53 protein-coding genes (1 of these 53 running past the window's edge) are annotated in these 57,671 nt (G+C 36.1%); 5 read left to right on the top strand and 48 right to left on the bottom strand.

The window, feature by feature from the left end:
* The 3 genes from sdaAB to CD118_RS09145 form a co-directional block, all read right to left on the bottom strand.
* Positions 1-173, bottom strand: the beginning of a protein-coding gene (gene sdaAB / locus CD118_RS09155) for an L-serine ammonia-lyase, iron-sulfur-dependent subunit beta (protein ID WP_050331236.1). The gene continues 493 nt to the left of window position 1, outside the view; only the first 173 of its 666 coding nucleotides appear in the window; it begins with the start codon at positions 171-173; its stop codon lies beyond the left edge, outside the window.
* 363 nt (positions 174-536) lie between these two features.
* The gene (fakA, locus tag CD118_RS09150; protein ID WP_103356600.1) at positions 537-2,198 is read right to left on the bottom strand and encodes a fatty acid kinase catalytic subunit FakA; all 1,662 of its coding nucleotides are present in this window, start codon (positions 2,196-2,198) and stop codon (positions 537-539) included.
* 12 nt (positions 2,199-2,210) lie between these two features.
* Complete coding sequence (locus CD118_RS09145; protein ID WP_016424874.1) at positions 2,211-2,585, bottom strand: Asp23/Gls24 family envelope stress response protein; 375 nt, start codon at positions 2,583-2,585, stop codon at positions 2,211-2,213.
* Positions 2,586-2,920: 335 nt separating this feature from the next.
* Between CD118_RS09145 and rpmB the strand changes: the two genes are divergently transcribed.
* The gene (gene rpmB, locus CD118_RS09140) at positions 2,921-3,109 is read left to right on the top strand and encodes a 50S ribosomal protein L28 (RefSeq protein WP_016424873.1); all 189 of its coding nucleotides are present in this window, start codon (positions 2,921-2,923) and stop codon (positions 3,107-3,109) included.
* 66 nt (positions 3,110-3,175) lie between these two features.
* Here rpmB and CD118_RS09135 read toward each other — a convergent pair whose 3' ends face one another.
* The 9 genes from CD118_RS09135 to def form a co-directional block, all read right to left on the bottom strand.
* A complete protein-coding gene (locus CD118_RS09135) occupies positions 3,176-3,814 on the bottom strand; it encodes a thiamine diphosphokinase (protein WP_103356599.1) in 639 nt (212 codons plus the stop codon).
* Between the two features lie 3 nt (positions 3,815-3,817).
* Positions 3,818-4,468, bottom strand: a complete 651-nt coding sequence (gene rpe, locus CD118_RS09130; RefSeq protein ID WP_103356598.1) for a ribulose-phosphate 3-epimerase — start codon at positions 4,466-4,468, stop codon at positions 3,818-3,820.
* Positions 4,468-5,343 (bottom strand): ribosome small subunit-dependent GTPase A, encoded by an 876-nt coding sequence (gene rsgA, locus CD118_RS09125; RefSeq protein WP_103356597.1) that lies wholly within the window; start codon positions 5,341-5,343, stop codon positions 4,468-4,470. The genes rpe and rsgA overlap by 1 nt, the downstream gene beginning before the upstream one ends.
* Before the next feature lie 179 nt (positions 5,344-5,522).
* Entirely contained in the window at positions 5,523-7,550 is a 2,028-nt protein-coding gene (pknB, locus tag CD118_RS09120) for a Stk1 family PASTA domain-containing Ser/Thr kinase (protein ID WP_103356596.1), read from the bottom strand.
* Entirely contained in the window at positions 7,547-8,290 is a 744-nt protein-coding gene (locus CD118_RS09115) for a Stp1/IreP family PP2C-type Ser/Thr phosphatase (RefSeq protein ID WP_016424868.1), read from the bottom strand. The genes pknB and CD118_RS09115 overlap by 4 nt, the downstream gene beginning before the upstream one ends.
* Positions 8,291-8,296: 6 nt before the next feature.
* Positions 8,297-9,391, bottom strand: a complete 1,095-nt coding sequence (gene rlmN / locus CD118_RS09110) for a dual-specificity RNA methyltransferase RlmN (RefSeq protein ID WP_060830042.1) — start codon at positions 9,389-9,391, stop codon at positions 8,297-8,299.
* Between the two features lie 6 nt (positions 9,392-9,397).
* Entirely contained in the window at positions 9,398-10,699 is a 1,302-nt protein-coding gene (gene rsmB / locus CD118_RS09105; protein WP_103356595.1) for a 16S rRNA (cytosine(967)-C(5))-methyltransferase RsmB, read from the bottom strand.
* Entirely contained in the window at positions 10,700-11,632 is a 933-nt protein-coding gene (gene fmt / locus CD118_RS09100) for a methionyl-tRNA formyltransferase (protein WP_060830044.1), read from the bottom strand.
* On the bottom strand, positions 11,625-12,110 hold the full coding sequence (def, locus tag CD118_RS09095) for a peptide deformylase (RefSeq protein WP_060830045.1): 486 nt from the start codon (positions 12,108-12,110) through the stop codon (positions 11,625-11,627). The genes fmt and def overlap by 8 nt, the downstream gene beginning before the upstream one ends.
* A 459-nt stretch (positions 12,111-12,569) precedes the next feature.
* On the opposite strand from def, the gene CD118_RS09090 reads away from it, so the two are divergent.
* Complete coding sequence (locus CD118_RS09090) at positions 12,570-13,190, top strand: hypothetical protein (RefSeq protein WP_103356594.1); 621 nt, start codon at positions 12,570-12,572, stop codon at positions 13,188-13,190.
* A 101-nt stretch (positions 13,191-13,291) separates the two neighbouring features.
* Here CD118_RS09090 and CD118_RS12025 read toward each other — a convergent pair whose 3' ends face one another.
* The 5 genes from CD118_RS12025 to gmk form a co-directional block, all read right to left on the bottom strand.
* Positions 13,292-13,459, bottom strand: a complete 168-nt coding sequence (locus tag CD118_RS12025) for a hypothetical protein (RefSeq protein ID WP_169925602.1) — start codon at positions 13,457-13,459, stop codon at positions 13,292-13,294.
* 383 nt (positions 13,460-13,842) lie between these two features.
* A complete protein-coding gene (gene priA / locus CD118_RS09085; RefSeq protein WP_103356593.1) occupies positions 13,843-16,251 on the bottom strand; it encodes a primosomal protein N' in 2,409 nt (802 codons plus the stop codon).
* Positions 16,248-17,453, bottom strand: a complete 1,206-nt coding sequence (coaBC, locus tag CD118_RS09080) for a bifunctional phosphopantothenoylcysteine decarboxylase/phosphopantothenate--cysteine ligase CoaBC (protein WP_060830048.1) — start codon at positions 17,451-17,453, stop codon at positions 16,248-16,250. The genes priA and coaBC overlap by 4 nt, the downstream gene beginning before the upstream one ends.
* A 195-nt stretch (positions 17,454-17,648) precedes the next feature.
* Positions 17,649-17,858, bottom strand: a complete 210-nt coding sequence (gene rpoZ / locus CD118_RS09075; protein WP_016424859.1) for a DNA-directed RNA polymerase subunit omega — start codon at positions 17,856-17,858, stop codon at positions 17,649-17,651.
* On the bottom strand, positions 17,858-18,481 hold the full coding sequence (gene gmk / locus CD118_RS09070; protein WP_016424858.1) for a guanylate kinase: 624 nt from the start codon (positions 18,479-18,481) through the stop codon (positions 17,858-17,860). The genes rpoZ and gmk overlap by 1 nt, the downstream gene beginning before the upstream one ends.
* 161 nt (positions 18,482-18,642) lie before the next feature.
* Between gmk and CD118_RS09065 the strand changes: the two genes are divergently transcribed.
* Positions 18,643-20,346, top strand: a complete 1,704-nt coding sequence (locus CD118_RS09065) for an Rqc2 family fibronectin-binding protein (RefSeq protein WP_060830049.1) — start codon at positions 18,643-18,645, stop codon at positions 20,344-20,346.
* A gap of 182 nt (positions 20,347-20,528) precedes the next feature.
* Here CD118_RS09065 and CD118_RS09060 read toward each other — a convergent pair whose 3' ends face one another.
* Positions 20,529-21,617 carry a trypsin-like serine peptidase gene (locus CD118_RS09060; RefSeq protein WP_060830050.1) on the bottom strand — a complete coding sequence of 363 codons (1,089 nt, stop codon included), beginning with the start codon at positions 21,615-21,617 and terminating at the stop codon, positions 20,529-20,531.
* A 449-nt stretch (positions 21,618-22,066) separates the two neighbouring features.
* Here CD118_RS09060 and CD118_RS09055 point away from each other — a divergent pair, with 449 nt between their 5' ends.
* Positions 22,067-22,801 (top strand): hypothetical protein, encoded by a 735-nt coding sequence (locus CD118_RS09055; protein ID WP_060830051.1) that lies wholly within the window; start codon positions 22,067-22,069, stop codon positions 22,799-22,801.
* 207 nt (positions 22,802-23,008) lie between these two features.
* On the opposite strand, the gene CD118_RS09050 is transcribed toward CD118_RS09055, so the two are convergent.
* From CD118_RS09050 to bshC, 30 genes are all read right to left on the bottom strand, one after another.
* On the bottom strand, positions 23,009-23,422 hold the full coding sequence (locus CD118_RS09050; protein ID WP_050331258.1) for a VOC family protein: 414 nt from the start codon (positions 23,420-23,422) through the stop codon (positions 23,009-23,011).
* 496 nt (positions 23,423-23,918) lie between these two features.
* Complete coding sequence (gene pyrE / locus CD118_RS09045; RefSeq protein WP_103356591.1) at positions 23,919-24,527, bottom strand: orotate phosphoribosyltransferase; 609 nt, start codon at positions 24,525-24,527, stop codon at positions 23,919-23,921.
* Entirely contained in the window at positions 24,515-25,219 is a 705-nt protein-coding gene (pyrF, locus tag CD118_RS09040; RefSeq protein ID WP_103356590.1) for an orotidine-5'-phosphate decarboxylase, read from the bottom strand. Before pyrF ends, pyrE begins: the two co-directional genes overlap by 13 nt.
* Positions 25,209-26,141: a dihydroorotate dehydrogenase gene (locus tag CD118_RS09035; protein WP_060830053.1), complete on the bottom strand. Its 933-nt coding sequence runs from the start codon at positions 26,139-26,141 to the stop codon at positions 25,209-25,211. The genes pyrF and CD118_RS09035 overlap by 11 nt, the downstream gene beginning before the upstream one ends.
* On the bottom strand, positions 26,138-26,902 hold the full coding sequence (locus CD118_RS09030) for a dihydroorotate dehydrogenase electron transfer subunit (protein ID WP_050346229.1): 765 nt from the start codon (positions 26,900-26,902) through the stop codon (positions 26,138-26,140). The genes CD118_RS09035 and CD118_RS09030 overlap by 4 nt, the downstream gene beginning before the upstream one ends.
* 14 nt (positions 26,903-26,916) lie before the next feature.
* Complete coding sequence (carB, locus tag CD118_RS09025) at positions 26,917-30,090, bottom strand: carbamoyl-phosphate synthase large subunit (RefSeq protein ID WP_060830054.1); 3,174 nt, start codon at positions 30,088-30,090, stop codon at positions 26,917-26,919.
* Positions 30,083-31,183: a carbamoyl phosphate synthase small subunit gene (locus CD118_RS09020; protein WP_103356589.1), complete on the bottom strand. Its 1,101-nt coding sequence runs from the start codon at positions 31,181-31,183 to the stop codon at positions 30,083-30,085. Before CD118_RS09020 ends, carB begins: the two co-directional genes overlap by 8 nt.
* A 2-nt stretch (positions 31,184-31,185) precedes the next feature.
* Complete coding sequence (locus CD118_RS09015) at positions 31,186-32,460, bottom strand: dihydroorotase (RefSeq protein WP_103356588.1); 1,275 nt, start codon at positions 32,458-32,460, stop codon at positions 31,186-31,188.
* 15 nt (positions 32,461-32,475) lie between these two features.
* Entirely contained in the window at positions 32,476-33,354 is an 879-nt protein-coding gene (locus CD118_RS09010; RefSeq protein ID WP_050331269.1) for an aspartate carbamoyltransferase catalytic subunit, read from the bottom strand.
* 19 nt (positions 33,355-33,373) lie between these two features.
* Positions 33,374-34,666, bottom strand: coding sequence for a uracil-xanthine permease family protein (locus CD118_RS09005; protein ID WP_050331271.1), 1,293 nt, complete (start codon positions 34,664-34,666; stop codon positions 33,374-33,376).
* A gap of 181 nt (positions 34,667-34,847) precedes the next feature.
* Positions 34,848-35,372, bottom strand: coding sequence for a bifunctional pyr operon transcriptional regulator/uracil phosphoribosyltransferase PyrR (pyrR, locus tag CD118_RS09000; RefSeq protein ID WP_050331977.1), 525 nt, complete (start codon positions 35,370-35,372; stop codon positions 34,848-34,850).
* A gap of 365 nt (positions 35,373-35,737) precedes the next feature.
* Positions 35,738-36,655 carry an RluA family pseudouridine synthase gene (locus tag CD118_RS08995; RefSeq protein WP_050331272.1) on the bottom strand — a complete coding sequence of 306 codons (918 nt, stop codon included), beginning with the start codon at positions 36,653-36,655 and terminating at the stop codon, positions 35,738-35,740.
* A gap of 2 nt (positions 36,656-36,657) precedes the next feature.
* Complete coding sequence (gene lspA / locus CD118_RS08990; RefSeq protein ID WP_050331274.1) at positions 36,658-37,140, bottom strand: signal peptidase II; 483 nt, start codon at positions 37,138-37,140, stop codon at positions 36,658-36,660.
* Positions 37,141-37,476: 336 nt separating this feature from the next.
* Positions 37,477-40,221: an isoleucine--tRNA ligase gene (gene ileS / locus CD118_RS08985; protein WP_103356587.1), complete on the bottom strand. Its 2,745-nt coding sequence runs from the start codon at positions 40,219-40,221 to the stop codon at positions 37,477-37,479.
* Between the two features lie 197 nt (positions 40,222-40,418).
* Complete coding sequence (locus CD118_RS08980) at positions 40,419-41,036, bottom strand: DivIVA domain-containing protein (RefSeq protein ID WP_050331278.1); 618 nt, start codon at positions 41,034-41,036, stop codon at positions 40,419-40,421.
* A gap of 23 nt (positions 41,037-41,059) precedes the next feature.
* The gene (locus CD118_RS08975) at positions 41,060-41,830 is read right to left on the bottom strand and encodes a YlmH family RNA-binding protein (protein WP_103356586.1); all 771 of its coding nucleotides are present in this window, start codon (positions 41,828-41,830) and stop codon (positions 41,060-41,062) included.
* Between the two features lie 577 nt (positions 41,831-42,407).
* Positions 42,408-42,698 carry a YggT family protein gene (locus CD118_RS08970; RefSeq protein WP_060830060.1) on the bottom strand — a complete coding sequence of 97 codons (291 nt, stop codon included), beginning with the start codon at positions 42,696-42,698 and terminating at the stop codon, positions 42,408-42,410.
* Between the two features lie 11 nt (positions 42,699-42,709).
* Positions 42,710-43,273, bottom strand: a complete 564-nt coding sequence (locus CD118_RS08965; protein WP_050331291.1) for a cell division protein SepF — start codon at positions 43,271-43,273, stop codon at positions 42,710-42,712.
* Positions 43,274-43,278: 5 nt separating this feature from the next.
* Positions 43,279-43,953, bottom strand: a complete 675-nt coding sequence (locus CD118_RS08960; RefSeq protein ID WP_050331293.1) for a YggS family pyridoxal phosphate-dependent enzyme — start codon at positions 43,951-43,953, stop codon at positions 43,279-43,281.
* A complete protein-coding gene (gene pgeF, locus CD118_RS08955; RefSeq protein WP_050331295.1) occupies positions 43,954-44,766 on the bottom strand; it encodes a peptidoglycan editing factor PgeF in 813 nt (270 codons plus the stop codon).
* A gap of 140 nt (positions 44,767-44,906) precedes the next feature.
* Entirely contained in the window at positions 44,907-46,076 is a 1,170-nt protein-coding gene (gene ftsZ / locus CD118_RS08950; protein WP_050331297.1) for a cell division protein FtsZ, read from the bottom strand.
* Between the two features lie 29 nt (positions 46,077-46,105).
* A complete protein-coding gene (ftsA, locus tag CD118_RS08945; RefSeq protein ID WP_050331299.1) occupies positions 46,106-47,506 on the bottom strand; it encodes a cell division protein FtsA in 1,401 nt (466 codons plus the stop codon).
* Positions 47,507-47,843: 337 nt separating this feature from the next.
* Positions 47,844-48,782, bottom strand: a complete 939-nt coding sequence (locus tag CD118_RS08940; RefSeq protein WP_050345775.1) for a cell division protein FtsQ/DivIB — start codon at positions 48,780-48,782, stop codon at positions 47,844-47,846.
* Positions 48,783-48,797: 15 nt separating this feature from the next.
* Complete coding sequence (murD, locus tag CD118_RS08935) at positions 48,798-50,147, bottom strand: UDP-N-acetylmuramoyl-L-alanine--D-glutamate ligase (protein ID WP_050331302.1); 1,350 nt, start codon at positions 50,145-50,147, stop codon at positions 48,798-48,800.
* A complete protein-coding gene (mraY, locus tag CD118_RS08930) occupies positions 50,148-51,113 on the bottom strand; it encodes a phospho-N-acetylmuramoyl-pentapeptide-transferase (protein WP_016424824.1) in 966 nt (321 codons plus the stop codon). It lies immediately after the preceding gene.
* A gap of 159 nt (positions 51,114-51,272) precedes the next feature.
* Positions 51,273-53,423 carry a penicillin-binding protein gene (locus CD118_RS08925; RefSeq protein WP_103356585.1) on the bottom strand — a complete coding sequence of 717 codons (2,151 nt, stop codon included), beginning with the start codon at positions 53,421-53,423 and terminating at the stop codon, positions 51,273-51,275.
* The gene (ftsL, locus tag CD118_RS08920; protein ID WP_050331306.1) at positions 53,404-53,808 is read right to left on the bottom strand and encodes a cell division protein FtsL; all 405 of its coding nucleotides are present in this window, start codon (positions 53,806-53,808) and stop codon (positions 53,404-53,406) included. The genes CD118_RS08925 and ftsL overlap by 20 nt, the downstream gene beginning before the upstream one ends.
* A gap of 15 nt (positions 53,809-53,823) precedes the next feature.
* The gene (rsmH, locus tag CD118_RS08915) at positions 53,824-54,759 is read right to left on the bottom strand and encodes a 16S rRNA (cytosine(1402)-N(4))-methyltransferase RsmH (protein WP_103356584.1); all 936 of its coding nucleotides are present in this window, start codon (positions 54,757-54,759) and stop codon (positions 53,824-53,826) included.
* A 15-nt stretch (positions 54,760-54,774) separates the two neighbouring features.
* The gene (mraZ, locus tag CD118_RS08910; RefSeq protein ID WP_050331308.1) at positions 54,775-55,206 is read right to left on the bottom strand and encodes a division/cell wall cluster transcriptional repressor MraZ; all 432 of its coding nucleotides are present in this window, start codon (positions 55,204-55,206) and stop codon (positions 54,775-54,777) included.
* 145 nt (positions 55,207-55,351) lie between these two features.
* Positions 55,352-56,965 carry a bacillithiol biosynthesis cysteine-adding enzyme BshC gene (bshC, locus tag CD118_RS08905; protein WP_050345779.1) on the bottom strand — a complete coding sequence of 538 codons (1,614 nt, stop codon included), beginning with the start codon at positions 56,963-56,965 and terminating at the stop codon, positions 55,352-55,354.
* A 133-nt stretch (positions 56,966-57,098) separates the two neighbouring features.
* Here bshC and CD118_RS08900 point away from each other — a divergent pair, with 133 nt between their 5' ends.
* Positions 57,099-57,554, top strand: a complete 456-nt coding sequence (locus tag CD118_RS08900) for an N-acetyltransferase (RefSeq protein WP_050331310.1) — start codon at positions 57,099-57,101, stop codon at positions 57,552-57,554.
* Positions 57,555-57,671: the final 117 nt, after the last annotated feature.

Here is a 57,671-nt window from a genome sequence, read left to right as displayed (position 1 = left end):
TGTCCTTTGTACGTTTCCATAAATGAACCATATAAATATATATCGGCACGACTCGGTTGTTTTCCAAACAAATCTCTAGCAACCAATCCGATTCTGACTGCACCTGCTGTATGTGATGATGAAGGACCCACCATTGTTGGCCCTATAATATCAAATACGCTTTTATATTTCATTTTTTGCTCCCCCCGTTTTAGACCACATAAAGTGTAACTTTATTATAACAATCTTCCATATTGATTAAAAATTTGACATTGTAAACATATAAAATAGAAAGTTTCATAAATATTTAAAACATCTTCTTAATTACATGTAAACACTCAATATCATTCTTTAACACCCCTAGTTGATGTTATTTCTCATTAAAAATAGGAGTAAAACAGTCATCTCACATTAAGCAAGAAATGACTATTTCACCCCTATGAGGCGTGATCGTATATGAAAGTAATCCATCTATTTCATTGCGCCTCTTCACCATAGTTATCACCACTCTAAGTCATGCATAAAATGACCTCTCACTAAGCTACTGAATCCATGGTTTATTCGACAGCAAACAAATAAGGATAAATAGGTTGTTGACCATTTTGAACTTCAATCTCAACATCTTCATAATGTGTTTCAACAAATGATTCAATCCATTCAGTTGTTGCTGAATTTGCTTCATCACCAGTAATAATGGTTAGAATTTCACTATCTTCATCCAACATAGTCTCCAAAGTTTTTTGAATGACTTGTTGTTCATCACGATCACTCGCAATGATTTTATCTTCCACTAATCCCATATATGCATCTTTTTCAATTTTAATGCCGTCAATTTTTGTATCTCGAACAGCATATGTAATTGAACCAGACTTTACATTTTCTAAAGCTGCAGTCATCGCAGTTTCATTTTCATCAAGTTCAACACTTTCATCATAATGGAACATGGCTACGATACCTTGAGGAACAGTACGTGTTGGAATGACAACAGCTTCTACGTCAACAATTTCAGCTGCTTGTTGACTTGCCATTTGTATATTTTTATTATTAGGCAAGATAATTGCACGTTTACAACCACTTTCATTAATCACATTGACGATATCCTCCGTAGACGGATTCATCGTTTGACCACCATTAATGACATGTGTTGCACCCATGGATTTAAATAACTCCGTAATGCCTTCACCCATAGAAATCGTAACGATTGCCGTTTCAACATTTTGAGCAGGTTCTTGCTTTTGCTTTGCACTTTCATTCGATGCTTCTTTACGTAATACCTCACGATGTTGTTCACGCATATTTTCAGCTTTAACTTTAATCAGTTCACCGTATTTTTGACCAAACGTGAATACTTCACCTGGCGTCTCAGTGTGAACATGAACTTTAACAATTTCATCGTCACTAATCACAAGTAAAGAATCACCAAATTCACTCATATCTGAACGGAAAGTCGTTTCATCAAATTTTTCTTTTCCAGGTTGAAAACGAACCATCATTTCAGTACAGTAGCCGTAAACAATATCTTCTGTATTAATTACACCATGAAAATCATGATCGTCATTAAAGAAAGTTTCTGTATCCACTTTAGGCGCGTGCGCTTCTACTTTTTCACCTTTCATTGCTTTTAAGAAACCTTCATAAACAAGTGTTAACCCTTTACCACCACTATCAACAACACCGACTTCCTTTAAGACAGGTAAAAGATTAGGTGTATTTTCAAGTGATTTTTGCGCTGCCTCATAAACGCGCATCATCATTTCCAAACAGTCTTCTGTTTCTTCAGCTATATCGATTGCTGCTTGTGCTGCATCTTTGGCTACAGTTAAAATTGTTCCTTCAACAGGTTTCATCACTGCCTTATACGCCGTTTTAACACCTGCATCAAAACTGTGCGCAAACTGCTTGGCATCGATATCTTTTTCATCTTCTAATGCTTTAGAGAAACCTCTAAAAATTTGAGATAAAATCACACCTGAATTACCACGTGCGCCCATCAACAAACCTTTTGAAAAAGCTTTCCCTAAGTCACCGATATGACTTGTGAGATGGCTTTGAACTTCTTCACGCCCTGAAGTCATAGATAAGTTCATATTCGTCCCTGTGTCCCCGTCAGGTACTGGATAAACATTTAACGCATCAACCATATCCGCATTATTCGATAAGTTTTGAGCCCCTTGTATAATCATTTCGGCAAATAAATTGCCGTTGATCTTAGTAATCATGCAAATATCCTCCTATTTGTCATTCCCGTCATTATTAAAACGTACACCCTGTACAAAAATATTCACAGAGTTTACTTTTAGTTTTAATGTATGCTCTAAAGTATATTTCACTGTTGATTGCACATTTTGCGCAACTTCTGAGATTTTAACGCCATAGCTAACAATGATATGCATATCAACATCTAATACACCTTCATTTTCTCTCACAACAATACCTTTAGCATAATTTTCATGTCCGAGAATTTCTGCAATACCATCTCTCACTTGCTGACGAGATGCCATACCCACAATACCGTAACATTCCACAGCTTTTCCGCCTACAATAGATGCTATCACTTCGTTTGAAATGTCAATACTACCATAATCATTCGTAATTTCTAATGCCATATCATACGCCTCCTATTCTCAATCAGTCCGCTTTATGTCATCATCCATTTTTCAATTTCAAAACTTACATGAACAAAATGTAAAGAAAATCAATTTCTAGTAAACCTTATATTACTATACATATAAGTCTTATGCCAATGGAGATGTTCCTTGTTCGTCATTCTTAGCAAACAACGCTTAATCACAACAGTAAATTATATCAGAAATCGACCACTACAAAAAGTAATATCTGAAAATATACCCTAATTTAATATTGCATGTCAATGTTTAATGTGGTATATTACGTTAGTATGTAGTAGCAAAGTGTATTTGTATTTCTTAAAGGAGGTACGATGATGGGTAAAGAATGTTTCGTTACAGGACGTAAAGCTTCAACAGGAAACAACCGTTCACACGCGTTAAACGCTTCAAAACGTCGTTGGAATGCTAATTTACAAAAAGTTAGAATCCTTGTTGACGGCAAACCTAAAAAAGTTTGGGTTTCAGCTCGTGCTTTAAAATCAGGTAAAGTCACTCGCGTATAATTAACATAATAGATTAAAATAAAACGAGTCTTTATGTGGAAGACTCGTTTTTTGTTGCTTTAATTTTTATTCGTCACGGCTTCTCATAAGAAAAACCGCCCCTTCATGGACAATCACTTCGCTCTTATCCTCTATAAATTCATTTGAAATCGTCAGTGTGGATCCGCGTTGTAAAGTCACTTCATCTAATTCATACTTAAAACCTTTTAAAGATAACTTCACCTGATCTACCCCTAAAGGAAAAGATACATATTTAAAACGCTCGTTATTCTCGATAGTGTAGCGACCCTCTGTTAAATATTCAATCTCATTGATTTTATCAATTAATACCATTTTCTTGTTTTTAAAATCTGGATTTTGGAGCAAAGCCATCGCGCCCATAAAGTGATCTAGTCGCCCACCTGTAGCACCATAGATTTTAATTTCATCGTAACCTAAAGCAACTGCTTGATGGACAGCTAGCGCTAAATCTGTATCTGCTTTTTCTGCAGGCACAGGTTCAATTGTAATATGTGATTTTATCCATTCACGTTCAGAAGATGAAATCGAATCAAAATCACCTACAGCAAAAACAGGTGTGATTTGATGTTGAAGTAAAAGAAGTGTGCCTCTATCAACACCCGCCCACTGCTTATTATGATGGTATTCTAATACTTGTTCAGGTAAATCACGAGAACTACATAACAAACAGATGCTTTTTGACATGGTTTATGCCTCACCTTTTAAAATTTGTGTTGCTTGCTGATAATTTTGTTGATTAAAGAAATAAGAACCTGCCACTAACCAATCCGCACCCACTTCAATCACTTGGGTTGCTGTTTCGGCATTGACACCGCCATCAACTTCGATTTTAAAATCAAGTTCACGTTGGTTTCTTTGTTCTTTTAATTGCGCTATCTTTCTTAATGATGATGGAATAAATTTTTGGCCACCAAATCCAGGGTTTACGGACATAATAAGAACATAATCCACTTCATCTAAAAGTGTATCTAATGCACTGATGGGTGTACCTGGATTAATAACAACACCCGCTTCAACGCCTCTATTTTTAATTCTTTGAACAATTCTGTGGATATGCGGGGTAGCTTCATAATGTACAGAAAGTTTATTGGCACCTTTATCGATAAAAGTATCAATATACTGCTCCGGATTGTTAATCATTAAATGAACGTCAATCGGTAAAGATGTCGCAGATCGGACAGCTTCAAGGATTGGAAAACCAATTGAAATGTTTGGAACGAATTGACCATCCATCACATCAAAATGCAGCGCATCGACCCCTGCGCGCTCAAGTTCAATCATTTCCTGTTTTAAGTTCAGAAAGTCTGCCGATAATAAAGAAGGAAATATTTTTGTCATTAGTACCTTACCTTTCGATTAGAAATTTCATTAAAAAGTTGAACATAATGCTGATAACGGAATTCAGGTAGCTCATTTTGTGCTACTTTTTCTTTGACATGACATTTGGGTTCATTAATATGGTAACAGTTTCTAAACTTACACAGTTCACCCAATTGTGCGATGTCTATAAAATAGTCTCGAAGCTCTTCCTTTCCGATATGCTCAAAATCTAAAGCGCTAAATCCTGGTGTATCCGCGATATGCCCATTTTCACGCTTATATAATTCAACATGTCTTGTTGTATGCTTACCTCTATTTAAAGATTGTGATATTTCATTCGTTGCCAACGCTAAATCTGGCGCATAGCGATTTAGAAGCGTTGATTTCCCTACACCAGACTGACCGCTCAATACAGCCAAACCAGGTGCCCAATCTTTAAAGACACTTTTCACATCGTCATCTTTACCAATAAATTGTGTTTGATACCCTATTTTCTCATAATAATCTAATGTGTCTTGAATTTTAATTTGCTCATCTTTAGACGCAAGATCTTTTTTGGTAATTAAGATGTTAGGATGTAGACCATATGAATGTCCGATGACGAGAAAACGATCTAAGAGTTGACTAGAAAAAATTGGTGACACCGCACTCATCACAACAATCAACAAGTCAATATTACTCACAGGTGGGCGTTTTAATTCATTCTTCCGAGGATGTACATGCTGAATATAGCCTGATGAATGGGTTTCAATATCGATATCGACAATATCACCAACAATCGGTGAAATTTGTTTTTTTCTAAAAAGTCCTCGCGCTTTTGCATCATATATTTCACCTTCAACATCGACTCGATAAACACCACTTAATGATCTGATAATTCTACCTGTTTTCAAATTCACACCTCATTTTTTCCTTTAGATTCCTTAGTTATTATATCAAAGCCAAGCACACAAAGACATTATAAAGTGCGGAACGCATCCATCATCTCTATTTAAATATATACAATATGAGTAATACGCCATATGATTTCGAATGCTCAAACAACATTTGAATCATATGGCGTATTGATTAGTTATAAATCATCGTAATGAATTGTTTTTCTGTCAACCGTTTTCCCATCTACTTTAATTTCATAATGACCTGAATCATCTTTAGGTATTGTTAAATTTAAAGGATAATAAATGCTTTTGGAAATAGTGAAAGTTTCAGCCGGTGAATCACTATCATTATTTTTATCTTGGATATACACTTCTACTTTTTGCGCTTTTTTGTTTTTGCCACTATATGGAATTGTCACATTTTCAGAATAAGTTTTCTCCCGCACAATTTTAGAATCACGATCTGCTTTATCCTCACTGTCATCATCATCTTCTTCTTTGCCGGTAGAGATGATAAATCTTACAGTGTCTCCTTCATCGACGTTCGTCTTTTTAGGGGTGTGGTTAATGATATGATTTTCTTTCACATGATGATCTGCACGCTCTTTTTCTATTTCAACATTTAAACCTTTTTCTTCCAACTCTTGTTTGACCTTATCATAATCTTGATTTGTGTAATCATCGACATAGATTTGTCGCTTTCCAAGTGACTCAGTAATCTGTACTGCATCTTTAGTAACGACAACATTTTCCCCTGGTGTAATACTTTGTGCTTCTATGCTTCCTTTTTCAATATCGTTTTGTGTGTATGCAGTTGTAAAAGTCACATGACTAAAGCCTAATGACTTCAATTTATTTTCAGCATCACGTTTAGTCATACCAATGAGATTCGGCATTTTCTCAATATGTTGGCCTTTAGAAATAATAATATCAACCTGACTGTTTTGTTCTACTTTTGAACCAGCTTCAGGTTTAATCGCCATAACACGTTCTTTATCATAATGGTCACTATATTCGTGTGAAATGTGGCCAATTTTAAGCTTGTTATCTTTTAATAACTTTTCGGTTTGTTGTTCTGATTTACCAAGTACATCAGGGACTTGGCTATATTTATTGCCAATCATAGCTGCAGCCATAAAAACAAACAAACTTGCGACTAACAGGACTAGGATAAAACCAAAGACCACTTTTTTGCGGACAGAGCGTTTCTGTGTTGGCACATAATAAGAGGCCTTCTTAGACTGTTTAGGTTCAGCTTGTTTTTCAGTTTGAACGATTGGAATTTGTGTTGTTTCTTTTACAGATTTATTTTGTTTATCTTGTTCTATCTTTAGCGCATTTTTATCAATAGGCACTGTTTTCGTTTTAGATGTATCCGATTCATAAAGGGGTTCATTTTTACGACTAGGATCTAGTGTAGACATGACATCACTCGCCATCTCTGAGACAGAGCGATATCTATTACTTTGCTCTTTTTCTGTCGCTTTTAAAATGACATTACTTAATGCTTGCGGAACATCTCTTCTTTTATCACTTACATTAGGGACTGTCTCTTGTATCTGCTTAATCGCAATACTAACAGGCGTTTCACCATTAAATGGCGGTTGTCCAGTTAACATTTCATACAAAACGATACCTAAAGAATAAATATCAGAGCGCTCTCCGGTTTTCTCACCTTTTGCTTGTTCTGGCGAAAGATATTGCACTGTTCCGACCACATGATTCGTCTGTGTCATCGCTGTTTCACTTAACGCTTTGGCGATTCCAAAATCTACAATTTTTAATGTTTGATTACGATCAATAATCATATTTTGCGGCTTAATATCCCGATGGATAATCCCTTGTTCATGTGCATGACGGATACCACTTAAAATTTGGTCCATAAATTGTAGTGCTTTTTGTGGCTGTAAGGGGCCGTGTGCTTTTATATAATCTGATAAAGTCGGTCCCTCAATATATTCCATCACTAAAAAGAAACAATCATCTTCTTCACCAACATCGAGTACGCTCACAATATTTTTATGTGATAACCGTGTCGTATTTTGCACTTCTCTTTCAAAGCGTTGCACTGTTGCTTGTTTTTCATTCGGCAAAATATGAATCAACTTGACTGCCACTTTACGATTTAAAATGGTGTCCATTGCAACGTAGACATTCGACATACCACCGCCGCCAAGAATTTGGGTTAATTCATAGCGATCATCTATCAAACGCCCTATCATACAGGCTCACCTGCAATTTCTGCAAGAACAAAAGAAATATTATCTTTCGCTTCATGTTCGACAGCAAGATCAAGAATCGCTTGACCTGTCGCATGAATATCTTGCTCTTGTTTTAAAACATCATGTATTTTATGAGATTTGACATAATCAGTTAAACCGTCAGAATTTAAAATCAGATATTGATAAAATTGTGTTCGCTTCGTAAAGATATCTGGTGTAACAAAACGATTTGTTCCCATGACTTTAGTGATAATATGTCTTCTTGGGTGTAGAAAAGCTTCTTCCTCAGTTATTTCTCCTAGCATCACCAATTGATTTACAAATGTATGATCAATCGTAATTTGATCCATACGTCTTCCATTCGTAAGATAAGCACGGGAATCCCCTACGTTTGCGACCACAATATGATGGTCAAACACAAGTGCACAGACGCATGTTGTTCCCATACCTTGATAAGCAGGATTTTGTTGTGCTGTATCATATAGATCACGATTCACAACTTGTAAAGTATGTTTCAACCAATGTTCTGCTTGTTCTGGCTCAATATAATTTTCTGCTTCAAATCGTGTTTGTAAAGCTTCTACGACAAATTGAGATGCGACCTCACCTGCTTGATGTCCGCCCATCCCATCACACATGACTAAAAGTTGTTGATCTGTTTTGTTATAAAACACACCACCTGCATCTTCATTGTTTTCACGAAAATTCCCTGTCACTGAAAAAAATTCTGCATTTAACATTATGTTCTACCTCGTTTCTGCTTGTCGTTCCTTTGCTCTTAGCTGTCCACACGCAGCATCAATATCCGAACCTTGTTCACGTCTAATTGTAGCATTGATTCCTAATTTTTTTAATTCCTTTTCAAATTTAAAAATATCATCTTTTGGTGTTTTAACATAATTCCTCTCAGGAACATGGTTAACAGGAATTAAATTCACGTGACAGTTGAGCGGTTTAATCAGTTGTGCAAGTTCACGTGCATGCTCGATTTGATCGTTCACGCCGCCAAACAAGCCATATTCAAACGTGATACGACGGTTTGTTTTTTCTTGGTAGTATTGAATAGCATCCATCAATTTGTTGACATCGTAAGCTCTATTAATCGGCATTAGTTTTGAACGAATTTCGTTATTTGCTGCATGCAAACTCACCGCAAAATTAATTTGTAATGATTCATCAGCAAAGTCATAAATTCTAGGTACAATACCTGAAGTTGATACTGTAATATGACGTGCACCAATATTCAAACCATTATCATCATTTACAATTTTTAAGAAATCCATCATCTCATCATAGTTTTCAAATGGTTCACCTATGCCCATAATTACAATAGAAGAGACACGCTCCTCTGTTTCATCTAATGCTTTTTGAACAGTTAAAACTTGAGACACGATTTCGCCAGCCTCAAGATTTCGCTTCAATCCTCCAAGTGTAGAAGCACAAAACGTACACCCTATACGGCAACCAACTTGTGTAGTCACACAAACTGAATTTCCATAATCGTGACGCATTAATACTGTTTCAATTGTATAGCCATCTTGTAATTCAAATAAAAACTTAATCGTACCGTCTCGGCTTTCTTGTTTAACGACGGTTTGTAACGTCGTAATTGAAAAATGAGAGTCCAATAAATGTCTTAAATCTTTTGAGAGATTTGTCATTTCTTCAAAACTATTAACTCTTTTCTCATATAACCATTCAAATATTTGCTTTGCTCTAAAACTTTGTTGCCCTTGTTCTTTCAACCAATCCTTCATTTCATCAAATCGTAACGAATAAATCGATTGCTTTTCAAAATCAGGAAGAAATTTATTTTTCTTCTTTTTTTCAACTGTAATCATTCACCATTATCCTTTCTTTTTTACTCTCGTGATAAAGAAACCATCTGTATTCATATCTTGCGGTAAGAGTTGTAATGTTTTTGTATATTCTCCATTGCGCGGGTCAATCACAGGGTCAAATTCAAAATCATGATTTGACTTTAAAAATGTATAAATCACATTTTCATTTTCTAGTTGCTCAATTGTACAAGTCGAATAGACAAGTGTACCCCCTGGTTTCAAATTCTGAGCAACATTATTTAATAACTTAAGTTGAATTGTCACTAATTCATCTATAACTTCAGGTGTCATTGTATACTTGATTTCTGGTTTATGTCGAATCACCCCTAAACCACTACAAGGCGCATCTAAAAGTATCTTGTCAAACATCTGATCATAAGGTTTCGTTGCATCATGTTGCATCGCTTTAATATGCGTAAGCCCCAACTTATGAATATTATTTTCTATTAACGTAATTTTATGGTCATGCAAATCTGTAGCTAACACCTGGCCTGTCCCATTTAATAATTCCGCAATATGACATGCTTTACCCCCTGGTGCACTACAACTATCTAAGACCGAATCTCCTGATTGAAGGTTTAACATGTGCGCAACAAACATTGAACTTTTGTCTTGAATACTCACATAACCTTTTTTAAAAAGAGATGTATGCATCACGCCATGACCTGAAACATGTAAACATTCAGGCAAATGGTCATCCTTTTCAACGCGTAATCCTTCTTTTTCTAGAGCTTCTTTTGCCTCGTCAATGGCGATTCGAGTTTGATTCACACGTACCGTTTGCGCAGCGGGTAATAATAAGTTTTCAGCAATAGAGGTCGTCACAGCTTCTCCAAAATGGGTTAACCAATGCTTTATAATCCAGACAGGAATACTGTATTTTACAGAGAGACGTATTTCTTTCTTCTTTATCGCATCGATATCAGGAAGATTTTGCGTCATCACTTGTCTTAAAATCGCATTGACCACGTTTCCTGTCTGTTGACCTCCACGTTGTTTAGCAATGTTCACTGCTTCATGAATAATTGCATGTGTTGGAATTTTATCCAAATAGAGATGTTGGTACAGACTCATCCATAAAAGTCGACGCACCCAGCCTTTAATTTTCGTTTTAACAAAAGGTTTCAAATAAAAATCTAAAGTTAGTTTTCGTTTAATCGTCCCATAAACAAGTTCAGTATATAATGCACGGTCTGCTGGATTTAAAGCATAAGACTGCAATGTTTCATTCATTTTTAAGTTACTATAAGCCCCGTCTTTAATGACAGCTTCAATCGTCATCAAACTCAGTTCACGTACCGTTGCCATTTACATAAATTCCTTTCCTACAAGCTCTTCTTGGTAACCACTCAGGAATTGCGATACTGGCATACGTTTTTTCCCTGATAACTGTATGTCAGTTAACGCAATGCTATCCTCAGAGCCAGTTCCGACAATGATTTGTCTTTTTGTCGTTCCAATAATTTGACCTGCTTTGCCACTTTGATTTTTTACAATTTCAGCGGCGTATATTTTCATTGTTTTATCCTCAAATTGCGTATATGCGACTGGCCATGGGGACAAACCTCTAATATGGTTATAAATTGTCGATGCATCACGATCCCAGTGTATGCGTTCATCTTCACGTTGTATATTCGAAGCGAATGATACATGCGCCTCATCTTGAGGTGTACGTGAATTTGTACCATTTAACAGAGATGGAAGCGTTTCTTCTAATAATTCTGTACCGAGTTGACTCAATTTATCATGCATCGTCCCTACATTGTCTTCCGCTTCAATTGGAATCGCACGTTGAGAGATAATGTCACCGGCATCTAGTTTTTTGACCATATACATGATCGTTACACCTGTTTCAGCTTCACCATCAATAATCGATTGATGAATGGGTGCACCACCACGGTATTTAGGTAATAAGGATGCGTGTACGTTTACAGCACCAAAACGCGGATGTTCCAACAATTGTTCAGGTAATAACTGACCAAATGCCGCAGTCACAATGAGGTCACACTCCATTTCTAGTAACTGTTCCAATTCGTCTGAATGCACTAACTTTTCAGGTTGATAAACAGGAATTTGATGTGCAACGGCCACTTGTTTTACAGGTGGCGGTGTTAAAACACGCTTACGTCCGACGGGTCTATCCGGTTGCGTAACCACCGCAATGACCTCTTCTTTTTCAATTAGCATTTCTAAAATTGATGTTGAAAAATCAGGTGTACCCATAAAAATTATTTTACTCATCTTCTAAATATGCCTCCAATTCTGCATCAGAAATTTCACGATCCATCACATCTACAAATAATATCCCGTTTAAATTATCAATCACATGTAAGATCATACGAGCGATATCATCATACGCTGTTAACTCGACTTCATTACCGTTAATATCAAAACTCTTTACTTTAATCATTTGACTTCTCGTCACTTCACCAAAACGTCCAGGAACACTTAAACAACCTTCTAGTTCTGTCGTCTTTTCATCAGATTGACTGATGACTTCTGGGTTAATCAATTGTAATAGACCATCTTGCTCCATATCGACCAGTGCAATTTGTTCTTCCACACCAATTTGAGGCGCTGCCAATGCTTGGCCCCCTGCATCATACATCGTATCTTCAAGATCTTGTAGAACACATTCAACGTGGCTGTCAAATTTCGTCACAGGGGCTGACTTTTTTCTGAGACTCGGATGAATATTCGTTCTTATCTTTTTTATCATATGAAGCTCCAGCTCCTCATAAAAAATTTATCATTATATTATAGCTTATTACGTCAAAAATTGCGATAACTATCCGCTTTCATCATAACAAAAATAATGAAGCGATACATGAGAATGAAACACCATCCTCAACTTTAACTTATGTTACAACAATCTAACCTTTTTTAATGACAAATGATGAAAAAAATTATTATTACTTTTGATACCATTAAAAAACTATCTTAGCGTTTTAAACTATTCAAAAAAGATTGCGCCAATCTATATTTCGAGCAATAATATTAATATTGTGTTTAACAACATTGTACAAACTTTAAAATTGTCATTTGGAACTATTTAATGCATTTAAACGAAAAAGTTTAACTCGATTTTATTTGTTCACCTATGCAAGTTTAGAAAAGTTTTCAATGCAAAAAAATACAATTGTTAACACCTATCAATCATTTATGGAGGAGATTATTAATGAGAAAAATATTCACTTTAATTTTTACAAGCCTTTTGATTTTAACAGCTTGTAGCGAAACCGACACCAATATGCAAAGCACGTCTAAACATGAACACCATTCTAAAGAAGAAAAACACGCTTCCAAAAATAAAACAGTTGAAAAGCCCCAAGCCAATGCTGTCACAACTAATGAGGATGTTAAAGAAGAAGAGAATGAAACGGCAGTTCGAGAAAATACATCACAAACTCAATTGGATACACATAATGTGAGAGATAGAGCAACATTAGAACAGATACTCAACGGTGATTATACTGAGACACAAAAAATCGAAGCCTATAATAGTGCAATAGCGAATGGCGTCATTCCTCAAGGCAACGTAATGGAAGGACCAGCATCAGCAGCATATGAAAGCTCATTACGTATCGAGCGCGGAGAAGAAAAGTCAGTATACGATACGCACGAACCAGAAACAATTGATTATGACCATAATGGTGTCTATAGAACACCTGAAGAACAAAAGGCACATGAAAAGTGGATTCAAGATCAATTAGAGTGGGAAGAGCAACATGAACAAGAACAAGACCACGAGGGAGATATCGAAGCTGACGATGACAATCTAACAGATGAAGATGAATAACGTAAAATGCATAAGTTTACCTAATTACTCATTATAACTGAACTATTTACCAGGGATTAACTATCTATTTGAAGTAAATTCTATTCCTTTTTATTATCTGTTTAGAGTGAAGTGCCTATGAAAATAAGTAAAAATTTAACAATCATAATGACATTAAATACTGTCGTCCAGAATGATGGATCAAAAACTTTAACATTTGATGCCATCAAAAATGCTACAATAAATAAAATAATCAATATAGATAAATACCATTTGTTTTTAATAAGCATGATTAACCTCCAATGATTTATTGAATATATTCGATTTTATCCCTCTCAATTTCACATATTCAAGTATATTCATTCTTCTCTACATAACAGGATTTAAACATAAATTTTGGGTCTTCTTAAGTACTATTTTAATAAGACCGACATCTAAAAACTGATTTTGTAGCTGGTGATTCTTCTCGTAAAGCAAAGCAGACTAGACTTCTCAAAAGCTTGTAATTGCAGTTTGAGAAGTCAGAGTGCTATTGCGCAATCATTAGCTACAGCAAAATTTTCTGGTCATGCGTATTCAATACGCTCACCGATTAACAATCAAAATCTTATTACTAGAGCAGAGAGGTTCATGAGTTTAAGATCAAATGGGTTAAAACTTAAAATAATCGTTTCTACATCATCATATGAGGGTTGATATCGATTTTTAATGCCAATTTCTTTTTAATAAACATTTCATGATAATAGTCGTCTAAATAACGTAAGGCATCGATTAAAGCAGGTTCACTTTTATATTTAACTAAAACTTGAAACCGATATTCGTTATTGATGCGTGACAATGCTGATGGTGATGGACCTAATACAAACGCTTTATCTGTAAGATGTTGTAACAAAATTTGATGGACATGTGATGCAGCTTGCAATACTTCCTTCATTTTTTCATGGGTAATTGTAAAATTGATGAGATAGTAATACGGTGGATATTGAGCAAGCTTTCGATACTGCATCTCTTTTTGATAAAAGCTGACATAATCATTTTGTTGGACATCATACACGGCATAATGATCAGGATTATAAGTTTGAATAATTACTTCTCCTTTTTTATCATGTCGTCCTGCACGACCTGCAACTTGTGTTAATATTTGGAAAGTCCGTTCACTCGAGCGAAAATCTGGCAAATTAAGCATCGTATCTGCATTCAAAACACCGACTAATGTGATATTCGGAAAATCCAAACCTTTCGCTATCATCTGTGTTCCTAATAAAATGTCACCTTTTCCCTCTCCAAACTGTTTCAACAGCTTTTCATGACTTCCTTTTTTAGTCGTTGTATCAACGTCCATGCGTATAATACGCGCCTCAGGAAAACGTTGATTGAGAATTTCTTCGACGCGCTGTGTCCCCGTCCCCATTTGACGAATATGTTCACTTCCACAATTTGGACACTTAGTGGGTGCAGGTTCTTGGTGACCACAATAATGACATTTCAACTGATCAGAGGATTTATGATATGTCAGCGAAATATCACAATTTGGACATTGAGGCACATGACCACAATCTCGACATAACATAAATGAGGCATAACCCCGACGATTTAAAAACAGTACGACTTGTTCTTTTTTATTCAAGCGGTCTTCAATCGCATCTGAAAGTGCATTTGAAAATAATGAGCGATTGCCATTCGCAAGTTCTTCACGCATATCTAAAATTTCGATTTCAGGTAAAGGCTGTTGATTTACACGTGTAGGCATGTCAAGTAATGTATATACGCCTTTTTCTGCTCTTGCATAACTTTCCAAACTTGGTGTTGCGCTACCTAGAACAAGTGGACAATGATGATATCGACTACGCCATTCCGCAATATCTTTCGCATGATATCTAGGATAATCTTCTTGTTTATATGTAGACTCATGCTCTTCATCAATAATAATAATACCTAAATTTTTGAATGGCGCAAAAACACTTGAACGTGCCCCTACGCTTACTTTTGCACGACCGTCTCTTATTTTTTGCCACTCGTCATAACGTTCTCCTTTAGATAAACCAGAATGTAGCACTGCCACCTCATCTCCAAAGCGACGTTTGAAGCGGAAGACCATTTGTGGTGTGAGTGCAATCTCTGGTACAAGCATCATCGCTTCTTGATTATGTTCTAAAACTTGCTCAATAATTTGTAAATAGACCTCTGTTTTGCCTGAGCCAGTAACACCGTGCAGTAAAAACGTCTCTGAACGTTGATTTGTGACAGCATCTTCTAACTTCACAAAAGCTGCTTGTTGCTCAGAGGTTAAAATACGCTTTTGATCTTGCTCAAATATACGTCCTTCATACGGGTCTCTTTCGACAATGGCATCGTATTTTTCAATTACACCTTGCTTCTCTAAAGTATTGATTGCTGACTCTGAGAAAGTCATTGCCTTTAGTTCTTTTAAACTTACATCTCTATGATGTTCATCTAATAAAAAAGCGAGCAATTCATATTGTTTTGGCCTTTTAGTGAGTGTTTCTAAATGCGCTTCTGCTCCTTCAAAATCATTTATGCGTACTGCACGTTGTGTTTTCTTTGACGTGTTTTGAGATAAAATCGTCACACCCTCAACGACATCTTTTTTCATATAAGACAACATTTCAGTAATATTTTCGTCCGCTTGTGCTTGTTTATAAAAGTAGATTCCATCGTTATTAAAACATTGTGCTAGCCTATCTGGTAGCTGCGTGCGGTCTTTTATTTTAAAGGCTTTAGAATATTTCGCTTTAATTGCACTCGGTAACATCGCCTCAAGTATCGATATTCGCTTTGAAATAAAATAATGGCTGTACCATTCACTCAATTGCACTAATTCATCAGTGAGTTCAGGTTGAATATCTTTAACTTCGATAATTGATTTGAGCCGAGATAAATCGTAGTTGGCTTCAGCTTCAGATACACATTTCATGACATAGCCTTGTATTTTTCGAGGTCCAAATGGAACGATTACACGTACACCAGGTTGAATAGTCCCTTCTAAGTCTTTCGGGATTTGATAATCGAAAGTTTTATCTACGCTTTTTGAAGCGATATCAACAACAACTTGAGCAATCATTGATGCCAACTACTTTCTAATGCTGATAAAATCTTTGTTGCGAGTGCTTTTTTAGGTCCTTTTTGTATCGGGTAGCTTGAACCTTCTTTAAAGAACAATGTCACTTCGTTATCATCTGAACTAAATCCAATTGACTGATCTCCAACATTATTCGCAATGATGACATCAGCATTTTTATTTTTTAATTTTTCCTTTGCATAATGCGCTACATTTTGTGTTTCCGCTGCAAAGCCAACCAATTTTTGTGTTGTTTTATGTTCCCCTAAATACTTTAGAATATCTTGTGTTCTTTTAAATTCTACAGTCACATTGCCGTCTTGTTTTTTCATTTTATGGGGTAAAGGTGTCACAGGCGTATAGTCTGAAACGGCCGCAGATTTAAATACAATATCTTGTGTCTCATAGCATTCTACTACCGCATGAAACATTTCATCTGCTGTTGTCACTGACACAAACTCAACACCGTTAGGTACGTCTAGTGTTGTGGGCCCTGATACCAATGTCACTTTTGCACCTAAAGATACCAATGCTTCAGCTATTGCGTAACCCATTTTTCCTGAAGCACGATTTGAAACAAAGCGGACAGGATCAATGATTTCAACCGTTGGACCTGCCGTTATCAGTACACGTTTATCTTTAAAATAGTTCTTTTCTGTTGATGTAGGTCTCTCTGCCCTCTCTCTTTCAAGAACACTTTTGATTTCTAATGGTTCTGCCATGCGGCCTTTTGCTACATACCCACATGCTAAAAATCCTTCTCCAGGTTCAATAAAATGATAGCCGTCAGCCGTCAAAGTTTTGATATTGTCTTGTATGCGTGGATTTTCATACATATTGACATTCATCGCCGGTGCGATAAATTTTGGTGTCTTCGTTGCGAGCAAAGTTGTTGTGACCATATCATCAGCGATACCATGGCTCAATTTTGAAATAATATTGGCAGTAGCAGGTGCAACAACGATTGCATCCGCCCAATCCCCTAGTGCAATATGTTGAATTTCTTCGGGATTTTCTTCAATAAAGGTATTGGTATATACCGCATTGCGACTAATCGCTTGAAACGATAGTGGCGTGACAAATTGTAATGCGTGCTCAGTCAACATGACGCGTACATCAAAACCCGCCTGTGTAAGCTTACTCGTTAAGTCAATGGCTTTATATGCGGCAATACCACCTGTTACAGCTAACAAAATATTTTTCATCATTTCCACTCCCGTTTTTTCACTCTTAAAGGCATTATAATATATTTAGCCTTCCCTTTCATTAACGCCACTTTCAAAGCTTATCTATGCATCGTTCAAATATGACTTCCATAAATAAATACGCTTTTCAATAATGACTTCTTTATCGAAGACTATTGAAAAGCGCATAATTTGATATTGAGATTTAAGTCTTAATTAAAAGTTTTTCTCATCAACATGTGGATGAATTTTACTTGCAGCAATTTCTTCAAGTGCTCGTCCTACAGTTTTTTTACTGCTGTAACTGTCTAGTAATAGATGCTCAGGGTCGGCTTGGATTTCTCGTGCACGCTTAGCCGCTGTTGTAGCAATTAAATATTTAGAATTGATTTTATCTTGTAATTGATGTAGCGATGGGTATAACATTATTTTTTTGCCTCCAATAACATTTTTCTATATTTAGCTTCTATACGTTCACGTTTTAAATGTTCAGCTGCGACAATACATTGAATTCGGTCTTTTGCCAAATCAACTTCATCATTCACTACAACGTAATCATATAAATTCATCATTTCAACTTCTTTTTTTGCTTCATTGACACGACTTTGAATCTTTTCAGTTGATTCTGTGCCACGACCAATCAGACGTTCAGTCAAGTGGTCAAGACTTGGTGGCGCTAAAAAGATAAACAATGCATCTGGAAATTTTTTACGAACTTGTTTTGCCCCTTCAACTTCGATTTCTAAAAATACATCATGTCCTGCATTCATTGTATCTTTTACATATTGAACCGGTGTCCCGTAGTAATTTCCGACATACTCCGCGTATTCAATAAATTCATCTTCTTCAATTAATTTTTCAAATGCCTCTCTTGTTTTGAAAAAGTAATCCACCCCATCCGCTTCGCCTTCACGCATTTCACGTGTCGTCATTGAGATTGAATATTTATAAGATGTGTGAGGATCATCAAAAATACGTTTCCTGACTGTGCCCTTACCAACGCCAGAAGGGCCCGAGAGAACTATGAGTAAGCCTTTTTCAGTATCCATGCCGTACGACCTTTCTTCGCTATTCTTCTATTTATTTACATATCTTACCACAGTTTTTGTTATATTGTATAGAGTCGTTAAATTAAAAACTTTACGTCTGACGTCATTGTTGGCACATGTTATAATAGTGTAATGAAAAATTTTAAAGGTGGCAGATGATTATGGCATTTGATGGTTTATTTACAAAAAAAATGGTAGACGCGTTACAATTTCTTGTATCTGGGCGTATTCATAAAATTAATCAACCGGAAAACGATACAATTATTATGGTCGTGAGACAACAACGAAAAAACCATCAATTATTGTTATCTATTCACCCTAATTTCGCACGCCTTCATATTACGACTAAAAAATATGACAATCCTTTTGAACCGCCTATGTTTGCACGTGTATTCCGTAAACATTTAGAAGGTGGACGCATTAATGCCATTCGACAAATCGGAAATGACCGTCGTGTTGAAATTGATGTTGAAAGTAAAGATGAAATTGGCGATACGATTTATCGCACAATTATATTAGAAATTATGGGGAAACATAGTAATCTAATTTTAGTAAATGAAGATAGAAAAATTTTAGAAGGCTTTAAACATTTAACGCCTAATACAAATCAGTACCGTACTGTTATGCCTGGGTTCCAATATGAAGCACCACCAAGTCAAAACAAGCACAATCCATATGACGTTACAGGTCAGCAGGTTTTATCTTATATCGATTTTAATGCCGGAAAAATTGATCGACAGCTGCTACAAACTTTTGAAGGATTCTCACCGCTCATCACTAAAGAAATTACGATGAGACGCCACTTCATGACTTCTGAAACATTACCAGAAGCTTATGATGAAGTGATATCAGAAACAACGATGCCGTCGCAACCTGTTTTCCACAAAAATCATGAGACAGGAAAAGAAGAATTCTACTTTATGAAGTTACACCAATTTTACGATGATATCGTGACATTTGATTCGCTTCACGAATTGCTTGATCGCTTCTATGATGCAAGAGGCGAGCGCGAGCGTGTAAAACAACGTGCAAATGATCTCGTTAAGCTAGTCCAACAATTATTACAAAAATATCAAAATAAGCTCGCTAAGCTAATTGACGAACAAGCTGGCACACAAAATAAAGAAACCCAACAATTATATGGCGAGCTGATTACAGCCAATATATATCGACTTCAAAATGGAGACAGTTCTTTAGAGGCATTGAATTACTATACAGGTGAAAACGTGACCATTCCATTAGATCCAACACGTTCCCCTGCGGAAAATGCACAATATTACTATAAACAATATAACCGTTTAAAAACGCGTGAAAGAGAATTAACGCATCAAATCCAATTGACCAAAGATAACATCAATTATTTTGAAAATATAGAGCAACAGCTAGCACATATTCAAGTGCAAGAAATAGATGATATTAGAGAAGAGTTAGTAGAGCAAGGCTATTTAAAACAGAAAAAACTTCAAAGAAAGAAAAAACAACAGAAGATTCAGTTACAATCTTACCTTTCAACTGACGGGGATACGATTTTAGTTGGTAAAAATAATAAACAAAATGATTATTTAACGAATAAACGTGCTCATAATAAGCATTTGTGGTTTCATACTAAAGATATTCCTGGCAGTCATGTAGTCATATTAAATGATGACCCATCCCAAAAAACGATAGAGGAAGCTGCAATGATTGCGGCCTATTATTCTAAAGCAGGTCAATCCGGACAAATTCCAGTTGATTATACTGCGATTCGAAACGTGCACAAACCGAGTGGCGGCAAGCCTGGATTTGTCACGTATGATAGTCAAAAGACGCTTTATGCAACGCCAGATTATGATATGATTCGTCAACTCGAATCAGAAAAAATTTAATCGTTGTAAACTTAAACACCTTATTGAGCGGTCCTCAATCTGTACATTGATTGTCATGCGGAGATGACTAGGGTTGCGCAAAATACACAAAAGCATTTGCGCAACCTAGACATCTACTATCTTAAGGTGTGGTTACTGACACTTTGCAAGTATGGACCCACTTTTGATGTTTCAAACCTCACTTATTTTAAGATTTTGACATCTTTACTATCCAAATAACCTAGCCATTTATTGTTAGCATCGTAAATAGATAAATAAGTTTTTCCATTTGGATGATGATATAAGTATTTAGCTTTATATGTGCCATTTAGTTTCAAATGTTTTTCAGTCACTTTATTTTTAAAGTTTAAGTCTTTCCAGAGCGTACTATTTGAATTTAGCAGTTTCACATTTTTTTGATACGGATGTGCTGCAGGTTGACCCATCCAATGTTTAATATAATCAATGTTTAGCGCAGTTAAACGTGTCGCTCCGTTAAAGTCCACATTACCATAAGTGTGTACACCAATCACTTGTTGGTTCGTATTTCTCACACTACTTCCACTTTGACCTGGATTTGTATCCATTAAATAATGAATATTATGTTCAGTTAAATCTTTAATCACACCATTTGCACGATATTGCACATTTCCACCTTTATCTCCAGGAAAGCCAGATGTTTCAATCGGTTCATTGACATTCATGTTTGAAGTCACAGAAAGTGTTCCCGTTTTCTTACCTAAATCCGAATCCAATGTTATTAATGCCATATCATAATTCGAATCCTCTGAGTCTTGCCATTGTTTCAATGTCATTAATTTTTTAGACTCTGCTTTACCAATTTCATAATTTTGACCGTTTACACCTGCATAAACAGTAATTTTAGTCGCAAAACCTACGTCTTTTGAATACACATTATGACCAGCAGTTAATACAGCGTTATCGCCAACCATCGTACCTGAACCAATGTACGTTTTACCATCAGGGAAGGTCATATTGAGTAGAACGACTTGACGATATGGACTATCTTTGTAGTTCGAAACACGCACACGGTCATCTTTACCAAAAACTCTTTCAGGTACATTCCCTTTTTTCTCATCGATACTTTTAAGTTTACTTTGATCTAATTCAAGATGACCCGTTGTTGGAGGTTCAGTTGGCTTTTGACTTGGGATTTCGGCTTGTTGAGTTTGATGATTGTATGTTTCTGCTTGCGCAAATCCTGCAAAACTCGTATCCAAAAGTAACCCTGTGACTAAAACAGTACTGACTAAAAATGTTTTTTTCTTCATGACACATGCTCCTTTTTTAGTTTTTTATTTATTCCACATGATATGCTTCATATCAGTAAAATAATTTATAATTTTATATACCCAATCATTCTAAAAAATATTACATGTGTAGTTAAATTTATTTTAATAGTATAAATATATTACATTAGTTAATTTATATTATTTGTACAGTATGTATCGTCTGCAACAAGTCACGATTTTGATATCAGTTAAATAAATATGCACGCTTGCTGAATTAAGTTAAGTCTAATTCATCGCCTTTTAAAACACCTTTAATGTAAGACCTTAGTAGGATTGAAGACAAAAACAGTTGCATAGGCTATCAATAAAATGGTAAAAACAAGTTACAGCGACATAGAAGCTATGCGACGGACGTGGTTATGTTAAGATAAGAGTAAAGAATGCGGTCATACTTGAAACTGTAGCCACGGTTTTGAAGGAGGATATACATGAAAAGACAAGATAAGCGTTTAGATTATCCTAGAGTAGAAAAAATATTAGATGATGGAACGATTATTGCTTATGATAAGTATAATCAACTGAATACGGATTTAAATGTTCATACATTAACAGATGCCCAACAACATCAAGTTTTTGGTGGCATATTGATTAACATGGCAGATCAACAAAATAAATATTATACTGATCGTGATTATCGCTATGAACAAGAACAACGAGAAGCACTCAACCAAAGTAAAAGTAGAAACAAATGGCTCTTATTCGGCTTTATCATTGTTTTATTACTGTTAGTTGTTTTTATTGTAAAGTCTTGCAGTAGTGACGATACACAGAATGAGACATCTGATCAAAATAACGCGACGACTAATTCTCAACAAACACCTGACAATAACAAATCAGAAAATCAATATGTGGAACAAAAAGATAAAGAATTACAACAACAAATTCAAGATACGAAAGATAGTATTAAAAATAACCACAGCGATACACAATCTAAAATTGATCAATTAAAGCAAGAGATTGAAAACTTAAAAAATCATACGAATGACAAACAAGCCAATAAAGTAGCTAATCAATATGATGATACCGTGGACAATTTACAAAACGCTGAAAAAGAAAGACAAAACGGTAATAACGACGCTATGGAAAAGGAATTAGAAAAAGTGAACAAAAAGCTTGATGAAATTACTGAAAAAATTAAGTCTTGGTTTAAAAACGAAGAATAATTTATGTTAAAAAATACAATGACATTTTAAAAGAAACTCTGACATATATCACAAAATAACTAGCGCTAAGATGACTTTTAATAGAAAATCGTCTTAGCGCTTCTTTTTTATGAAAAAATACGTATGATATGACTTTGATTTACGAGGGGCAGCCTCAGCCACTTTTCTTTTTCATTCACATGGTGTTTAACTCCACCCTTCTAACTTCTAACGTGTCGATTCAGGAAGTGCAAGTTGGAAATTCACACCAAACTTATCTTGAACCCATGCAAACTCACGATATTGTGGTGGCATTTCTGTTTTAGGCATTAGAATAGCCCCACCATCTTTTAAACCATTATATAATGTATCCATTTCAAATTGATCTTTAACCGTCACATACAATGACATTGCTGGATTCATTTCAATCTCTGCACCATTCATATTGTCAATCGCCATGAACACTTGACCATTGAGTGTAAAAATAGAATGTTGTACCTTTCCTGCCTGCTCAGGGATTGTATCATCATATTTCACCATTGTAATAATTTCACTATCTTGAAATAATGATGTATAACGCTGTATGGCTTCTTCAGCATCCCCATTAAACATTAAAAATGTAGTAATTTTAGGTATTTTCATTTTGATCGTCTCCTTCATGCAATATTTGAGAAATGGAAATTTAGTATTTTAAAATGATAACAACGTCTTCCATTTAAATTTGAGCTTTGTCACCCTTAATTTGTTCGAACCCTGTTTTCCTTTTCTCTCCCCTATGAGTCAATAGCTTTTTACAACTATTTCCTCTTTATGACTTTGTTTGATTATTTCTTTTGACTTTCACTCTATATTATAACCCGTTACAATAAGGTTAAATCATTTTTGGAGGTCATTTTATGATTAGCATGAATTTATTAATACCACTTTTAGTAATGCTTTTAATTATTGTGGGTGGCTGGTTATTTTTACGTTGGTATTTAAAATAATTATACCTCTCCTTATATACATGAATACAACCCATCAATCCTTATAGTATCGAATATAATAGCGATACCATAATGAAACGATAAATATAAAGAAGCGGGATAGCAACCAAATTGATTTTCTTATCCCGCTCTTTCTATTGCGTATCTCTCAATTAAAGTTGATTACGCCAATTAATTAATGTTTCAATATCTGCTTCTGAGATTTTACCTTCAGCTTGCGCAACTTCGATTAACTCATCGTAATGACTCAACGTATAAAAAGGCACTTTGGCATCTTTAAACATTTCATCAGCTTTACTTAATCCGTATGTAAAGATGGCAACGACACCTAATACATCCGCTCCTGCTTCACGTAAAGCATTAACTGCTGTAATCGATGAACCACCCGTCGAAATTAAATCTTCCACAACCACTACTTTTTTATTGTTACTGAATGCACCTTCTATTTGGTTTTGCTTACCATGACTTTTACTTTTTGAGCGTACATAATTCATCGGCAAACTCATTTTATCTGAGATATAGGCTGCATGTGGAATGCCCGCAGTTGCTGTTCCAGAAACAACTTCAACATCTGGAAAGTGTTTTTCAATAAGTTGTATTAAACCATCACGGATTGCTTCACGTACTTCAGGATAACCTAACGTCACACGATTATCACAGTATATCGGCGATTTGATACCCGAGCTCCATGTAAACATCTCGTTTGGAGATAAAGAAACTGCTTCAATATCTAATAATGATTTTGCAATTAATTTTGACATTCATTTAACCAACTTTCCTTAATTTGATGATAGCTTTCTACAGGATTGTCACTTTGTGTAATAGGTCGACCAACAACGATGTGTGTGGACCCACGTTTTTTTGCATCTTCAGGTGTCGTTATTCTTTTTTGATCATCTGATCTACTATTCGCCGGACGAATTCCTGGCGTCACTTTTAAGAAGTTCTCTCCACATTCCGCTTTTAATAGACTCGCTTCCAATGGTGAGCAAACAACACCATCAAGTCCAGCGCATTGTGCAAGTTGCGCATAATTCAACACCGCTTCTTCCATTGTTGTTTGAATATTTTGTTCATGGTGAAGTTGTGTTTCTGATGTCGACGTAAGTTGCGTTACTGCGATCAGTTTAATATTCGGATTATGTTTTTTTAAACCTTCAACGGCACGTTTCATCATTTCTGATCCACCGGCAGCATGAACGTTAACCATATCAACATCCAGTTGAGCTAACCCTTCCATCGCCTTGCCCACTGTATTTGGAATATCATGTAATTTCAAGTCGAGAAAAATATCATGGCCTAATGCTTTTACCTTTTTGATAAGCTCAGGTCCTGTTTGATAAAAAAGTTCCATGCCCACTTTAACAAATAAAGATTCATCAAAGTGGTTTAAAAATGCAATAACATCCGCTTCAGTTGCGAAATCTAATGCGATAATGGGGTCATTTCTCATGTACTGACAATCCTTTCTGCGTTCGTCCTTTTATATCTAAGATGTGTTGAACATTGAGTTCATCTAATCGTTCAGGTAAGTCATCAATAATTTCTTTACATACTAATGGATTTTGGAAATTTGCAGTCCCTACAGCAACCGCATCTGCACCCACCGAAATATAGTCAATGACATCTTGAGCGTTTTGTACACCACCCATTGCGATAATAGGAATATGAGGCAATGCTTTTCTTACTTCATAGACCATTCGTAATGCGACTGGCTTAATTGCAGGACCACTTAAGCCACCGATAATATTATGAATAATAGGTTGGCCCGTACGAGGATCGATTTTAAGACCAACAAGGGTATTGATCATTGTAAGTCCATCTGCATATTCAGCGATAGCTTGAGCCATTTCCACAATATTGGTCACATTAGGTGACAATTTGACATAAACCGGCACAGAAGATACTGCCTTAACTTTGCGTGTTAATTCAGCTGCTACTTCAGGATCGACACCAAATTGCATGCCACCCTCTTTGACATTAGGACAAGAGATGTTTAATTCTAGTGCCTTTACATTTGGCGCTTTAGAAATATGCTCTGCAACGTAGACATAATCTTCTTCCAAAGAACCGGCTACGTTCGCAATAATTGGCACATCATATGCTTCCAACGCTTTCAATTCGTGTTCAATAATATGATGGACGCCAGGATTTTGTAATCCGATGGCATTAATCATACCGCTATCCGTTTCGGCAACACGCGGTGTTTCATTACCAAACCTTGCTTCTTTTGTAGCTGCTTTAATCATGATTGCGCCTAAATCAGACAAGTCATAAAATTGTCCGTATTCTGCGCCAAAAGCAAAGCAACCACTGGCAGGCATAACTGGGTTCTTAAGAGATAAACCGGGTATTTCTACATTTAATCGACTCATAATACAACAGCTCCTCTCTCGAAAACAGGTCCATCTGTACATACTTTAACGTAATCAGTCGGATGATTAGGCACATGACATACACAAGCAAAACAAGCACCAATACCGCATCCCATTCTTTCTTCTAATGAAATGTATCCAGGTACATCCTTTAAAGCTTCTAATTCATTTAATGCTTTTAACATCGGTTTTGGCCCACATGTATAAAAAATATCATAATCGATTGGAAGTTGGTCAATGACCGTTGTAACAAATCCCTTTTCACCTTTTGAACCATCTTCTGTTACAATATGTGTTTCTCCTAAAGCTTTGAAGTGATTTTCATAAAAAACATCTTTAGATGAACGAAAACCAAGTACATGAACAGTTTCAATACCATTTTGATTGAGTTGTTTAGACAGTTCATAAAGCGGTGGTACCCCTATTCCGCCACCTACGAGCAATGCTTTTCGTTTCGCTTTATCAACTGGGAAGCCATTTCCAAGTGGTGCTAAAATGTCGATTTCATCTCCTTCATGTAAAGCTGCAATACGCTTCGTACCTTCTCCTTCAGCACGGAAAAGCATTGTAAAGCTATTGCTTTCTTGATCAATTTCACAAATTGAAATCGGTCTTCGTAACATGTGTAATGAACCTTCTCCAGTCTTAATGTGTACAAACTGACCGGGTTGCTTTAAATCAGCAACCGCCGGCCCAGATACTTTCAATTCATAAATACGATCCGCAATATTTTGATTAGAGATGACAGTTAATTTTTCCACCACAACTTAACCTCCTACATATTTCTCATAGAGAATGTCATACTTTCAATCACATTCGTTAATGCATTTGCTGTATCAAGTGATGTGAGACATGGCACACCATTTTCTACTGATGCGCGACGAATTTGGAAACCGTCTCTTTCGATTGTTTTACCTTTAGTCATTGTGTTAATAACGATTTGAACATCGCCGTTTTGAATCTTTGTGATAAGATCGTCATGACCACCAATTTTATCAACCGTTTGCACTTTAATCGCATGCTCAGCTAATTTTTTAGCTGTGCCTTCTGTCGCTATAATTTTATACCCAACTTCATTCAGACGCTTTGCAATTTTGACCATTTCGTCTTTATCTTTATCACTCACAGTGATTAATACCGTTCCATAATCTTTAACTTCCATCCCTGCCGCTGTTAAGCCTTTGTAAAGCGCCTTTTCAAGTGTTAAATCGCGTCCCATGACTTCACCTGTAGATTTCATTTCAGGTCCTAAAGTGATGTCTACATTTTTTAATTTATTAAAACTAAATACGGGGGCTTTAACAAATACCCCTTCTTGATAGGGTTGAATACCGGGTTCAAAACCGAGTTCTGCTAATTTCTGTCCCATAATAGCTTTCATTGCGAGCTGTGCCATTGGAATTTCAGTGATTTTACTTAAAAATGGGACTGTGCGACTTGATCTTGGGTTCACTTCTAAAACATATACCCCATCATGTGCAAGGACGAACTGAATGTTAATTAATCCGATGACATTTAAGCCTTTTGCAAGTTTAATCGTATAAGCTTCAAGCGTATCGATTTCATCTTGAGTTAATGTTTGTGGTGGGTATACCGCAATGGAGTCTCCAGAGTGAACACCAGCACGTTCAATATGTTCCATAATTCCCGGTATAATAACCGTATCACCATCACAAATGGCATCGACTTCTATTTCTTTACCTGTTAAGTAACGGTCTACTAATACTGGATGTTCAGGGCTTGCTTTAACCGCTTCTTTCATATAATTTTCTAACTCGTCATCGTTATAAACAATTTCCATTGCGCGTCCGCCTAATACGTAAGACGGTCTTACAACTACTGGATAACCAATGTCTCTCGCATTGGCCAAAGCTTCTTCAGTTGAAGTTGCTGTTTTCCCTTTTGGTTGTGGCACTTGGATTTGATTTAACAAAGCTTCAAACTCTTTTCTGTCTTCAGCGCGATTTAAATTCTCTAATGATGTTCCTAAAATTTCCACACCATATTTTGCTAATTTATCAGCAAGGTTGATTGCAGTTTGACCACCAAACTGAACGACAACGCCTTTAGGACGTTCTAAGTTAATAATGTTCATAACGTCTTCTTCTGTTAATGGCTCAAAATAAAGCTTATCTGAGATAGAGAAATCTGTTGACACTGTTTCTGGATTGTTATTGACGATAATAGCTTCATAGCCGGCATTTTGGATAGCCCAAACTGCGTGTACCGTTGCATAGTCAAACTCTACACCTTGACCAATACGAATCGGACCTGAACCTAGAACAATAATTTTTTCTTTTTCTGTAACGATAGACTCATTTTCTTCTTCGTAAGTTCCATAATAATACGGCGTTGCAGATTCGAATTCAGCTGCACATGTATCCACCATTTTATATACTGGATTAATATGATGTTCTTGACGTAGTTGATATACCGCTTCCTCTGTCATTTCAAAGCGATGTGCGATGACACGATCACTGAAGCCAAAACGCTTCGCAAATCTTAAATAATCGATATCCCCTTTGTTTTCTTTTAACGCATGTTCCATGTCGATGATGTTTTTAAATTTATTTAAAAAGAAGTAATCGATACGTGTCATTTCGTGAAGTTCTTCAAGTGTTGTTCCTCTGCGAATCGCTTCACCAATAAAGAATAAACGCTCATCATCTTGGGCTTGAATTCGAGATTTAATGTAATCCAAATCATAGGATTCACCGTTAGGTAAACCTAAATGATGGACGCCATACTCCAGTGAACGAATCGCCTTTAATAATGATTCTTCATACGTACGGCCGATTGACATGACTTCTCCAGTTGCTTTCATTTGTGTGCCAAGCTCGCGCTCACCTTTTTCAAATTTATCAAATGGAAAACGTGGAATTTTTGATACGATATAATCCAAACTTGGTTCAAATGCCGCATAAGATGTCCCTGTAACAGGGTTTTTCATTTCATCTAATGTGAGACCTACAGCGATTTTAGCAGCGAGCTTTGCAATCGGATAGCCGGTTGCCTTTGAAGCTAATGCTGATGAACGAGATACACGTGGGTTCACTTCAATGATATAGTACTGCATTGAATGTGGGTCAAGGGCAAGTTGAACATTACAACCGCCTTCAATACCTAAAGCACGAATGACTTTAAGAGAGACATCGCGCAACATTTGATATTCCACATCTGATAGTGTTTGACTTGGTGCCACAACAACTGAATCTCCTGTATGAATACCAACGGGGTCGATATTTTCCATATTACATACAACAATTGCGTTATCATTTTTATCACGCATCACTTCGTATTCAATTTCTTTAAAGCCTGCTATTGATTTTTCAATTAAACATTGCGTTGCTGGGCTGTATTTCAATCCATTAGAAACGACTTCATGTAATTCCTCATCGTTATGACAAATACCACCACCTGTACCTCCCATTGTGAATGCAGGACGAACGATTAATGGATAACCGACTTTATTTTTAAATTCGATTGCTTGTTCAAGCGTGTTTACAATATCACTCTCTGGTACAGGCACATCCAGTTCATTCATCAGGCTACGGAATAATTCCCGGTCTTCAGCCTGTTCAATAGATGATAATTTTGTACCTAAAAGTTGAACATGATTTGATTCCAACACACCGCTTTCGTGAAGTTCAATCGCCATGTTTAATCCTGTTTGTCCACCTAATGTAGGCAGCAATGCATCAGGTTGTTCTTTACGTATGATACGTGCAATAAAATCATGTGTTAACGGTTCAATATAGACTTTATCCGCAATTTCCTTATCTGTCATAATCGTAGCAGGATTCGAGTTCACTAAAATGACACGATAACCTTCTTCTTTAAGTGCTAAACAAGCTTGTGTGCCAGCGTAATCAAATTCTGCTGCTTGACCAATAATAATAGGTCCTGAACCTATCACAAGAATCGTTTCAATGTCATTTCTTTTAGGCATAAGTAACGCGCTCCTTTTGTTTATTTTGTTGCATCATTTCAACAAACTGATCGAATAAGTAATTAGAATCTGTTGGTCCAGGACATGCTTCTGGGTGATATTGCACCGAAAATGCAGGTAACGTTTTATGTTTAAGTCCTTCAACTGTACCGTCATTTATAGCGATATGTGTAATCTCTAAATCTGTGTTTTCAATAGATGCTGCATCAATGGCATAACCATGGTTTTGACTCGTAAGCGCAATTTTCCCAGTTTTTAAATCTTTCACTGGGTGATTCGCACCACGGTGACCAAACTTCATTTTGAATGACTTTGCACCTTGAGATAAGGCAAATAATTGATGGCCTAGACAAATTCCGAAGAATGGAATTTTACCTAAAATACCATTAATCATTTCAAGGGCAACTTCGACATCCTCTGGGTCTCCAGGTCCATTGGATAACATGACACCATCTGGACGCATTTTAAGAATTTCATTAGCTGATGTATCATAAGGAACGACTGTCACTTCACAGCCACGTGCGTTCAATTCACGCACAATATTTTGTTTTTTACCGAAATCTACAAGTACCACGCGAAGATCAAATCCCGTTGAAACATAAGGCGTTTTTGTAGAAACTGTTGGCACCTCTGTTCTAGGGAATGTCATTGTTTGTAGTTTTTGAATCATTTCATCAATTTCTGTTTCATGGTCTACAAAAGCAGCTTTTAAAACCCCATGCTGACGAATTTTTTTCGTAATACTTCTTGTATCTACACCACTCAAACCGGGAATGTCGTATTCTTTCAAAACTTCATCTATCGACTTTTGTGCCCGAAAATTACTTGGTGTCGTACAAGCCTCTTTAACCACAACACCATTTAATGTAGGCGTCAATGATTCGAAATCATCACGATTAATCCCATAGTTACCAATAAGTGGGTAAGTAAATGTAATAATTTGCCCTGTATACGAAGGGTCTGAAATTGTTTCTTGATATCCTGTCATTGCAGTATTAAAAACAATCTCCCCTTGTGTTAAGCGGTCTGATCCTAATTTAAATCCAGTATAATGTGAGCCATCTTCTAACACGAGATAACGTTTTTCAAACATCTTTATTTTGCCCCCTCATAACAAATATGTCCTTCTACCATTGTTAAAATAGGATTACCGTATACTTTTTCTCCTAAGAATGGTGTATTCGATGCTTTAGACAAGAAGTCTTCTGCTTTAATTTCGTATTCGTCTTCTAAGTTAATCAACGTTAAATCTGCTAAGCTACCTTCTTCTAAACGACCGTATGGTAAATCAAAAGTTTGTGCAGGTTTCGTTGTTAAGTAGTCTACAAGTTGTTGTAATGACCAGTCTCCATTTTTAACAAAGTGCGTATACAATAATGGGAATGCAGTCTCACTACCCACAATACCAAATGGTGCACGTGTCATAGGTTGCGCTTTTTCTTCTGCTGCGTGTGGCGCATGATCTGTTGCAATGCAGTCAATTGTGCCATCTAATAAACCTTCTAATAATGCCGCTCTATCTTCGTGACTTCTTAGCGGCGGATTCATTTTATAGATTGCATTGTCACCTGGAATATCATCCTCTGTTAGTAAAAGATGATGAGGTGTGACTTCTGCGGTTACTGGAATACCTGCTTTTTTAGCATCTCTAATCACGCGTACACTTTCTTTTGTCGAAACATGACAAACATGATAGTGACATCCTGTTGCTTCACTCAATAAAACATCACGGGCAATTTGGACAGATTCACAAATATTTGGAATCCCCGGGATACCGAGCGCTTTACTTCTCTTACCTTCATGCATCGCACCACCATAAATCAAACTATTGTCTTCACAGTGGGCAACGACAGCTTTATTTTGAGCTTTAGCTTGTTGCATTGCTTCATACATCATTGAAGCTTGTTGGACACCAACACCGTCATCCGTAAAAGCAAAAGCACCATTTTCTGTAAGTGCTTTAAAATCTACATGTTCTCTCCCAGCCTGTCTTACAGTGATTGAAGCATAAGGTAATACACGCACATGTGCACTTTTAGCAATTAATTCATTCAAATGCGTTAAATTTTCTATAGAGTCAGGAACAGGCTTTGTATTAGGCATCGGACAAACAGTTGTAAAACCACCGCGAGCCGCTGCACGCGTTCCTGTTTCAATCGTTTCTTTATGTTCACCACCAGGTTCTCTTAAATGTACATGGACATCGATAAACCCTGGAGATAAGAAATGACCTTTTGCATCGATGATAGTCATTTCATCTGTTGCTTCTATTGATTCAGCAATTTGCTTGATTGTTTTACCTTCAATCAAAACATCTACCTTTTTTAATTGACCTGCTTCTAGCATTTTTGCATTTTGAATTAATTTCATATCCGATTCTCTCCCTTATTTTTTAATTGTTTCTGTCAGTACAGCCATTCTGAGATACACACCATTTTCCATTTGTTTAAAAATTCGTGATTGCGGTGCTTCAACTAAAGAATCGGCAATTTCAACATCCCGATTGACTGGTGCAGGATGCATAACAATCGCATGTTCTTGTAATTTTTTGTAGCGTTCTTCTGTGAGCCCGTATTGTGCATGGTATGAAGCTTTTTCAAACCCATGTGAGCCAACAGTATGTCTTTCATGTTGTACTCTTAGTAACATCACAATATCCACTTGATCGATGACGTCATCTAAGTCGACATATTCCGCTTCCATCGTATTGTCTTGCCAAATTTCAGGACTTGAGAATGAAACATTCGCACCCAGTGCTGTCAAACTGTGATAGTTACTTCGCGCAACACGTGAGTTTTTAATATCTCCACATATCACAACATTCAACCCTTTAAATCGTCCAAACTCTTCGTAAATGGTCATTAAATCTAACAGACTCTGTGTTGGATGTTGGCCACTTCCATCGCCCGCATTAATGATTGGAATGCCCATGTTCAACAATTCATCATAATAGTTATTTTGTTCATGTCTAATAACTAAAGCGTCGCAACCTATACTTTGGAGTGTACGACAAGTGTCATAAAGCGATTCTCCTTTTTGTACAGAAGAAGCTGTTGATTCAAAATTAATTTGTTTAATGTTTAACCGGTGTTCTGCCATTTCAAAACTACATTTTGTACGTGTAGAGTTTTCAAAAAATAAGTTCGCTATATAATGACCTTCTAAACTGGGTACGTCTTCACCTTTCTTGTATTGAGAAGCTTTTTGAATAAGGTTTTCAATTTCTTTTACAGATAAGTGTTCCATTGAAACAAGATGTTCCATTGACAAGACCTCCTAATGTTTATCGTTTTGGTAAGAGTAAATTCAATAAAATACCTGCTGTTGCTGATAATGCCATACCTTCAATAGTTAATTTGACACCTAAATCAGACAAGTTAAGCATCATATTTCCAATTCCTATTACTAAAATGACTGAAGCAATGACAAGATTACGATTTTGAGCAAAATCCACTTGGCTTTCTACGAGCATTCTCAAACCGCTCGCTGCGATTGTTCCAAATAACAATATAGACACACCGCCCATTACTGGTGTCGGGATAGATGAAATCAATGCTGTAAATTTACCTACAAACCCTAACATGATGGCAAATACAGCAGCGCCACCAATGACATAAATACTGTAAATTTTTGTAATGGCCAACACACCAATGTTTTCACCGTAAGTTGTACTTGGTGGTCCACCGATAATGCTTGAAAACATTGTTGAAACCCCGTCGCCAATGATTGAACGATGTAAACCTGGATCTTCGAAGAAATTACGTCCTACGATTTTATTGATGACCATTTGATGACCAATATGTTCACTTACTGTTACAAATACAATGGGCAACATGATGGTAATCAAACCGAGATGAATGGAAGGATGATAATCAGCAAATGGTAAGTAAATATCCGGGAACTGGAACCATGCTGCTTTTTCAACTGGTTTAAAGTCCACTATTCCAAATATAATCGCTGTAATATATCCCACGACAATACCTATGAGTACAGGAATTAGAGAAAAGAAGCCTTTCGCAAATCCTTGAATAATCAAAGTCACTAATAATGTAATGCCTGCAACTGCAATATAACTGAGGTTGTAGCCTTTCATATCTCCTGCATTTTCAAACATCGCCATATTAACAGCAGTTGGTGCAAGACTAAGACCAATAACCATAATGACAGGACCGACTACAACGGGTGGTAAGAGATGCATTAACCAGTTAATACCGCTTAACTTAATGGCAATCCCAATAATGACGTACATCACACCACTCATGAATAAGGCGACAAGCATATCGCCTAAGCTATTTGTGCTCAAACCTGTAATAATCGGTGTAATAAAAGCAAAACTTGAGCCTAAGTATGCAGGAATCTTTCCTTTCGTTATTAATATGTAGAATAATGTACCAATTCCTGAAGCAAGCAAGGCCGATGATACTGGAAGTCCAGTGAGAAACGGAACAAGTACCGTGGCACCAAACATCGCAAACAAGTGCTGTAAACTTAAAAATGCCCACTGCCCCGCTTTTGGTCTTTCATTCACATCGAGTACCGGTTGAACGGTACGTTTAAACATTTGATCGTTTTCCATAGTTTTCTTCCTTTCGCATAAAAAAAGTCTCTTCACCTTTTTTAAGGTAAGAGACTGAGGTTTGACATCTTTACATTTCATTCATTATCACTTTTACAAATACAACATTTGAATAGCATAAAATGAATACAAATAGGATGTGCTCGTCCTTTGTCAGTCTCTCGTACTGAATTAAAAGGCTTTATGTGATGACAACGGCATTGCGTTGATCAATTTCATTTAAATAAACACTGACAGATTCTTCATGTGAAGTCGGTATATTTTTACCAACAAAGTCAGCGCGTATTGGTAACTCCCGATGACCACGATCGACCAGTGTAGCAAGGCCTATCTTTTTAGGTCTTGTATACATTAAAATCGCATCAAGTGAGGCTCTAACTGTTCGACCTGTGTATAAAACATCATCCACGATGATGACCACGCGATTCGTTAGGTCTGCATTAATTTCAAAAGTCTTATTTAACTGTTGACTTCTTGCATCAATGTCATCTCGAAAGTCAGTAATATCAATCGTGCCAGTTGGGACTTCGACTTCTTCAATTTGTTGAATCTTTTGTTGAATACGTTTTGCCAGATACTCTCCACGCGTTTTAATACCAAGTAACGCTAAATTGTCTGATCCTTTATTATATTCTAAGATTTCATGAGCAATACGTGTTAGCGTACGATTTATCGCCGATTCATCTAAAATCACACGTTCAACCAACATTATTCACTCCTAACAAAAAACTCGTGTCTTTAATAGACACGAGTTTAGAATAAGCAAAATTCGTCATATCCCTATCGAAACATTTTAACGTCTCTCGTACGTTTAAAACACATTCTTATTAGGATTGAAAAGATTTTTACGTTCTCTATTCATGTCTTTTGAGCCTCACAGGACTCTAAATTAAAGACGTTTGTTTTTATAATTTTTTCTTAAAACAATGGTAACGCTTTTTACAGGACTTGTAAAGCCTATATAGTAAGTTTTCTAATTTTATAATTGTGATGCGTGATAGAAAAATTCACTATTAGACCTTTTGATGTCAATCACATCCATTATCATTATTATCCGCTCTGCAATTAAGCTTATTTCTCTTCTTTTCTTAATTGTCCTAATAATTGTTCAAACGTTTCGGGTAACGGTGCTACACGTTCAATATACGCTCCTGTACGCGGATGATTAAATCCAATCACACCTGCATGTAACGCTTGACCTCCGATGTCTAACGTTTTCTTAGGACCATATTTAGGATCCCCTACAAGCGGATAACCGATATATTTCATATGAACACGAATTTGGTGTGTACGTCCTGTTTCTAATTGACATTCGACTAATGTGTAGTTTTTAAAATTTTCTATTACATTAAAATGCGTAACAGCCTCTTTTCCGTCATCTTCAACTGCCATCGCCTGTCTATCGTTTTTATTTCGTCCTATGGGCGCATCTATCGTGCCAAATTCATGTGGAATATGACCATGGACAAGCGCTGTATATTTACGCGTAACCGTTTTAGCCATTAATTGTTCAACAAGACTTCGATGTGCCACGTCATTTTTAGCAACCATTAATAAACCCGACGTGTCTTTGTCAATACGATGCACAATCCCAGGTCGAATTTCACCATTAATGCCTGATAAGTTTTTAATTTGATACATCAAACCATTTACAAGCGTCCCTGAGTAGTGCCCTGCTGATGGATGAACGACCATCCCTTTAGGTTTATAGACGATTGCGACATCTTCATCTTCATAATAAATATCTAAGTTTAAATTTTCCGGTTGTATATCTGCCTCTACCACTTCTTTTTCCGTTACTTCTATGTGATCTCCTGTTTTAAGTTTATAATTAGATTTAATGGTTTTCCCATTCACTTGAACTAAGCCTTCTTTAATCCAATCTTGTATTTGACTGCGAGACCACTCTGAGTTAAATTCCGGCAAAATTTTGTCTATACGTTGTAAATGGTGGGCTTCGTTATCAATTGTAAATTCATATTTTTCCATTGTTACACCTCACCTTTTTGGTTCTGATCTTTAAGTAATATAATCACAAGCAAAATAACACCTATCGTTAAACTTGCATCAGCAATATTAAAAATTGGGAAATCATATCCAAATATGACCGTATCTACAAAGTCTACAACTTCTCCTGTACGGACGCGATCAATAAAATTACCTAATGCACCCGCAAAAAGTAAGCTTATCGCAATTTGCATCATCATTTGATTTTTAGCTTCTTTAATAAAAAATACAACTAAAGCAATGAGAATGATGACTGTAATAATGTAAAAGAATGTGATTTTACCACTTAATATGCCCCAAGCTGCGCCATTATTTCGATGTGATGTGATAGATAAAAAGTGAGGAATCACATTAAATGATTCACCTACTGCCATTTGTGTCCGAATCACAAATTTAGTTACTTGATCGGCAATCAAAATCAAAACCACTATCAATATTGAAAGCCCGAGATAATATTGTCGTTTCATATTATTTTTCCTTTCTTTTAATCACCGTTACATTATAACACGATATAAAAAAGTACGGTAAACGATACTCTCTATTTACTTAATAAAATACACGTCATTAGTGAAAGTTGAATAACCACTTTGTTTCAAAACGAAAGGAATAATTAAAACAATAATGAAAAAATAGATTCAAATAGATGAAGCTTACTTTTTCATAAATTAACCTCCCAATAACATTTTTGTGTTATTAGAAGGTTAATAGTGTGAGCTATATTTGATTTTTAAATAAGGCGACTTTAGTTAACAGAATGCATCGAATTACTGCCAAATGACTCCTGTCTTTAAGCCAACGTTAACTTATAGTGTCTTCACAACCGCTTGGCATCGTGGACATAATCCAGATAAGCCAGCAACTGTACCTAAAGATTTACTATAATTCCAACAACGTTCACATTTTTGACCTTCTGCATGAACGATTTCGATTGTTCCATGTTGATAAACTTCACCTTGAGGTGCATCCACAACTTCGACTTGAGAAACGATAAAGAGTTGATGTAAATCTTCAAAGCCTTCTAAAAATTCAACTGTATCAAATGAAGGGCTATTACCAATTTTTACTTTTGCTTCTAAAGATTTACCAATTGTTTTTTCATTTCTCGCTGCTTCTAATGCACGGTTAACGTCATCACGCAGTGCCATAAATTGGCCCCATTTATCAAGCAAGGCTTGATCTACAGCTTCTTTTTCAGGCATATTCGTTAAATGTACACTTTCTTCTTCAACATGTTCAATATGTGACCAAACTTCATCTGCTGTATGTGGAATAATCGGTGCTAGTAATTTTGTCATATTAACTAAAATCTCGAAAAGTACAGTTTGCATACTACGACGTTTGTGTGCGTCACGTTTTTCAATATATAAAATGTCTTTACCATAATCTAAGTAGAAGTTACTAAGTTCAACATTAATAAAGTTTTGAACTTCTTGATAAATATCAAGGTAATCAAAGTGCTCATAATGATCTAAAGTGCTCGCTGTAAATTCTCTTAAGCGATGTAAAACATAACGATCCACTTCCAATAAATCGGCTTCTGCAATGCGATCTGTTGTAGGATTAAAATCATTCACATTACCTAATAAGAAACGTAATGTGTTTCTGATTTTACGGTAAACATCCGCCACTTGCTTAAGAATCTCATCAGAAATACGAACATCTGCAAGATAGTCAACCGAACTTACCCAAAGACGTGCGATATCTGCACCTTTTTGTTTTACAACTGTATCTGGGGCAGTCACATTTCCTAATGATTTACTCATCTTTTTACCTTCTCCATCCATCACGAAACCATGAGAAAGTAACATTTTGTAAGGTGCCACACCACGCGTTGCGACAGCTGTTGTAATTGATGAGTTAAACCAACCGCGATATTGGTCACTACCTTCTAAGTATAAGTCAGCTGGAAAACTAAGCTCAGGACGTGTTTCAAGTACGCCTCTATGAGAAGAACCTGAGTCAAACCACACATCCATGATATCTTCTTCTTTAGTAAACACACCTTTTGGACTGCCAGGATGAGTAAATCCTTCAGGTAATAAGTCTTTCGCATCTTTTTCAAACCAGATATTTGAACCGTGTTTTTCAAATAAATCCGCAACGTGGTACACCGTTTCTTTTGTCATAATGATGTCGCCATTTTCAGCATAAAAAACTGGTAAAGGCACACCCCAAACACGTTGACGCGAAATGACCCACTCACCACGGTCACGAATCATGTTATAAATACGTGTTTTACCCCACTCAACTTTGAATTGCGTATTATCAATCGCATCTAAAATATCTTGACGTACTTTCGAAATTGATGCAAACCATTGTGGTGTTGCACGGAAAATAACTGGTTTTTTCGTACGCCAATCGTGAGGGTAACTATGTGTAATAAATTCGAGTTTCAATAAAGCACCTTTTTCAGTTAACAATTCTGTAATAGCTTTGTTAGCTTTATCATAAAACATACCTTCAAACTGACCTGCTTCTGCTGTGAACACACCTTTAGCATCGACAGGACTAATCACATCTAAACCATATTTTTGACCAACGATATAGTCATCTTCACCATGTCCAGGTGCAGTATGAACACATCCTGTACCCGCATCTGTAGTGACATGTTCACCGTTGATGACTAAGGAAATACGGTCAATGAAAGGATGTTGTGCCTCAACATACTCAAGCTCTGAGCCTTTAAAATCTTGCTCACGTACAATTGTCTCTTTATCCCAACCTAATTGCTCCACAACACTATCAACAAGTGCTTCTGCAATAATATACTTCGTCCCATTTACATTCATTTGGACATAAGTTAATTCAGGATGAACAGTAATCGCAACATTAGATGGTAGTGTCCAAGGCGTTGTTGTCCAAATAATAAATTTAGCGTCTTCATCAACAACACCTTTTCCGTCTTTAACATCAAAAGCAACGTAGATGGATGCAGAACGTTTATCATGATATTCAATCTCTGCTTCTGCTAATGATGATTCACTAGAAGGTGACCAATAAACCGGTTTTTTCCCTTTATAAATTAGACCTTTATCTGCCATTTCACCGAATAAACGAATTTGAGCTGCTTCAAATTCAGGTTTCAATGTAATATAAGGATTTTGGAAATCGCCATTAATACCTAAACGCTCAAAGTCTTTTTTCTGAATTTCAATTTGTTCCATAGCGAAAGCTTGGCAACGATCACGAAATTCTGAAATTGACATTTCTTTACGTTTTACGCCTTTTTTAGTTAATGCTTGTTCGATTGGTAAACCATGTGTATCCCAACCTGGAACATACGGTGTATAGAAACCTTGCATCGATTTATAGCGCGTAATGAAGTCTTTCAAAATTTTATTTAAAGCGTGCCCCATATGAACGCTTCCGTTTGCATACGGTGGACCATCATGCAAAATGTATGACGGATTCCCTTCATTTTTCTTAAGAATTTTATGATACAAATCTTGCTCTTTCCATTTTTGTTGAATTTGAGGTTCTTTATTAGGAAGACCCCCACGCATAGGAAAATCTGTTTTTGGCATTAATAAAGTATCTTTGTAGTCCATTTGACATTACACTCCTTTAACTGAAAAAGAACTCTAAGCTCAATAACAGGGACGGACTGACCGCGGTACCACCCTGATTAACTCAGCTTAGAGTTCTCTCAAAAATTTATTAATATTCAACAAAACAGTGATATAAGAAAAGGACATCTATTAGGCTCTCACTCTCCCTAATTCGCTGTATCCATGCTTATCTTTTCTTACTTGTCTGTTTCATCTTTAGATTGTGTTGTTTCGTTTTCATCTGATTGTGGCTTCTCATTGTTATTTTGAGCAGCCTGTTGCTCTTGTGCTGTGATATCTTGTTGGTTTAAATGTTGGAAGTTTTCCTCAGTTACTTGTTGCGCATCTAAATCATAATTAAGGAGATAGTCCCAATCATCATTTTTTAATAAATCTAGCTGCGCTTCAACAAGCATTCTAAAGCGAGAACGGAAAATTTTCGATTGTCGCTTCATATCTTCAGTTTGGAAAGATAAACGACGTGCTTTTTCTAAACCATCGTTTACAATTCGATTTGCCTCTGCTTGAGCTTTTTGAATCATCGCATCATGCTCTTTTTGTGCAGCTGCTTTGGTTTCATCTGCCGCTCTTTGGGCACTCACAATTGCTTCTCCGACTGATTTTTCAACATCTTTAAAAGATTGAATATGTGAGTCGCGTTCTTTTAACACATTTTCTAATTGCTTTTTATCTTCTCTTAAACGCTCAAGTTCTTGACTCAACTGTTCTAAATATTGTTCAACTTCTTCAGGTTCAAAGCCATTTTTAATACGCGTAAACGATTTATTTTTAATCTCGCTTGGTGTAAAAGCCATAAATTGCCCTCCTCCATCATACACTATTTAAATAAAGTTTGATAGGTGATTCTTAGTTTATCTTTTTTAGTACGACTCCCTATTTCAACCACTTTAGCGCGTCCATATCCTTGTATCGATAATAAATCCCCAGCTTGAAGCTGAAAATCAGCTGCCTCAATCGATGTGTGGTTGACTTTGACACGCTTACGTTGAATATAAGTTTTCGCTATGGTACGTGACTTTCTGATCATTTCTTTTAAAACGACATCAAGGCGTGTTGCACTGACTGTTGCTTCATGTGTCTCCCAATACGCTTCTGATTGTACCATATCTTCAAACGGGATAACATTAAGTTTAATCGTAGCCCCTTTAATACGTGTTAATTCTAACATGATATACGATTCCAGTTGTTTTGTCAAAACGAATTGTATTCGATTCGCAACAATAATATCACCCACTTGTTCACGTTCAATCCCTAATGACATTAATGTTCCTAAAACATGTTGATGTTGAATCGTCACAAATTTTGAAGGATAGTCGATTTCAATTAAACTGATTTCAAAATCATCCAAAGTGGGTTCAAAATAAGTCGGCGCAATTACAGCACGGCACCTTTCAGCTTGATGTCCACCATTAAAAGTCACATGCAAATCACTAAAACTACCTACAATCACTTGCAACATATATTGACCACGTGGATCTAAAAAGTGTGTTAACACAGGCGCATACTGTGTTTCAGCCTGCCTTACTTTATCTAATAAATAATCGATTTGTTCATGTTCCTCAGGTCTAAAATGTTGATAAATATCCAAAGATGGAACTCCTTTTCATATTAATACATCCATTTTCATCGCGCTTCAATTAAATAAGTCACGAATAATATATTTCCTATTAATTTTATCATTAATTTCGCATTTTAATAAAGAAGAAGCTTCTCATTCAATTCATTAACTTCAAGTTCTTTAATGATTGATAGCAAAAGTGTCGTTCACACCCATCAATTCATGATTAAACGCACAAACTAAAAAAGACGTTGAACTACGAAATCAGCTGGATTTCTGTTCAACGTCTTATATATATCACTTGAGTTAAGCTTATTTGACCGATAGCGTAATACTGATTAATGGTAAATGGCTAATGATAATCTAAAGTACCTTGATTATCTCATTATGAGAAAATTACGCTCTTCATTTCTTCTTAAAATGTCAAAAACGTTTCTCAATACGCTATTGAGAAACGCTTAAACAAAATATTGAATTAGTGATATGTGATTCATACAACACACTTCTAATACATGTCGAAACAAATAAGATTATCGACAATCTCAGTAATTTGAAACACAGTACATTTTTCATTCATGAGACATACGTCCTTGTCGGTATACTCATACTAATAAAAATGATTAATGATTAAATTAAAAATGGATCGAAGTCCACGTTGAAATAAATTCAGTACGATAAATGCGACAATCGGTGATATATCAATAAAACCGAGTGGCGGTATAATTCTTCTAAATGGTTCTAAAAAAGGCTCATATATTTTAGCCATAAAGCGCCCTACGACACTTTCACGTGCGCCTGGAAGCCAAGACATGAAAATATAAATAATCATACCAAACGTATAAGCTTCGACCAAAAATAAAAGAAAATTAAAGATTGTCGTGATTAACTGTATACTCATAGAATTCTCCCTTATTCATAATGATTTCCCATGGATTCGATATGATCTGTAATACTACCTGCAACTTCGACATTGTCAGGTGTACATAGAAAAATATCTGCACCCACACGTTGTATATCTCCTCCGATAGCATAAACTGTACCACTTAAAAAGTCTATGATACGTTTTGCTGATACTGGGTCAATGCGTTGAAGATTAACAAGTGTTGCACGACGGTTTTTCAACTCGTCTGCAATATCCTGTGTATCTGAAAATACGCGTGGTTCAAATAAACACATTTTTGAATTACCACTTTGATAATTCTCTTGGGCTTGATTCATACTCACCACATTCCCTTGCTCTTGTTTTTGTGCAACTTGGTATTGCTTATCATTTTGAGAAGACTTCATACGCGTAGTTTGTCGTTTATTAGGCACAGATTGAATTGCACGAGGTCTCTCACTTTGCTGTTTTGCCGGTTGCTGTGCATTATGTGATTGCTGCTCACGTTCTTGACGACGCTCTTCTTCTTCAATGAATTCATCATCATCTTCTTCGATTGAGAAAAAACCGTTAAACAGATCTTTAATAGCCAATGGATTCACTCCTCTTTTCCTACTAGACGCGTTCCAATTCTCACAAATGTCGCACCTGCTTCCGTAGCAATATGGAAATCATTGCTCATACCCATTGATAATTCGGTACATGGCGCATGTGTTAGATTCATTGCTTGGACTTCATCGCGTTTAATTTTAAGTTTTTCGAAAATTGATTTTAAGTATGCTGTATCGTCAGTATAAGGTGCCATTGTCATTAATCCGACAACATGAATATAACGATAGTCTTTTAACATTTCAATAAATGGAATGACGTCATCAAGCGATATACCATGTTTCGATGTTTCGCCTGAGACATTCACTTGGACAAAGCATTTAATTTCATGATGTGCACGTTTGCTAATCTCTTTGGCTAAACTTTGACGATCTAATGCATGTAAATAGTCTATTTCATCGATGACATCTTTCACTTTACGCGATTGTAATGAACCGATAAAATGCATTTTTACATCATCAGGTAATGCTGCTTTCTTTTCCAAAAAGCCTTCAATACGATTTTCACCAAAGTGCCGAAGACCAGCTTCATATGCTTCTATAGCTCGCTCTATTGTAACATATTTCGTCACTGCAATCACGTTTGGTAATGTTTCGTCGTCTCTCTGATGTGCGTGTTCTCGTATCTCTTGTTGGATTTCCTCTAAATTCGATTTTACTGACATTTATTCATCCCCTCTTTCATTCGATGATTGACCAATAAATGCTAACATTCTTCCCGTATTACCTTTTTCTACACGATACGAAAAGAAACGTTCTAAGTCTTTGGATGTCGAATAATCGGTACGATATATATTTGCTTTAGGAACGCCATAATACTCACATAACAATTGATTGGCATATTTCAAGTCGATGCCGTGTCTGTCTGTATCTCTCGTCTCAACATATGCCTCAATTGGGATAGGCAAGTTTTGAAATTTTTTCAATATATCATCGTTAATCTCATAACTATTCGATGTCGCAGGCCCAATCACCACATAAATATCTTTATAATCAAAAGGAAACTGATCTAGTACACGGTGCACAATCGTTGCTACTGTCCCACGCCATCCAGCGTGTGCTAGCGCAATATAATGATGTTTTGGACTGTAAAAATAAATCGGTACACAGTCTGCAAAGCACATAGTTAAAACCGTATCTGTATCATACGTATATAACCCATCCACACCGAATAATACATCATTCGATAATGCTTCTATATTTTTACCTCGATCCTCTTTTGATACTTCTAATACTTTAGCTTCATGCGTTTGAATTGGAAAAACCCAGTTTTCAGGGGAAAAACCTATTTCTTGACCCAGCATTTCTTGATGCTTTGTAATGTTTTCAGCTTTGTCTTCAACATATCTTGCCATGTTAAAGGCATCAGAAGGATAAGCACTTAAACCACCTTGTCGTGTTGTTATACCAATATGAACACCATGTCCTAAACTAGGCTGATAACTGAGATGATGCGGTTTTTCAACGAATAAATCCATAAAAATCACTCCTTTATGAATAAATGTAAAGCGCTTTAAATTAAGATGCCATTAAAAAAGCTAGGACAATGAAGAAATGACAATTGTCCTAGCAGTTCACTACACATTTAAGTGTATTTCATATATCAACGTATACACAATTAACGACGTGTTCTTCTTGAACGTCTTTCTTCTCTGTTACGAATGAAGCTTGGAATATCATCGTCCGCTGTTGTATGACTACGTCCGCTTTCAACTTCTTTTTCTTGAGAAGTTGCTGGTGCATTGTGGCTACCGAAACTTGATTCTTTTGGCGCAGTTTGTGATGCACTTGCGCCAAAACCAGAATGACCTTGTTTACGTGCATGAGATGATGGCTTATCTTCAAAACCAGTCGCAATCACTGTTACTACAATTTCATCTTGTAGCTCAGGGTTAATCACCGTACCGAAGATCATGTTAACATCTTCATCTGCTGCATCTTGAACAATATCAGCAGCTTCTTGTGCTTCAAATAGTGATAATGATTCGCCACCAGTGATATTCATTAACACACCTTGCGCACCCACAATTGAAGTCTCAAGTAATGGAGAAGAAATCGCTTTTTTAGCAGCTTCTACTGCTCTGTTTTCACCTGATGACACACCGATACCCATCAATGCTGAACCTTGGTTAGACATAATAGTTTTAACGTCTGCAAAGTCAAGGTTAACTTCACCAGATACAGCGATTAAGTCAGAAATACCTTGAACACCTTGACGTAATACGTTATCTGCTTCTTTGAATGCTTCCATCATTGGTGTAGACTTATCAACGATATCTAATAAACGATCGTTCGGAATAACGATTAATGTATCAACTGCTGCTTTCATTGCTTCAACACCAGCGGCTGCTTGTGTTTGACGTTTACGGCCTTCAAAGCCAAATGGACGCGTTACAACCCCGACTGTTAATGCACCCATTTCTTTAGCGATTTTGGCTACAACTGGCGCAGCACCTGTTCCAGTACCGCCACCCATACCGGCAGTAACAAACACCATATCTGCACCTTGAATGGCATCTTCAATTTGCTCTCTTGACTCTTCGGCAGCTTTTTTACCGATTTCAGGGTTAGCACCTGCACCTAAGCCACGTGTAAGTTTTTCACCAATTTGGATTTTAGATTCTGCTTTAGATAAGTTTAAAGCTTGTCCATCCGTATTAATTGCAATAAATTCAACGTTGTTCATACCGTGGTCAATCATTCGATTCACAGCGTTGTTACCGCCACCGCCGACACCGATGACTTTAAGTGTCGCTAAATGATTAAATCCTTGTTCAAATTCTAACATTTAAATTTCCTCCTAATCTTTGTAGCCAATCAATCAAACAGTGATTTCATTATCTTTTTAAACTTGCTCTCTTCTTGTTTTGGTTGCGCTTGTTCATTTCGGTCTACATCGTCTTCAAATACCTCTACCGAAGTATCTTCTTCAACATGTTCTGATTTTGAAGTTTCTTGTGGTTGTTTTTTCGATTTTTTCTTGAAAAATGATTCAAATCCACCTACTTTAGGTTCTTGTCGTTTTGAATCGCTTTCAATAATCTCTTCTTCAATTTCTTCATTATCATGATTACTTATTGTAACATAATCTAATAACTCATCGAAAGCAATACTACTAGAAATTGTCGAAATTGCTGAAGAAAATTCTGGTTTTCTTACTCCCATTTGTGACGGTGTATGAATACGCACTTTTTCGCTGACCATATCCTGTAGTAATTCTTTTACACCTAGTAAGTTAGCAGAGCCACCGGTTACGACAAAACCACCGTTTACTTTGTTTAATCCTAATTCTGCTAAAATATCAAAAACATCAAAGAATATTTCTTCTACACGTGCTTCAATCGCATCACTTAATTCTTTTTGAGTGAATTGTGCAGGTTCATCAGAATCAAGCTGTTCAACACTGAATACATCTTGATCTGAAGCTGAGTCATAAAATGCATGTCCATATTGTTGCTTAATCTTCTCAGCTGTTTCATATGTAGTGTTTAAAAATTTTGCGATGTCTTCTGTAATGCGACGTCCCGCCTTAAAGACGACATCTGCATCAACTAATTCACCGCGTTCATAAAATGCAATTTGTGTAAGATCTTCACCAATATCGATGACGCAAGCACCAAGTTCGCGTTCAGTAGGTGTTAAAACCGAACGATAGTTGAGTGAATCTGAATAGACATCTAAAACATCTACGCCACAAGATTCAACACATTTAATCGTATTAATTAAAATGGATTTATTGATCGCGATGACACCAGCATCCACTTGAAGTGAATGACGTGCGACAAGTTCTTTCGGATCAGAAACTTCATTGTCATCATCAACAATAAATCGAATTGGGAACGTATTAATGACATCCGTTCCAGGTTCGGCATTTTTCTCACGAATACCGTCGAGTACTTCTTCAATATGTGTCCCATTAATTTCTGTATCTTTGTGAAACTCAATTTTGTTTGTTTCATCAAAAACCTCTGTACTTACAATGGGTAACTTTAAAAAAACTTCTTTAATATCAACGCTTGATGCTATTGATGCTTTCTTAATTGTGTCTTTTATCGCTTGTTTTGCAATATCAAAATCATCAATCAAACCATTTTTAATTCCACTCGTATAGGTCTGCCCTGTACCTATCACATTAATTCCGTTATGAAATTTTTCACCAACAATCGCTTTCACGCTTGATGAGCCGATATCTACACTAACATAATAATGCTCTTCCATAGATAGGCACCTCCTGACATTTCTTTACATAATTACACTATTATAAGTGTACAATAACAAACTATCAATGTGAACTATAAACACATTGGATTTTCAACTTTTTCATAAGACTTTAGTAGGAGATTTAAAAAATATAATTCAAATATTGCACTTCATTTTTTAAGAATATGAATTCGCAAGCATATTTTGAATTAAATTCATCCAAATCCTTTTATCAAACAACACAAATGACTACAAGTATATTCTCATTTTTTGAGTCAATGACGACAGCAAATGATTGAATTGAAAAAGGCTAATGCTACGATTTCAATTCAAATCATCGCTTTTTTAATCTTGCTTAGGAATCTTTGGGGTTGTCTTTTGTTTCTTCGCTATCACTGTTATCTTTGTCGTCTTTATCATCTTTAATTTTATTTAACGCTTTTTGCAAATCGTCTTTTGCTTCATCTTCAATTGCTGTGCCACTTTGAACTTCTTTCGCACTTGCCGAACTGCCTTTTTCATTTTTAACATTTTCATAAGGTATAAATGTAGCACCCACTGATAAATCTATGAATCCAGATTTTTTCAAATGACCCGATTCATCTTTTTCTAATGCTTGAGACATGCTTGGATAATACTTGAGTTTATCGGCTATAGTTTTAATCTTACCTACCACTTCAATGCCATCTCTCATATAAAGTTTAATCAAATCCGGTTGATTTTTTTGCGGTGTACTTACAATTTCTGAAATTTGTCCCCGTGTTGTGCGATCCATTTTGTGAAGCGCTGTGATGATATCTTTTTTATCATCGCCTTTGAATCCTTCCAAGTATGGGGCTTCATTCGGTATTTCTCCTTTATAATCTTTTAACACTTTGCCACTTTCAATAATAGGCACCGTTTTAGATTTCTCAGAAGTTACACCAATAATTTCATGTTCTTTAACGTCAACTGTGAGATGATTAAACAAACCTTTATGAATAGAAACGGTATCGACTAAATCTTCTTTTTCAATTCTTTGTTCCGCGTCACTCGCAGCATAAGCATAAATTCTTGGGTGCTTATTAATTTTTAGTGCTTTTGTGATTTCTTGATCAGAAATATAATGGTTTCCATGTATTTCAGCATCTTTAATTTTACTTATCGGTGTAAACATATATAAGAGAATCAGTATGACTACAATGAGTAAAACAATAACGATGTACCGTTGCCTACGCCGGCGTTTTACCAATTGCTTCTTACGTTTTTCTTTTAAATATTCATTATCAATTCTTGGTACCTTATTTTCCGTCATACAATGTCACATCCTTTAATGTGATGGCAAATGTTCACGAAACGCTTTAATAAAGTTCTCACCGCGCTGTTCAAAGGTATCATATTGATCCCAACTTGCACATGCTGGTGATAATAATACAACATCGTTTGGCTCAATAATATCTTGTACTTTAGCGACAGCATCTGAAACATCTACTGCTCGGATTACGTATTTGCCTTGACTCTCTCCTAGTTTAACAAACTTTTCTTGCGTTTCACCAAAGGTTACCATAACTCTAACATTCGACATATAAGGAATTAAATCATCAAAATCATTGCCTCGGTCTAAACCACCACACAACCAAATAATAGGTTGCTTAAATGAATTTAAAGCAAATTGAGTCGCTAACGTATTCGTTGCTTTAGAGTCATTGTAATATTTATTCGTTTTATTATTACCGATATACTGCAAGCGGTGTTCGATGCCTGAAAAAGTAGTTAATGACTGAATAATCGCGCTTACTGACACACCTGCTAATATCGCAGCCATAACAGCCGCTAAAATATTTTCAAGGTTATGTTCGCCTGGCAATACGATGTCATCCAAATGAATAATACGAACGCCATTATAGACAATATATTGATCTTTTACATAAATACCTTCAACTTCATGTTGTGTAGAAAAATATAAAATTTTTGCTTTAACTTTTGAGACATCAATCAAATGGCGTTGATGATAATTGAAAATCAAATAGTCACTTTCTGTTTGGTTCTGAAAAATACGCTTTTTAGCATTTTGATAATTTTCAAGATTTTCATGGAAATCAAGATGTGCTGAGTAGATATTTGTAATAATCGCGATATGCGGGCGGTAATGCTCAATACCTAACAATTGAAATGAGGACAGCTCTGTAACGAGATATTCATCTGCACGTACTTCTTGAGCGACTTTTGAAGCAACATAGCCAATATTTCCTGCTAGTCTGCCATTTTCTCTACTTTTACTAAACATGTCACCAATCAACGAAGTGACCGTCGTTTTTCCGTTTGTTCCTGTAATCCCAATAATCGGAGCTTCAGAAATTAAATAACTTAATTCAACTTCTGTTAAGACTTTCAATCCTTGTTTCTGTGCTTCTTGGATAATTGGGACTGTATACGGTATTCCCGGGTTTTTAAAAATAATTGGGGCTTCATCTAATAAGGCCAGTGGATGCGAACCACTCACAATATTAATCCCCATATCTTCTAAATCTCTAGCATGCGCGTCTTGCGAAACGTCATTCCCATCATTAACCGTGACCTCTGCACCAAGACGATGTAATAACTTAGCAGCTTCGTAGCCACTTTTTGCTAACCCAATAACGAGTACTTTTTTACCCTTTAGCCCTGTATAGTTAATCAATTAACTCACTCCAATCCACAAGCCAATTAAGCCTGTAATTAAACCTACTGACCAAAATACAGTAACGACTTTCCATTCGCTCCAACCAACAAGTTCAAAGTGATGATGAAGTGGACTCATTTTAAATATACGTTTACCTGTTAATTTAAAAGATGTCACTTGTATCATTACTGATAAAGTTTCAATGACAAAAACAAACCCAACTAATAAGAGTGACAATTCTTGATTCAACATAATTGAAATCGTCGCGAAAATACCGCCTAATGCCAAGCTACCTGTATCTCCCATAAACACTTTTGCAGGATTAATATTATAAGGCAAAAAGCCTGCAAGCGCGGCAACCATAATCATACAAAATACACCAATTGAAGGTTGCTCTAATACGAAACTCATAATTGCATAAATTGTAAATCCAATAATAGAAAGACCTGTGGCTAATCCGTCTAAGCCGTCAGTTAGATTTACTGCATTAGAAAAACCAACTTGCCAAAAAATGATAAATATAACATAGGCATACGATAAAGGAATACTGATATCCGTGAAAGGTAAATTCAGATTAGTTGAGAAGTCAAATGCATTAAACACTTTTGCCACGACAAAAAATATAACTGCGATAGCGATTTGTGCTAAAAACTTCTGTTTACTTGTTAAACCTTGATTGTTTTTCTTCACTACAATGATATAGTCGTCAATAAAGCCAATTAAGCCAAAACCAATTGTGACAAAGAGCAGTAACAGCAACGGACTTGCTGGTTCTACAAATACACTTGCAATAATCGTTGTAACAATTGCACCAATTAAAAATGTTAATCCACCCATCGTTGGTGTACCTGTTTTCTTCATATGACTTTGAGGACCTTCTTCACGAATACTTTGTCCAAATTTCATCCTCTTTAAAGTTGGTATGAGTATTGGAACTAAAACTGCAGTAATGATAAATGCGATGATTGCGCTGAAAATTCCCATATTATTCTCCTCTATCTTTCATTCATTTTTTACCTTCATTTAACTTAAATCTAAACAATCATATTTTACAAGGCGGAGATGAAGGAAAGGATTTCAAGCCCTTGTCCTCTCCTCACTCCAATGTTCGCCTTATTCAATAATGATAGTTCTTCCATTCAGCTATTCTGTATTTTCAGACTCAAGCGAAACTTCAATTTTGCTTTTCTTATCAATTGCAGATTGTGGAGACTGAGATTGTGATTTTACAAATCCGCTACCTTTAACTTTGACTTCAATACCTGTTAATGACTCAAATGCAATAATATCATCACGTGTCCAACCTGTCATATCTGGCATTGTCATATCACCATCTGTCATCAGTAATACATGACTGTTAGGTAATAGTTTTGCGTTTGAAGAAGGACTTTGGTTAATCACTTTATCCCCATTACCGATAACGACTGGATTCAATTTTTTACCTTTAATTTCGTCTTCGGCACGTTGCACATTACTATTTTTAACATCTGGCACTTTATTGATTGTTGATTTGTCATTCACTTCATTGTTATCAACGTTTAAATATTGTAAAGTGTGTTTCATGATTGGATTAAAAGCTTTGCTGACACCCATTTCGTATGCTTCTTGGTCATTTTTTTGAGCGAGACTCATACCGGCATAAACAACGACACGTGGATTGTTGCTTGGTGCGTGTCCCATAAAGCTTACAAAGTATGGGTTAGGCCCTTTGACATAACCGCCATTGTCCGGATCGGCAACTTGGGCAGTTCCTGTTTTACCGCCGATACGATAGCCATCGATACGATAGTTTTTAGCGTGACTATCTTCACTGTTCACGACTTCATCCAATTGTTTATCCACTTTTTTCGCAGTTTCAGGCGTAATCGGTTTACCCGCTACCTCACGTTTACCCTCAAAGAATGTTTGATTAGAAACTGGGTTCATAATGGATTGAATAAAATAAGGGCGTAACATTTCACCTTTGTTAAAAAATGCGGATTGAGCTTGCAACATTTGCGCAGGCGTCACTGTTGTTGATTGACCGAACGCTGATGTTTTTTGCATTAACTTGTTTTCCCAAGCAATATTCCCTTTTTGTTCACCATCAAATAGGCTACCTGTGGATTTTCCAAAACCAAATTTTTCGTACCAAGATTGCATTTTGTCAGCACCCACAAGATCTTGAAGTGTCATCATGAGGGTGTTAGATGAGTATGTAAAACCTAAACTCATACTAATTTTGCCCCACCCTTTTTTGTTCCAGTCATAAATACGTGAGCCTTCAATATCTCTGTATCCTGATTCATATTTATCATTTGGTTTGAACTTTCCTTCTTGAATAGCTGCTGCTAAACCAAAACTTTTAAATGTAGAACCCGGTTCATACGTATTTTGATATAAGTCATTTGCCCATTTCTTTCCAAAATCTTCACCTGTATCTGGATTAAAAGTAGGTCGTTGGCTATAGGCTAAAATTTCTCCTGTTTTAGCATCCATAACGACTGCGAACACATCTTTTGGGGCATAATGTTTGACCATATCATCAAGTGCTTCTTCGACAAACACTTGAATATTTGAATCAATCGTCAAATGTACATCATCACCACGTTTAGGTGCAACTTCATTTTTTGAATTTGGAATAATATAACCCCAAATATCTTTTGTAAAAGAGGAATGACCTTTTTTACCTGATAAATAGCTATCAAAAATTTTCTCTACACCAAGTGCACCTTTTAACTCACCTGTATCAGGATCCTTTTGGGCCATCCCTACTAAATGTGAAGCAAAGTTACCATTCGGATAAAATCGTTGAACTTCAGGATATAACGTAATACCCGGCAAATTGGCTTTCTCAATGATTTCTTTGTCATGATAAGTTAAGTTTTGCCCTGCTCGTCCAAATTCAACTTGGAACGCTTTTTTATTATTAAGTCGTTTTTCAATTTCTTTTTCAGGCATATCAATGACTTTAGCGAGGACTTTTGCTGTTTTTTTCTTATCAACTACATGTCTTGGTTTTTTAGAGTCTTTACTCGCCCTTTTATCCAAAACAGCCGCTAATCTAAACCTATCGACATCTTCTGCAAGCACTTTGTTATTTCGGTCATAAATCTTTCCTCGTTCGGCATCCTGATCTAAATGTGCTAAATATTTTTCATTGGCGCGTACAATTAGATCTTCGCCAGACGAATGGCCGGTTAACATAATAAAACTATATCTTAAAATCAATAGAAAAAAGAGCAGCCCGAAAAAACTCATCAGGAGGACTGCTCCTAGCTTATTTTTTTTAATCTTAATTTTTCGTTTCGCCATCTTTACGCACTACCTTTATATTGTCGTTCTTTAAACTCATACCTTGTTTTTCGGCTTTTTCATATATGCGTTGATACGAAGCATTTTTCATAGTTTCTGACTTTAATGCGCTATTTTGACTGGATTGTTTTTCAATTTTTTGATCTAAATCTGCAATTTTGCCTCTTGTATCGTAAGCATCCATTTTTAAAGATAGCATATAGATACTAATAGCGGCAATAATTGTAATAAGTGCTATGTATAACATTTTTTCAAAGCGTGTTAATTTAACGGTAACTTTCTTTGTAACTGTTTGTTTATGTGTCGCTTGCTTTTTTTGCGGTCTTAATTTAGGTTGTTCTTCAACTTGTGGTTGATAAGCATCATAAATTCTTTCTACAGCCATATCTCTCTCGCCTCTCTATTTTAAAATTTCTGCCACTCGAAGTTTGGCACTTCTTGCTCGATTGTTATCCTCTAAATCTACATCACTTGCTACTATAGGTTTTCTATTGACTCGTTTGAGCTTTGGCGTATAGGCGTCTGGGATTACCGGAAGCCCACGCGGTACTTCTGGCCCTTTTTCATATTCTTGAAATATTTGTTTACATAATCGATCTTCTAATGAATGGAATGTAATGACTGAAATGCGACCGTTTACTTTAACATGCTCAATTGCTTGTTCTAACGAGTCTTCAAATGCTGACAGTTCATCATTTACTGCAATACGAATCGCTTGAAAAACACGTTTCGCTGGGTGTCCCCCTTTTCGCCTTGCTTTTGCAGGAATGCCTTCTTTAATGCAATCAACAAGGTCAAAAGTTGTTTCAATCGGTCTTTGTTCACGTTTACTTTCAATTTTCCTTGCGATTTGCTTTGAAAATTTTTCTTCCCCATAACGAAAAAAGATTTTCACTAACGCTTCGTACGGCCACGTGTTGACAACTTCGTAGGCGGAAAGAGATTGAGATTGATCCATTCTCATATCAAGTTTTGCATTATGTTGGTAGCTAAATCCACGTTCAGGTATATCGAGTTGAGGGCTTGAAACGCCGAGATCATAAAGAATCCCATCTACTTTTTCAATATTCAAATCCGCTAAAATTTGTGCTAAATTTCTAAAATTATTATGTACAAAAGTCACTTTGTGAATGTCTTGCTGTAATTTTTCTTCTGCATGTTGAATTGCCGTAATATCTTGATCAATCGCAATTAAACGACCTTCATCAGATAACTGGCTCAAGAGATATTGCGAGTGCCCTGCGCCACCTAACGTGCAATCAACATAGATGCCATTTTCTTTAATATTCAGTTGATCTACTGTTTCTTTTAATAACACGCTAATGTGGTGAAACACCGCGAACCCTCCAATTTAAAAATCAAAATCGATTAAGTCTTCTGCAATTTCTTCAAAACTTTCTTCAGACTCATCATAGAAAGCATTCCAAGTATCTCGGTCCCATATTTCAATACGATTTGAAACACCGATGACCGTACACTCTTTATCAAGATTTGCATACTCTCTTAATTTTGCTGGGATATTAATTCTCCCTTGTTTATCAATTTCCACTTCAATCGCACCAGAGAAGAACATACGCATAAATTTACGTGCGTCTCGTTTTGTCATAGGTAAGGCTTTCATTTTTTCTTCAATGGTTTGCCATTCTTCAAGTGTGTAACCGAATAAACACTTATCAAGGCCTCTAGTGATAATAAAACGTTCATTTAAGTCATAACGAAATTTAGATGGAACTATCATACGGCCTTTAGCGTCCAATTTATTTTCATATTCGCCCATGAACATTTTATCTCACCTCACCTTAAATATAATTTACCACATCTCCCCACTATCCTCCACTAATTCTGTAAAAATCTCCAAAATTTATCAAATTCGACATAAAAAAACAGTGGTTCGACTCAATCGAACCACTATCAAAAGCTTGATATTATCATGTTTTTATAATGATTTGCTCAAATGTGTAGTGAAGTGGAGGGAAGGTGGAGGATGTGAACATATCTATCCCAAATTGATTCAATAATTGGAGAGGATTCCAAACACGTTCTTGTAAGCCCCCCATTGGATGGAGTGTTTGTGACAAAATATGAAAATGGCGCATGCTAATTTCATTTTCCCGCTCAATGTTTTTTAAATAACGCGCTTTTAAATAATCATATTGATGTGTATGAATTTGATGGTTTTTCTTTAGCAACTTATGATTGTCTTCTGATTCCCCAACAATAGCATCTAATTTCTTATAAAATTCGATTTGCTGTTCACGCATACGTGCGATTTCGTTTAAAACTTCATCTGAAGCTTGAGCTCGTATAAAGCGTGCTTTCGCTGATGCTGTACCTTCAGCAATGACCTCGCTTAAATCCAAGTCATATGTTTCCAATAATTTTTCAACTTTTGGTGAGAGGTAAGTCATGCGCATTCGCGGTAATACAATTGGCATTTCAATGTCCATTTCATGAAAGACTTTTTGCAGCTCAGCCCAATATTTAATTTCACTCGGTCCACCAATAAATGCAACCGTGTTGAAAAGCCATTCTTCCATCAAAGGACGAGTCACAACATTATTTGAAAACATGCTTGGATTTTTATCTATTTCAGCTAATAATGTCGCTTCATCAAATGTCACATCAGATTTACTCAAACGAAACGCCCCATCTTCATACTTTATCATTTGGCGTTGATTTTCATAATGGATAAACATATGCACATTTGTATCTGTTTGAATCATCGGTGATAAACCATCTGCCACAGTTTCTTTTTGTTGTAATCTAAAAGCATCGTCCAGCTTTTGATGATTTTTAATGATTGATTGGAGAAGTGGTTTTTCTAACTCTCTTAATGGCTCAAATTGTGCATCGATTAAAAGCAAGCCCGTAGACTTAAAACACGCATGAATTATCTTTTTAAATAACATTGTCCAATTTGTCGCTTCATCAATCCACTGCAAGAGGTTTTGATAAAGTGATTTGGAATGCTTTGTTTCAGGCAAAACTTCAAAATAAGCACGTAATGTGTCTTTCAAAGCATCTTTGTCAGGTACATATCTGGATATATTCGATTCTGGTGGTGTCATTGTATGATATTTTACTTTCTGTAAATGACCCGTACGTTCTTGCATGACATAAGTGTGATTTACTTCATCAAAATCATGATCTTCACCGGCAATCCAAAACACTGGAACAACAGCTTCTCCATACATATTTTCGAGTTCATTTGCTTTAACTACAATGGAAATGATTTTATGGAAAGTATATAAAGGGCCTGTAAATAATCCCGCCTGTTGGCCACCAATCACCACTTTCGCACCCGCTTCAAGTGCTTCTATTGTACGTGCTTGTGTATCAGATAAAACCAAATCAGACATATAATCGCGAATTACTTTAGCAATTGCCTTTTCTCTTCCATTATTAGGCACTTGCAATCGCCGCTCAAAACTCTCCCCTTCAGTTGGATCATAATCATAAAATTTCAACACATCGTTATCTTGCTTCATGATGCGCTGTATAAATTGATCCCTCTCATTAACTGAAATACTTAAACAATCCATGCTCATTTCTCCTTAAACAGTATTCCATAACAGTATAAAGCTTCAATCAACATCTGACAATCTTACGGCTTGCTTCAAAAATTAAAATAAATAAGTTATAATTAAATTAATATAAACAAAGGGGGGTTATCACATGACTAAAGTTGAACACCTCGATATTAACTATAAAACTGAGGAACTTTTTGAGGACTTTCGTCAGAATTTTGGTAACAAAGATTTGTATATGGTGAATGAACTACATGGGGAAATGATTGATGCAAGCTCAGAATCACCGTTTTACGGCATTTATGTGGGTGAAAAAATAGGCGCAAGGATGGCTTTATATCGAAAAGGTGAAGTTGAAGAAACGTATTTCCCTGATTATGAAGATTATCTCGTCGTTTGGAAACTGGAAGTTTTAAAAAAATATCAAGATAAAGGTTATGGTTCTGCATTAATTGATTATGCAAAATCATTTGAATTACCAATTAAAGCAATTGCGAGATTTGAATCAAAGGACTTCTTTGTCAAAAATGGTTTTAAAGATTTAAATGCCAAAAATGATGATGGCCATGATATTTTAGTTTGGGATCCTCAAACTAAATCATAATTCATGCATAATTCATATAAAAATAGAGTATAAATTATTAAAGGGATGGGACATCATCATATTCATACACCTTCACACGTGCTAGGCTTGTCTTTATGATTGAATACGATATCCATC

It is taken from the genome of Staphylococcus coagulans (genome assembly GCF_002901995.1).
GTDB lineage: Bacteria > Bacillota > Bacilli > Staphylococcales > Staphylococcaceae > Staphylococcus > Staphylococcus coagulans.
This window is presented reverse-complemented; position numbering and strand designations above follow the sequence as displayed.

Coding starts and splice junctions, on each gene's coding strand:
- fakA (WP_103356600.1), bottom strand. CDS start 2,198: ATGATTACTAAGATCAACGGCAATTTATTTGCCGAAATGATTATACAA.
- CD118_RS09145 (WP_016424874.1), bottom strand. CDS start 2,585: ATGGCATTAGAAATTACGAATGATTATGGTAGTATTGACATTTCAAAC.
- rpmB (WP_016424873.1), top strand. CDS start 2,921: ATGGGTAAAGAATGTTTCGTTACAGGACGTAAAGCTTCAACAGGAAAC.
- CD118_RS09135 (WP_103356599.1), bottom strand. CDS start 3,814: ATGTCAAAAAGCATCTGTTTGTTATGTAGTTCTCGTGATTTACCTGAA.
- rpe (WP_103356598.1), bottom strand. CDS start 4,468: ATGACAAAAATATTTCCTTCTTTATTATCGGCAGACTTTCTGAACTTA.
- pknB (WP_103356596.1), bottom strand. CDS start 7,550: ATGATAGGGCGTTTGATAGATGATCGCTATGAATTAACCCAAATTCTT.
- CD118_RS09115 (WP_016424868.1), bottom strand. CDS start 8,290: ATGTTAAATGCAGAATTTTTTTCAGTGACAGGGAATTTTCGTGAAAAC.
- rlmN (WP_060830042.1), bottom strand. CDS start 9,391: ATGATTACAGTTGAAAAAAAGAAGAAAAATAAATTTCTTCCTGATTTT.
- rsmB (WP_103356595.1), bottom strand. CDS start 10,699: ATGGCAACGGTACGTGAACTGAGTTTGATGACGATTGAAGCTGTCATT.
- fmt (WP_060830044.1), bottom strand. CDS start 11,632: ATGAGTAAAATAATTTTTATGGGTACACCTGATTTTTCAACATCAATT.
- def (WP_060830045.1), bottom strand. CDS start 12,110: ATGATAAAAAAGATAAGAACGAATATTCATCCGAGTCTCAGAAAAAAG.
- CD118_RS09090 (WP_103356594.1), top strand. CDS start 12,570: ATGAGAAAAATATTCACTTTAATTTTTACAAGCCTTTTGATTTTAACA.
- CD118_RS12025 (WP_169925602.1), bottom strand. CDS start 13,459: ATGCTTATTAAAAACAAATGGTATTTATCTATATTGATTATTTTATTT.
- priA (WP_103356593.1), bottom strand. CDS start 16,251: ATGATTGCTCAAGTTGTTGTTGATATCGCTTCAAAAAGCGTAGATAAA.
- coaBC (WP_060830048.1), bottom strand. CDS start 17,453: ATGAAAAATATTTTGTTAGCTGTAACAGGTGGTATTGCCGCATATAAA.
- rpoZ (WP_016424859.1), bottom strand. CDS start 17,858: ATGTTATACCCATCGCTACATCAATTACAAGATAAAATCAATTCTAAA.
- gmk (WP_016424858.1), bottom strand. CDS start 18,481: ATGGATACTGAAAAAGGCTTACTCATAGTTCTCTCGGGCCCTTCTGGC.
- CD118_RS09065 (WP_060830049.1), top strand. CDS start 18,643: ATGGCATTTGATGGTTTATTTACAAAAAAAATGGTAGACGCGTTACAA.
- CD118_RS09060 (WP_060830050.1), bottom strand. CDS start 21,617: ATGAAGAAAAAAACATTTTTAGTCAGTACTGTTTTAGTCACAGGGTTA.
- CD118_RS09055 (WP_060830051.1), top strand. CDS start 22,067: ATGAAAAGACAAGATAAGCGTTTAGATTATCCTAGAGTAGAAAAAATA.
- CD118_RS09050 (WP_050331258.1), bottom strand. CDS start 23,422: ATGAAAATACCTAAAATTACTACATTTTTAATGTTTAATGGGGATGCT.
- pyrE (WP_103356591.1), bottom strand. CDS start 24,527: ATGTCAAAATTAATTGCAAAATCATTATTAGATATTGAAGCAGTTTCT.
- pyrF (WP_103356590.1), bottom strand. CDS start 25,219: ATGAGAAATGACCCCATTATCGCATTAGATTTCGCAACTGAAGCGGAT.
- CD118_RS09035 (WP_060830053.1), bottom strand. CDS start 26,141: ATGAGTCGATTAAATGTAGAAATACCCGGTTTATCTCTTAAGAACCCA.
- carB (WP_060830054.1), bottom strand. CDS start 30,090: ATGCCTAAAAGAAATGACATTGAAACGATTCTTGTGATAGGTTCAGGA.
- CD118_RS09020 (WP_103356589.1), bottom strand. CDS start 31,183: ATGTTTGAAAAACGTTATCTCGTGTTAGAAGATGGCTCACATTATACT.
- CD118_RS09015 (WP_103356588.1), bottom strand. CDS start 32,460: ATGAAATTAATTCAAAATGCAAAAATGCTAGAAGCAGGTCAATTAAAA.
- CD118_RS09010 (WP_050331269.1), bottom strand. CDS start 33,354: ATGGAACATCTTGTTTCAATGGAACACTTATCTGTAAAAGAAATTGAA.
- CD118_RS09005 (WP_050331271.1), bottom strand. CDS start 34,666: ATGGAAAACGATCAAATGTTTAAACGTACCGTTCAACCGGTACTCGAT.
- CD118_RS08995 (WP_050331272.1), bottom strand. CDS start 36,655: ATGGAAAAATATGAATTTACAATTGATAACGAAGCCCACCATTTACAA.
- lspA (WP_050331274.1), bottom strand. CDS start 37,140: ATGAAACGACAATATTATCTCGGGCTTTCAATATTGATAGTGGTTTTG.
- ileS (WP_103356587.1), bottom strand. CDS start 40,221: ATGGACTACAAAGATACTTTATTAATGCCAAAAACAGATTTTCCTATG.
- CD118_RS08980 (WP_050331278.1), bottom strand. CDS start 41,036: ATGGCTTTTACACCAAGCGAGATTAAAAATAAATCGTTTACGCGTATT.
- CD118_RS08970 (WP_060830060.1), bottom strand. CDS start 42,698: ATGAGTATACAGTTAATCACGACAATCTTTAATTTTCTTTTATTTTTG.
- CD118_RS08960 (WP_050331293.1), bottom strand. CDS start 43,953: ATGTCAGTAAAATCGAATTTAGAGGAAATCCAACAAGAGATACGAGAA.
- pgeF (WP_050331295.1), bottom strand. CDS start 44,766: ATGGATTTATTCGTTGAAAAACCGCATCATCTCAGTTATCAGCCTAGT.
- ftsZ (WP_050331297.1), bottom strand. CDS start 46,076: ATGTTAGAATTTGAACAAGGATTTAATCATTTAGCGACACTTAAAGTC.
- ftsA (WP_050331299.1), bottom strand. CDS start 47,506: ATGGAAGAGCATTATTATGTTAGTGTAGATATCGGCTCATCAAGCGTG.
- CD118_RS08940 (WP_050345775.1), bottom strand. CDS start 48,782: ATGACGGAAAATAAGGTACCAAGAATTGATAATGAATATTTAAAAGAA.
- mraY (WP_016424824.1), bottom strand. CDS start 51,113: ATGGGAATTTTCAGCGCAATCATCGCATTTATCATTACTGCAGTTTTA.
- CD118_RS08925 (WP_103356585.1), bottom strand. CDS start 53,423: ATGGCGAAACGAAAAATTAAGATTAAAAAAAATAAGCTAGGAGCAGTC.
- ftsL (WP_050331306.1), bottom strand. CDS start 53,808: ATGGCTGTAGAAAGAATTTATGATGCTTATCAACCACAAGTTGAAGAA.
- mraZ (WP_050331308.1), bottom strand. CDS start 55,206: ATGTTCATGGGCGAATATGAAAATAAATTGGACGCTAAAGGCCGTATG.
- bshC (WP_050345779.1), bottom strand. CDS start 56,965: ATGGATTGTTTAAGTATTTCAGTTAATGAGAGGGATCAATTTATACAG.
- CD118_RS08900 (WP_050331310.1), top strand. CDS start 57,099: ATGACTAAAGTTGAACACCTCGATATTAACTATAAAACTGAGGAACTT.